This is a genomic window from Roseateles koreensis (assembly GCF_028595305.1).
GTDB lineage: Bacteria > Pseudomonadota > Gammaproteobacteria > Burkholderiales > Burkholderiaceae_C > Paucibacter_A > Paucibacter_A koreensis.
In genome coordinates this window covers 168744-225746 of record NZ_JAQQXS010000005.1, presented here as the reverse complement: position 1 = coordinate 225746, position 57003 = coordinate 168744, and the positions used below count along the sequence as shown (strand labels likewise).

The 57003-nt window shown below is 61.3% G+C and carries 54 protein-coding genes (2 of these 54 running past the window's edge); 19 read left to right on the top strand and 35 right to left on the bottom strand.

Annotated elements, in window-relative coordinates:
• Together PRZ01_RS07345 and PRZ01_RS07340 are read left to right on the top strand one after the other, a co-directional pair.
• On the top strand, window positions 1-813 hold the 3' end of the coding sequence (locus tag PRZ01_RS07345; protein WP_273596119.1) for an efflux RND transporter permease subunit. It extends 2280 nt beyond the left edge of the window; the window shows 813 of its 3093 coding nt (coding positions 2281-3093); its start codon lies off the left edge, out of view; it ends in the stop codon at window positions 811-813.
• Between the two features lie 48 nt (window positions 814-861).
• Complete coding sequence (locus PRZ01_RS07340) at window positions 862-1581, top strand: hypothetical protein (protein WP_273596118.1); 720 nt, start codon at window positions 862-864, stop codon at window positions 1579-1581.
• A 32-nt stretch (window positions 1582-1613) separates the two neighbouring features.
• On the opposite strand, the gene PRZ01_RS07335 is transcribed toward PRZ01_RS07340, so the two are convergent.
• Both PRZ01_RS07335 and PRZ01_RS07330 read right to left on the bottom strand, forming a co-directional pair.
• Window positions 1614-2516: an EamA family transporter gene (locus PRZ01_RS07335; protein WP_273596186.1), complete on the bottom strand. Its 903-nt coding sequence runs from the start codon at window positions 2514-2516 to the stop codon at window positions 1614-1616.
• Between the two features lie 118 nt (window positions 2517-2634).
• Window positions 2635-3192 carry an Lrp/AsnC family transcriptional regulator gene (locus PRZ01_RS07330; protein WP_273596117.1) on the bottom strand — a complete coding sequence of 186 codons (558 nt, stop codon included), beginning with the start codon at window positions 3190-3192 and terminating at the stop codon, window positions 2635-2637.
• Window positions 3193-3396: 204 nt separating this feature from the next.
• Between PRZ01_RS07330 and PRZ01_RS07325 the strand changes: the two genes are divergently transcribed.
• From PRZ01_RS07325 to PRZ01_RS07310, 4 genes are all read left to right on the top strand, one after another.
• Window positions 3397-6951: an indolepyruvate ferredoxin oxidoreductase family protein gene (locus PRZ01_RS07325; protein WP_273596116.1), complete on the top strand. Its 3555-nt coding sequence runs from the start codon at window positions 3397-3399 to the stop codon at window positions 6949-6951.
• A gap of 190 nt (window positions 6952-7141) precedes the next feature.
• Window positions 7142-11056: a response regulator gene (locus PRZ01_RS07320; protein WP_276598083.1), complete on the top strand. Its 3915-nt coding sequence runs from the start codon at window positions 7142-7144 to the stop codon at window positions 11054-11056.
• Window positions 11057-11073: 17 nt separating this feature from the next.
• On the top strand, window positions 11074-12021 hold the full coding sequence (locus tag PRZ01_RS07315) for a GGDEF domain-containing response regulator (protein WP_273596114.1): 948 nt from the start codon (window positions 11074-11076) through the stop codon (window positions 12019-12021).
• A gap of 73 nt (window positions 12022-12094) precedes the next feature.
• The gene (locus PRZ01_RS07310; RefSeq protein ID WP_273596113.1) at window positions 12095-12442 is read left to right on the top strand and encodes a hypothetical protein; all 348 of its coding nucleotides are present in this window, start codon (window positions 12095-12097) and stop codon (window positions 12440-12442) included.
• A gap of 39 nt (window positions 12443-12481) precedes the next feature.
• Here PRZ01_RS07310 and PRZ01_RS07305 read toward each other — a convergent pair whose 3' ends face one another.
• The 7 genes from PRZ01_RS07305 to PRZ01_RS07275 all read right to left on the bottom strand — a co-directional run bounded on the left by PRZ01_RS07305 (window position 12482) and on the right by PRZ01_RS07275 (window position 18459).
• A complete protein-coding gene (locus tag PRZ01_RS07305) occupies window positions 12482-13069 on the bottom strand; it encodes a cytochrome b/b6 domain-containing protein (protein WP_273596112.1) in 588 nt (195 codons plus the stop codon).
• Window positions 13066-13356, bottom strand: a complete 291-nt coding sequence (locus tag PRZ01_RS07300; protein ID WP_273596111.1) for a PepSY domain-containing protein — start codon at window positions 13354-13356, stop codon at window positions 13066-13068. The genes PRZ01_RS07305 and PRZ01_RS07300 overlap by 4 nt, the downstream gene beginning before the upstream one ends.
• A 37-nt stretch (window positions 13357-13393) precedes the next feature.
• The gene (locus tag PRZ01_RS07295) at window positions 13394-14080 is read right to left on the bottom strand and encodes a Fe2+-dependent dioxygenase (RefSeq protein ID WP_273596110.1); all 687 of its coding nucleotides are present in this window, start codon (window positions 14078-14080) and stop codon (window positions 13394-13396) included.
• 51 nt (window positions 14081-14131) lie between these two features.
• A complete protein-coding gene (locus PRZ01_RS07290; RefSeq protein WP_273596109.1) occupies window positions 14132-16432 on the bottom strand; it encodes a TonB-dependent receptor in 2301 nt (766 codons plus the stop codon).
• 116 nt (window positions 16433-16548) lie between these two features.
• Window positions 16549-16968 carry an ExbD/TolR family protein gene (locus PRZ01_RS07285; protein ID WP_273596108.1) on the bottom strand — a complete coding sequence of 140 codons (420 nt, stop codon included), beginning with the start codon at window positions 16966-16968 and terminating at the stop codon, window positions 16549-16551.
• Between the two features lie 10 nt (window positions 16969-16978).
• Window positions 16979-17740, bottom strand: a complete 762-nt coding sequence (locus PRZ01_RS07280; protein WP_273596107.1) for a MotA/TolQ/ExbB proton channel family protein — start codon at window positions 17738-17740, stop codon at window positions 16979-16981.
• Window positions 17737-18459, bottom strand: coding sequence for an energy transducer TonB (locus PRZ01_RS07275; RefSeq protein ID WP_273596106.1), 723 nt, complete (start codon window positions 18457-18459; stop codon window positions 17737-17739). The genes PRZ01_RS07280 and PRZ01_RS07275 overlap by 4 nt, the downstream gene beginning before the upstream one ends.
• A 23-nt stretch (window positions 18460-18482) precedes the next feature.
• Here PRZ01_RS07275 and PRZ01_RS07270 point away from each other — a divergent pair, with 23 nt between their 5' ends.
• Complete coding sequence (locus PRZ01_RS07270; RefSeq protein ID WP_273596105.1) at window positions 18483-18776, top strand: hypothetical protein; 294 nt, start codon at window positions 18483-18485, stop codon at window positions 18774-18776.
• A 25-nt stretch (window positions 18777-18801) separates the two neighbouring features.
• Here the strand turns inward: PRZ01_RS07270 and soxR are convergent, their stop codons facing one another.
• Window positions 18802-19302: a redox-sensitive transcriptional activator SoxR gene (gene soxR, locus PRZ01_RS07265; RefSeq protein ID WP_273596104.1), complete on the bottom strand. Its 501-nt coding sequence runs from the start codon at window positions 19300-19302 to the stop codon at window positions 18802-18804.
• Between the two features lie 75 nt (window positions 19303-19377).
• On the opposite strand from soxR, the gene PRZ01_RS07260 reads away from it, so the two are divergent.
• Window positions 19378-20433, top strand: coding sequence for a questin oxidase family protein (locus PRZ01_RS07260; protein ID WP_273596103.1), 1056 nt, complete (start codon window positions 19378-19380; stop codon window positions 20431-20433).
• A gap of 16 nt (window positions 20434-20449) precedes the next feature.
• Here PRZ01_RS07260 and PRZ01_RS07255 read toward each other — a convergent pair whose 3' ends face one another.
• Together PRZ01_RS07255 and PRZ01_RS07250 are read right to left on the bottom strand one after the other, a co-directional pair.
• Window positions 20450-21322, bottom strand: a complete 873-nt coding sequence (locus tag PRZ01_RS07255) for a DUF535 family protein (RefSeq protein WP_273596102.1) — start codon at window positions 21320-21322, stop codon at window positions 20450-20452.
• Between the two features lie 286 nt (window positions 21323-21608).
• Window positions 21609-22196: an HD domain-containing protein gene (locus PRZ01_RS07250; protein WP_273596101.1), complete on the bottom strand. Its 588-nt coding sequence runs from the start codon at window positions 22194-22196 to the stop codon at window positions 21609-21611.
• Window positions 22197-22402: 206 nt separating this feature from the next.
• Here PRZ01_RS07250 and PRZ01_RS07245 point away from each other — a divergent pair, with 206 nt between their 5' ends.
• The 6 genes from PRZ01_RS07245 (at window position 22403) to PRZ01_RS07220 (ending at window position 27312) form a co-directional block, all read left to right on the top strand.
• Window positions 22403-22972, top strand: coding sequence for a cytochrome b (locus PRZ01_RS07245; RefSeq protein WP_273596100.1), 570 nt, complete (start codon window positions 22403-22405; stop codon window positions 22970-22972).
• Between the two features lie 155 nt (window positions 22973-23127).
• Window positions 23128-23727 carry a YceI family protein gene (locus tag PRZ01_RS07240; RefSeq protein WP_273596185.1) on the top strand — a complete coding sequence of 200 codons (600 nt, stop codon included), beginning with the start codon at window positions 23128-23130 and terminating at the stop codon, window positions 23725-23727.
• A 103-nt stretch (window positions 23728-23830) separates the two neighbouring features.
• Entirely contained in the window at window positions 23831-24400 is a 570-nt protein-coding gene (locus PRZ01_RS07235; protein ID WP_273596099.1) for a YceI family protein, read from the top strand.
• A 185-nt stretch (window positions 24401-24585) separates the two neighbouring features.
• Entirely contained in the window at window positions 24586-26004 is a 1419-nt protein-coding gene (locus PRZ01_RS07230; protein WP_273596098.1) for a histidine kinase, read from the top strand.
• A complete protein-coding gene (locus PRZ01_RS07225; RefSeq protein ID WP_273596097.1) occupies window positions 26001-26432 on the top strand; it encodes a hypothetical protein in 432 nt (143 codons plus the stop codon). The genes PRZ01_RS07230 and PRZ01_RS07225 overlap by 4 nt, the downstream gene beginning before the upstream one ends.
• A 49-nt stretch (window positions 26433-26481) precedes the next feature.
• Window positions 26482-27312 (top strand): LytR/AlgR family response regulator transcription factor, encoded by an 831-nt coding sequence (locus PRZ01_RS07220; RefSeq protein ID WP_273596096.1) that lies wholly within the window; start codon window positions 26482-26484, stop codon window positions 27310-27312.
• A gap of 30 nt (window positions 27313-27342) precedes the next feature.
• Here the strand turns inward: PRZ01_RS07220 and PRZ01_RS07215 are convergent, their stop codons facing one another.
• From PRZ01_RS07215 to PRZ01_RS07195, 5 genes are all read right to left on the bottom strand, one after another.
• Window positions 27343-28023: a lysoplasmalogenase gene (locus PRZ01_RS07215; protein WP_273596095.1), complete on the bottom strand. Its 681-nt coding sequence runs from the start codon at window positions 28021-28023 to the stop codon at window positions 27343-27345.
• Window positions 28024-28025: 2 nt separating this feature from the next.
• Window positions 28026-30086, bottom strand: a complete 2061-nt coding sequence (locus PRZ01_RS07210) for an ATP-dependent helicase (protein ID WP_273596094.1) — start codon at window positions 30084-30086, stop codon at window positions 28026-28028.
• A 73-nt stretch (window positions 30087-30159) separates the two neighbouring features.
• The gene (locus tag PRZ01_RS07205) at window positions 30160-31587 is read right to left on the bottom strand and encodes a right-handed parallel beta-helix repeat-containing protein (RefSeq protein ID WP_273596093.1); all 1428 of its coding nucleotides are present in this window, start codon (window positions 31585-31587) and stop codon (window positions 30160-30162) included.
• Window positions 31584-34061, bottom strand: coding sequence for a hypothetical protein (locus tag PRZ01_RS07200; protein WP_273596092.1), 2478 nt, complete (start codon window positions 34059-34061; stop codon window positions 31584-31586). Before PRZ01_RS07200 ends, PRZ01_RS07205 begins: the two co-directional genes overlap by 4 nt.
• 109 nt (window positions 34062-34170) lie before the next feature.
• The gene (locus PRZ01_RS07195) at window positions 34171-35553 is read right to left on the bottom strand and encodes a serine/threonine-protein kinase (protein WP_273596091.1); all 1383 of its coding nucleotides are present in this window, start codon (window positions 35551-35553) and stop codon (window positions 34171-34173) included.
• Window positions 35554-35929: 376 nt separating this feature from the next.
• Between PRZ01_RS07195 and PRZ01_RS07190 the strand changes: the two genes are divergently transcribed.
• Window positions 35930-36628: a helix-turn-helix domain-containing protein gene (locus PRZ01_RS07190; protein ID WP_273596090.1), complete on the top strand. Its 699-nt coding sequence runs from the start codon at window positions 35930-35932 to the stop codon at window positions 36626-36628.
• A 56-nt stretch (window positions 36629-36684) separates the two neighbouring features.
• On the opposite strand, the gene PRZ01_RS07185 is transcribed toward PRZ01_RS07190, so the two are convergent.
• A complete protein-coding gene (locus PRZ01_RS07185) occupies window positions 36685-38793 on the bottom strand; it encodes a primosomal protein N' (RefSeq protein WP_273596089.1) in 2109 nt (702 codons plus the stop codon).
• A gap of 384 nt (window positions 38794-39177) precedes the next feature.
• On the bottom strand, window positions 39178-40269 hold the full coding sequence (hemE, locus tag PRZ01_RS07180) for a uroporphyrinogen decarboxylase (protein ID WP_273596088.1): 1092 nt from the start codon (window positions 40267-40269) through the stop codon (window positions 39178-39180).
• Window positions 40270-40435: 166 nt separating this feature from the next.
• Between hemE and PRZ01_RS07175 the strand changes: the two genes are divergently transcribed.
• The 3 genes from PRZ01_RS07175 to PRZ01_RS07165 are packed head-to-tail and all read left to right on the top strand — an operon-like array spanning window position 40436 to window position 42543.
• Complete coding sequence (locus PRZ01_RS07175) at window positions 40436-41077, top strand: LemA family protein (RefSeq protein ID WP_273596087.1); 642 nt, start codon at window positions 40436-40438, stop codon at window positions 41075-41077.
• A gap of 15 nt (window positions 41078-41092) precedes the next feature.
• Window positions 41093-42040 carry a TPM domain-containing protein gene (locus tag PRZ01_RS07170; protein ID WP_409993817.1) on the top strand — a complete coding sequence of 316 codons (948 nt, stop codon included), beginning with the start codon at window positions 41093-41095 and terminating at the stop codon, window positions 42038-42040.
• A 2-nt stretch (window positions 42041-42042) separates the two neighbouring features.
• Entirely contained in the window at window positions 42043-42543 is a 501-nt protein-coding gene (locus PRZ01_RS07165) for a TPM domain-containing protein (RefSeq protein ID WP_273596086.1), read from the top strand.
• Between the two features lie 18 nt (window positions 42544-42561).
• Here PRZ01_RS07165 and ppk2 read toward each other — a convergent pair whose 3' ends face one another.
• The 16 genes from ppk2 to PRZ01_RS07085 form a co-directional block, all read right to left on the bottom strand.
• Window positions 42562-43416: a polyphosphate kinase 2 gene (gene ppk2, locus PRZ01_RS07160; RefSeq protein ID WP_273596085.1), complete on the bottom strand. Its 855-nt coding sequence runs from the start codon at window positions 43414-43416 to the stop codon at window positions 42562-42564.
• Window positions 43417-43461: 45 nt separating this feature from the next.
• A complete protein-coding gene (locus tag PRZ01_RS07155) occupies window positions 43462-44319 on the bottom strand; it encodes a D-hexose-6-phosphate mutarotase (protein WP_273596084.1) in 858 nt (285 codons plus the stop codon).
• A gap of 186 nt (window positions 44320-44505) precedes the next feature.
• Window positions 44506-44919 (bottom strand): F0F1 ATP synthase subunit epsilon, encoded by a 414-nt coding sequence (locus tag PRZ01_RS07150; protein WP_273596083.1) that lies wholly within the window; start codon window positions 44917-44919, stop codon window positions 44506-44508.
• A 137-nt stretch (window positions 44920-45056) separates the two neighbouring features.
• Window positions 45057-46475: a F0F1 ATP synthase subunit beta gene (atpD, locus tag PRZ01_RS07145; RefSeq protein ID WP_273596082.1), complete on the bottom strand. Its 1419-nt coding sequence runs from the start codon at window positions 46473-46475 to the stop codon at window positions 45057-45059.
• A gap of 57 nt (window positions 46476-46532) precedes the next feature.
• On the bottom strand, window positions 46533-47405 hold the full coding sequence (atpG, locus tag PRZ01_RS07140) for a F0F1 ATP synthase subunit gamma (RefSeq protein WP_273596081.1): 873 nt from the start codon (window positions 47403-47405) through the stop codon (window positions 46533-46535).
• A 55-nt stretch (window positions 47406-47460) separates the two neighbouring features.
• Window positions 47461-49014 (bottom strand): F0F1 ATP synthase subunit alpha, encoded by a 1554-nt coding sequence (gene atpA / locus PRZ01_RS07135; protein WP_273596080.1) that lies wholly within the window; start codon window positions 49012-49014, stop codon window positions 47461-47463.
• Window positions 49015-49112: 98 nt separating this feature from the next.
• Complete coding sequence (locus PRZ01_RS07130; protein ID WP_273596079.1) at window positions 49113-49646, bottom strand: F0F1 ATP synthase subunit delta; 534 nt, start codon at window positions 49644-49646, stop codon at window positions 49113-49115.
• Window positions 49647-49648: 2 nt separating this feature from the next.
• Window positions 49649-50119: a F0F1 ATP synthase subunit B gene (locus PRZ01_RS07125; protein ID WP_273596078.1), complete on the bottom strand. Its 471-nt coding sequence runs from the start codon at window positions 50117-50119 to the stop codon at window positions 49649-49651.
• 35 nt (window positions 50120-50154) lie between these two features.
• Window positions 50155-50400, bottom strand: coding sequence for a F0F1 ATP synthase subunit C (gene atpE / locus PRZ01_RS07120; protein ID WP_058721792.1), 246 nt, complete (start codon window positions 50398-50400; stop codon window positions 50155-50157).
• An 82-nt stretch (window positions 50401-50482) separates the two neighbouring features.
• Window positions 50483-51382, bottom strand: a complete 900-nt coding sequence (gene atpB, locus PRZ01_RS07115; RefSeq protein ID WP_273596077.1) for a F0F1 ATP synthase subunit A — start codon at window positions 51380-51382, stop codon at window positions 50483-50485.
• Between the two features lie 2 nt (window positions 51383-51384).
• Window positions 51385-51933, bottom strand: a complete 549-nt coding sequence (locus PRZ01_RS07110; RefSeq protein ID WP_273596076.1) for an ATP synthase subunit I — start codon at window positions 51931-51933, stop codon at window positions 51385-51387.
• Window positions 51934-52101: 168 nt separating this feature from the next.
• Window positions 52102-53019 (bottom strand): SMP-30/gluconolactonase/LRE family protein, encoded by a 918-nt coding sequence (locus PRZ01_RS07105; protein WP_273596075.1) that lies wholly within the window; start codon window positions 53017-53019, stop codon window positions 52102-52104.
• Window positions 53020-53193: 174 nt separating this feature from the next.
• Window positions 53194-53820, bottom strand: coding sequence for a glutathione S-transferase family protein (locus PRZ01_RS07100; protein ID WP_273596074.1), 627 nt, complete (start codon window positions 53818-53820; stop codon window positions 53194-53196).
• A 31-nt stretch (window positions 53821-53851) separates the two neighbouring features.
• Window positions 53852-54703 (bottom strand): PhzF family phenazine biosynthesis protein, encoded by an 852-nt coding sequence (locus PRZ01_RS07095; RefSeq protein ID WP_273596183.1) that lies wholly within the window; start codon window positions 54701-54703, stop codon window positions 53852-53854.
• A gap of 2 nt (window positions 54704-54705) precedes the next feature.
• Window positions 54706-55875 (bottom strand): aminotransferase-like domain-containing protein, encoded by a 1170-nt coding sequence (locus tag PRZ01_RS07090; RefSeq protein ID WP_273596073.1) that lies wholly within the window; start codon window positions 55873-55875, stop codon window positions 54706-54708.
• Window positions 55876-56014: 139 nt separating this feature from the next.
• The gene (locus PRZ01_RS07085) at window positions 56015-56656 is read right to left on the bottom strand and encodes a LysE family translocator (protein WP_273596072.1); all 642 of its coding nucleotides are present in this window, start codon (window positions 56654-56656) and stop codon (window positions 56015-56017) included.
• 129 nt (window positions 56657-56785) lie between these two features.
• Between PRZ01_RS07085 and PRZ01_RS07080 the strand changes: the two genes are divergently transcribed.
• Window positions 56786-57003: the start of an aminotransferase-like domain-containing protein gene (locus PRZ01_RS07080; RefSeq protein WP_273596071.1), read on the top strand. The gene runs 1216 nt beyond the window's last position; 218 of the gene's 1434 nt are visible here — the first part of the coding sequence; the start codon lies at window positions 56786-56788; the stop codon falls past the right edge of the window.

The following is a 57003-nucleotide window of genomic DNA, read 5'->3' as shown; positions in this document are numbered from 1 at the left end:
CCGGAGGCGCACCGCGCTTTGTCGGAGCTGGCACGCACACCCATCTCACTGCCCGCCGGCGGCACGGTGCAATTGGGGGCGGTGGCCAGTATTCGCGAGACCAGCGGCGCCATGAACATCGCCCGCGAGGCGGGGCAACGCACCATGGCCATCGGCATTTTCATCAAGGGCCGCGACATGGGCTCGGTGGTGGCTGACATGAAGCAGCGCGTCGACGCGCACGTGCAGCTACCGGACGGTTACCAAATTACCTGGTCAGGTGAATTCGAGAACCAGGAGCGCGCCATGAAGCGCCTGACCGTGGTGGTGCCCATCTCGCTGCTGCTGATCTTCGTGCTGCTCTTCAACGCCTTCAACAGCTTCAAGACGGCCTCGCTGATTCTGCTCAACGTGCCACTGGCGCTGATCGGTGGCTTTGTGGCGCTGTGGGTGCTGGACATTCCGCTGTCGGTTTCCGCCGCCATCGGTTTCATTGCCCTGTCAGGCCAAGCCGTGTTGAATGGCGTGGTGATGCTGACGGTCTACCAACAGCTGCGCAACAACGGCCACACGGTGCTGGAGGCCGTGAAGATGGGCTCCATGCAACGCCTGCGCACGGTACTCATGACCGCCATGCTCGCCGCCCTGGGGCTGCTGCCCATGGCGCTGTCGCACGAGATCGGGGCGGAGACGCAGCGGCCTTTGGCGATTGTGGTGATCGGCGGCCTGCTGACCGCGACCTTGCTGACCCTGGTGGTGCTGCCCGCCCTGTACGTGGCTTGGTTCACACCCAAGGGAGGCGAGATTCCGCCCGAACGAAGTGGCAAACTCTGAACGCCCAGGCGTCCAGGCTTTAACCCGATACATGATCAGAGCCCTTGAATGAAGCAACGTGCCATCGTTTTATTCTGCAGTGTGGCTGCAGCTTGTTTCAGTGCCCCGGCAATGGCTGATGAGGGCGATGCCGCCCCCTTCAAGCTGACTGCCGGGCTGTACGACTACGGCAGCAGCCAGGGCAAAGACCTGAACCTGCGCTGGCGCGGCCACGACAGCGATGCCTGGGTCGGCTATTACCAAGACCCAGACTTCGGCAAACAATGGCGCGCTGGCCTCGACCACAGCTTCACCTTGAACGATTGGGCGCAGCTGCAACCCTCCTTGCAACTGGCCACGCAAGGGTTTATCGGTGGCAGCATCAATCTGCAACTGGGCACCACCTGGTACACGGTGATGGGCTTAGGGCGCACCAATGTGCGGCCCTATTTCAATCTCAATTTCGACCCCAACGACGCGATCACCGCAGGCGTGGGCTGGCAAGGCGCGCAAGGGCAAAACCTGAGCCTCACTCTGATTGCCGATGACCGCCTGGGCACCGGGCAACGCCATGTGCATGCGCTGGCACGCTGGCCGGTGAACGGGGGCGACCGCCTGACGGTCGACCTGCTCTACAAGCAAGGCATGGGCGACGCGGGTTATGTTTACGCCTGGGGGCTGAGCGTGGCCTACGATTTTCCGCACTGGTTCATCCGCCTGACGCGCGACGGACAGCAGAACTTCTCAACCCAGGACGCGGTGCGCCTGGCGGTGGGCACGCGGTTCTAAGACTATCCACACGGTCGCAGAACCGGCTTGCATCAACCCTTCACCACCGGCTGCGCCGCCCCCACGCCACGGCGCCAGGGCCGCAGGGGCCACAACAGATTGAGCGCCAGGCCTGACAGCACCAGCGCGGCTGCCACCATCTTCCAGGCCGGCAGGCTTTCACCCAGCACCCAGGCCGCCGTACTCATGCCAAAGATGGGCACCAGCAGGGCCATGGGCACCACTGTGGCCGCAGCATGGCGTGCCAGCAGCCAGCCCCACACGCCGTAGCCGAACAAGGTATTGCCCACGGCCTGCCACACCACCGCGGCCCAAGTGACCGCGTCGGCCCGGGCCAGGCCTTGCGCCATCACCGCCTGCCCTTCAAAAATGAAGGACAGCAACAACAAGGGCGGCACCGAGAACAGGCTGGTCCAGACCATGTAGGCCAACATATTCACCCGCCCCGCCGCCTTGCCCACCATATTGGCGCACGCCCAGGAGAACGCCGCCGCCAGCACCATCAACAAACCCAGCGGCGTGGCGCTGCCATCGGTATGGCGCGCAATCACGGCAATGCCCGAAGCGGCCAGCAGCAAGGCCAACCATTGGTAGCCCTGCACCCGCTCCCCCGTCACACGCATCGCCAGAAACAGCGTGAAAAACACCTGAGTCTGAATCACCAAGGAGGCCAGCCCCGGCGAAATATGACCCCGCATGGCCAGGAACAGCAGCCCAAACTCCCCCACCCCCAACAACAGGCCGTAGCCCATGAGATTGCGCCAGGGCAGCTGCGGCTTTTTCAGAAAAAAGATGGCCGGCAAAACGGCAAACGTGAAACGCAGCGCGGCGAACAGCAGGGGAGGCAAGGCATTGAGCCCCACGCGAATCACCACGAAATTGCTGCCCCAGACGGCCACCACGGCCAGTGCCAGCAAGAAGTGTCTGAAGGGCAGGCGAGCGTGTTGAGAAGACATGGGATGCACAAGCAAGTTTTGAAAGCAGAGGCTGATTGTGAGGGCGATACGGGCACCGGCTTGCCCCAAAGCTCACGGCCCCCCCCTCTTTGCAGATTCAGCCGCCCCGACCCATCTCTAAATGCCCCAGAGGCGTGAGCGCCCCAGCCTTCACCTCGCCCAGCGAGAAGCTGGTGTGAACGTCCTTGACGTTGGGCAGGTTGAGCAGGGTGTCGATCGAAAAGCGCGAGAACGCGTCCAGGTCGGTTGCCATCACCTGCAGCTCAAAGGTGCCCGCGCCCGAGATGTAGTGGCAGCTGATCACCTCGGGCAGGCCGCGCAGCGCCTCTTCAAGCGCCTTGGTGCTGGCGCCGTTGTTGCGGTCAGCATCCACGCGCACAAAAGCCAGCACACCCAGGCCGACTTTGCGCCGGTCGATCTCGGCCCGGTAGCCGGTGATGTAGCCCTGCTCTTCCAGCCACTTGACGCGCCGCCAGGTGGGCGCGGCAGACAGGCCGATGCGGGTCGCCAACTCGGCATTAGACAGGCGTGCGTCACGCTGCAGCGCCAACAAGATGGCGACGTCATAACGATCCAGCCCAACGGACTGACCGGAAGGCGCAGCCACCTCTTCACGCTCAAGGGTTTTTACTGAAGTTTGATTTTTTGAAGCCATTTCATATCAATCAAAACGATTTGAGCAAGATTGTTGCTCAAGTTGAACTATTGCGGCTACAAATAGCAAGCACCACGCGCAGGCCTTTTCATACACTGCCGGAGCCGGTAAAAAGCCGGTAGCACCGCTCGCACCGCAGCCACAAGCCGCCGTGCGAAATGCCCTGCCACTGCCGCAGCCACAACAGCCCTGGAGCACGCCCACATGAACGCCCCCCTGCCCGAACACCTCTTGCGCGCCCTGGACACCGTCACCCTGGACGACAAATACGCGCTGGACAGCGGCCGGGCTTTCATGAGCGGTGTGCAAGCCCTCGTACGCCTGCCCATGTTGCAACGCACCCGCGACGCGCTGGCGGGCCTGAACACCGCCGGCTTCATCTCCGGCTACCGCGGCTCGCCGCTGGGTACCTACGACCAATCCCTGCAGGCCGCCAAGAAGCATCTGGCCAAGCAACACATCGTCTTTCAACCCGGCGTCAATGAAGAACTGGCCGCCACCGCCGTGTGGGGCAGCCAGCAGCTGGACCTGTTTCCGGAGAAGAACAAGTTCGACGGCGTGTTTGGCCTCTGGTACGGCAAGGGCCCGGGCGTGGACCGTTGCATCGACGTGTTCAAGCACGCCAATATGGCCGGCACCGCCAAGCACGGCGGCGTGATTGCCGTGGCGGGCGACGACCACATCGCCAAGAGCTCCACCGCCGCGCACCAGAGCGACCACGTGTTCAAGGCGGTGGGCTTCCCGGTGTTCTTCCCGACCAGCGTGCAAGATATTCTCGACATGGGCGTACACGCCTTCGCCATGAGCCGTTTCTCAGGCCTGTGGTCGGGGCTCAAGACCATCCAGGAAATCGTGGAGAGTTCCGCCTCGATCGATGTGGCCCCAGACCGCGTGAAGATCATCCTGCCGGAGGATTTCCAGACGCCCGAAGGCGGCCTGCACATCCGCTGGCCCGATGCACCGCTGGAGCAAGAAAAGCGCTTGATGGATTACAAGTGGTACGCCGCGCTGGCCTACATCCGTGCCAATAAGTTGAACTACAACGTTATTTCAACGCCACAAGACCGCTTCGGCCTGATCGCCAGCGGCAAGGCCTACAACGACACCCGCCAGGCCCTGTACGACCTCGGCCTGGACGACGACACCTGCCGCCGGCTGGGCATCCGCCTGCACAAGGTCAATGTGGTGTGGCCGCTAGAAGCCACCATCACCCGCGACTTCGCCCAGGGACTGGAAGAGATTCTGGTGATCGAAGAAAAACGCCAGATGATTGAGTACCAACTCAAGGAAGAGCTGTACAACTGGCGCGGCGACGTGCGCCCCCACGTGCTGGGTAAATTCGACGACGAAAAGGGTGACGGCGGCGAATGGAGCATGCCCAACCCCAGCAGCCATTGGTTGCTGCGCCCGCAGGCCGACCTCACACCCGCCATCATCGCCCGCGCCATTGCCAAGCGCCTGAAAAAGCTGGGCGTGGACGCCGATGTGGAAGCCCGCCTGAACGAGCGGCTCGCCCTGATCGACGGCAAGGAGAACGCGCTCAAGTCCGAAGAAAAAGCCGCCGGCGGCGCCGACCGCACACCCTGGTTCTGCAGCGGCTGCCCGCACAACACCTCCACCCGCGTGCCGGAGGGCTCGCGCGCGGTGGCCGGCATTGGCTGCCACTACATGGTCAGCTGGATGCCCGGGCGCCACACCGCCACCTTCACGCAGATGGGCGGCGAAGGCGTGCCTTGGGTGGGCCAATCGGCCTTCACCCACGAAAAACACATCTTCGCCAACCTGGGCGACGGCACCTACTTCCACAGCGGCCTGCTGGCGATCCGTCAGAGCATCGCCGCCGGGGTGAACATCACCTACAAGATTCTCTACAACGACGCGGTGGCCATGACCGGCGGCCAGCAAGTGGGTGAGCGGGCCGAGGGCCACACCGTGCTGCAGATCATGCAAAGCGTCACCGCCGAGGGCGTGAGCAAGTTGGTGATCGTGACCGACGAGCCGCAGAAGTACGACGGTGTCGCCCTGTTGCCCGGCGTGACGGTGCACCACCGCGACGAGTTGGACGCCCTCCAGCGTCAGTTCCGCGAGATCACGGGCACCAGCGTCATCATTTACGACCAAACCTGCGCCACCGAAAAGCGCCGCCGCCGCAAGCGCGGCAAGCTGGTGGACCCGGCCAAGCGCGTGGTCATCAACGACTTGGTGTGCGAGGGTTGCGGCGACTGCAGCGTGCAGAGCAACTGCCTCTCGGTCGAGCCGCTTGAAACCGACTTTGGCCGCAAACGCCAGATCAACCAAAACAGCTGCAACAAGGACTACTCCTGCGTGAAGGGCTTTTGCCCCAGCTTCGTCACAGTTGAGGGTGGCGCGCTAAGGAAGCCCAGCAAAGAAGGCCGCCGCAGCGCCTTTGACCCGCAACTGCCCGCCGTGCCGCAACCACTGGTGCCCAATGCCGACACCGCCTGGGGCATCGTCGTTGCGGGCGTGGGCGGTACGGGTGTCATCACCATCGGCCAGTTGCTGGGCATGGCCGCCCACCTTGAAGGCAAGGGCGTGATCACGCAAGACGCGGCCGGTTTAGCCCAAAAAGGCGGCTCAACCTGGAGCCACATCCAAATCGCCAACAGCAATGAAGCCATCCATTGCACCAAGGTTGGCACCGCCGAGGCCCGCTTGGTGATCGCCTGCGACGCCATCGTGGCCGCCAACAAGGCCACCCTGGCCGTGATGCGCGAGGGCCATACCTATGTGGCGCTCAACACCCACGGCTCACCCACAGCCAATCTGGTGAACGACGCCAACTGGAGCTTCCCCGGCGCAGCCTGCGAGAGCGCCGTGCGGGCGGCGGTGGGCGCCAGCCAGTTGGGTGTGTTTGATGCTGAAGAAGTGGCCGTCAAGCTGCTCGGCGATTCGCTCTACACCAACCCGCTGATGCTGGGCTACGCCTGGCAGCAAGGCCGCATCCCGCTCAGCTACGCGGCCTTGATGCGCGCCATCGAGTTGAACAATGTGCAGATCGACAACAACAAGCAGGCCTTTGAATGGGGTCGCCGCTGCGCCCACGACCTGGCCGCAGTGCGGGCCTTGTTCGCGGCCAGCCAAGTCATCAACATCGTCAAGCGCCCCGGTGTGGACGAACTGGTTGCCAAGCGCGTCGCCTTTCTCACCGACTACCAGAACGCCGCTTACGCGCAACGTTATCTTGCCCTGGTCGACCAAGTGCGCGCCGCAGAAAAGCCGCTCAACACCACCCGCCTGAGCGAAGCTGTGGCCCGCTACTCCTTCAAGCTGATGGCTTACAAAGACGAGTACGAGGTGGCACGCTTGCACAGCGACAAAAAGTTCACCGATCAGATCGCCGCCCAGTTCGAAGGCGACTACAAAATCGTGCACCATCTGGCGCCGCCCCTGTTCGCCAAGAAGAACGCACAAGGCGAATTGGTCAAGCAACAAATGGGCGCCTGGATCCGCCCCGCCTTCGGCCTGCTGGCCAAGCTCAAAGGCCTGCGCGGCACGGCATTCGACCTGTTCGGCCATACCGAAGAACGCAAGACCGAGCGCGCCCTGATCGACGAATACCGCGCCAGCATCGAAGCCATCCTGAGCAAAGGCCTCACAGCTGAGCGCTTGGGCTTGGCCGTTGACATTGCCCGTATCCCCGAAGAGATTCGGGGTTATGGCCATGTGAAAGCCCGCCACCTCCAGGCCGCGCGTAGCAAGTGGGAGGGCTTGATGGCGCAGTGGAAGCAGGCCCGTTGAGCGAGTGCGGGGCCACAACAGCAGGCCACTTGCCGAATTTCATTAAAGATCCGATTTGACGTTCGTCATCAACTTTGTCTGCTTGCGTGTTGGCGAAGAAAAGGGCCTGTATGTAGGCTCATATGCGATGTCATTGAGGCTTTCGAGGCATGAATAATGTGGGGGCCTTAGAAACGAACATGGGACCGCTATGGTTGCTGCTCCGTTGGGAAAGGATGAGCCCGGGCGCCTGAAGGCGCTGCTCGACCTCAACGTCCTAGACACCGGGCCTGAGCCGGAGTTCGAGGCGCTTGTGCAGGCGGCGGCGGCCGTGTGCGATGTGCCGATTTCCCTGGTCAGCTTGGTTGACTTTGATCGCCAGTGGTTCAAAGCCAAAGTTGGATTGCCAGAGGCCGAACAAACGCCGCGAGACGTTGCGTTTTGTGCGCACGCCATCCTAGAGGACGGTCTGTTTGAGATCGACAACGCGTTGGACGACCCGAGGTTCGCCAGCAACCCATTGGTCGCCAGTGATCCCTACATTCGCTTTTACTGTGGCGCCAACCTGACTTTGAGCAGTGGTGAGAAAGTTGGAACGCTGTGCGTCATCGACCGCAAGCCAAGACACCTCAATGACCATCAGCGCACCGTATTGAGACTGCTCGCCCAGGCCGCAACGGCCGCCTTGGAGCGACGGCGTGACGCCCTGGAGTTCTTCAAAACTGAGGCCAAGTTTCGCGCCTTGAGCGACGCTTCTCCGCTGGGCATCTTCGCTGCCAATGTCGAGGGTGAATGCACCTACACCAATGTGCGGTGGCAGGAGATCCATGGCCTGACGCTATCGCAGAGTCTTGGGCGCGGCTACAGCCAAACACTGCACCCCGAGGATCGCGACCGCGTCCTGGAGGAGATGCGCACAACCCTCAGAGCGAACCAGGATTTTCGCCGCACGTACCGTTTACAACCAGCATATGGCGTAGTGCGTACCGTGCGCGCTTGGGTTAAGCCTGTTGTCGGCAACGACAAAGAATTGATTGGCTTTGTAGGTTCGGTCGAAGACATTACCGAAACCATGGCTATCGAGAAGGCCCTGGAGGCCGAGCGCCAGTTCCTGGCCTCAGTCATCGAAGGCACCGGTGCAGGCATCTGGGAATGGAACGTCGGCACCGGGGCCGTGAGGTTGAACGAGCGGTGGGCGAGCATGCTCGGTTACACGCTGAGCGAGTTGAGCCCGGTCGACATTTCAACATGGCAGCGTCTTTGTCACGAAGAAGACTTGGCCGCGGCATTGACGGCCCTGACCGAGCATTTCGACGGCAAGATTGCGTATTACGACTGCGAGTTGCGAATGCGGCATCGCCAAGGCCACTGGGTCTGGGTTCAGGCGCGCGGCAGCCTGAAGTCAAGGCTTGAAAACGGCGATCCGGAGTGGATGGCAGGCACTCACCTTGATATCTCTGAACGTAAGCAAGCGCAAGCCGCATTGTTGGAGCGTAACCGCTTCATGCATACCCTCGTCGAAGTACTGCCAGGCTTGGTGGCGTACTGGGATACAAGTCTGCATTGCAAGTTCTCAAATAGCGCCTATCAAGCGTGGTTTGGCAAATCAGCTCAGCAGATGAACAACATCTCGTTGGCCGAATTGCTGGGCCCGGAATTGTTCGCGGCGAACGAACCCTACATCAACGCTGCTCTGCGTGGCGAAACACAGCATTTCGAGCGCTCCTTGACGAAATCAGATGGTTCGCTCAGCCATACTTGGGGGCACTACGTGCCCGACAAAGACGTCAATGAGGTGCGGGGATTCTTTGTGCTGGTGGCTGACATCACCGAGATCAAGCAGGCCCATCTCGCGTTGCAATCCTTGAACGATGAGCTTGGGCTTAGAACCCGTCAAGCCGAGTCTGCAAGCGCGGCCAAAGCCCAATTTTTGGCCAATATGAGCCACGAACTGCGCACGCCGATGAACGCTGTGCTGGGCATGCTGCAGTTGATGAAGCGCACTGATCTGACGCCGCGCCAAGCCGACTATGTCGACAAGTCACAACTGGCGGCGAAGACGCTGCTGTCCATCCTGAACGACATTCTCGACTTCTCCAAGATCGACGCTGGCAAGATGACGCTGGATCCTCAGCCCTTCCAATTGAGTCAATTGCTAGACGATCTTGCGGTGATCGTTTCGACCAATGTGGGCGACAAGAACATCGAAGTCTTGTTCCAGATTTCCGATCAAATTCCCAACAACCTTATCGGCGACGCATTGCGCCTTAAGCAAATTTTGATCAATCTGGCGAGCAATGCGATCAAGTTCACGGACAGCGGTGAGGTTGTGATTTCCATCGATTCGATCGCCAACGATGAGCAGCGTGTGGTGGCCAAATTTTCGATTCAAGACTCAGGCATTGGCATCCCGCCGGACAAGCTCGAAACGATCTTTGAAGGGTTTTCGCAAGCCGAAGCCTCAACCACCCGCAGATTCGGTGGAACGGGGCTGGGCCTGGCCATCAGCCAGCGCTTCGTGGCTTTGATGGGCGGTCGCCTGACCGTGCACAGTGAGCTTGGCAAGGGCAGTTTGTTCAGTTTTGAAGTCACTTTCGAAAAAGTAAGCACTCTCGCTGAACCTCAACGCATTTCACCGTTACTCAAGGCATTGCGGGTACTGGCAATCGACGACAACGCGGCGTCGCTCGACTTGCTTTGCGCCTACGGGCATGAGTTTGGCTGGCATGTGCAGGTGGCATCCAGCGGTGCGCAAGGTTTGGCCAAGCTGGCGGACGCGACCGCAAACAAGCAACCCTTTGACGTCGTTCTGGTGGATTGGAACATGCCAGCAATGGATGGATGGGTGGTGTGCGAACGCATTCGAGGCCTCACCAACGACAGCCAGCCTGTGCTCATCATGGTCACCGCGCACGGCCGTGAAGTCCTGTCAAAGAAGGCTGAGCATTCAAATAGTTCCTTGGACGGATTCCTCGTCAAGCCAATAACACCTTCGATGCTTCTGGAGACAGTCACCGAAGCAAGCGTGAAAATGAAAACGAATGGCGAAGTTGCCCCCCGGACCGGCCACGTCAGTGCCATGTTGCTCAAAGGCCTGAGAATTCTGTTGGTGGAGGACAGTCCATTCAATCAGCAGGTTGCCACCGAACTGTTGAGCGACGAAGGCGCCGCCGTTTCATTGGCCGAAGACGGCTTGGCCGCTGTCGATGCGGTGCGGTGTGCACAGCCTCCATTTGACCTCGTGTTGATGGATGTACAAATGCCCAGGATGGATGGATACGAGGCCACACGCAAGATTCGACGTGAGCTCGGGCAGGTGAAGATTCCCATCATTGCCATGACCGCCAACGCGATGCCGACCGACCGTCAGGCATGTCTTGATGCAGGCATGAATGACCACATCGGCAAGCCCATCGATTTTGCTGAGTTGGTTGAAATCGTCCAACGTCACACCCATCGCTTGAGTCCAGCGCCGCTCGAACACTCGCCACCAAGATCAGATGAAAATTCTCACGGTGGTCAGTCCGTGCTGGACATGCCTCTGGCGTTGGTCCGTTTCGGAGGCCGTGAAGCGCTGTTGCAGCGCAGTATCCGAACCTTGATCGCGGCGATTGAATCATTGCCGAAGCAAATGCATGAAGAGGGCATTCGGGACAGCTCAGCGGCCATTCGACTGCTGCACACCATCAAAGGCAATGCTGGCATGACAGGCGCTGTGTTGTTGGCGGACGTTGCGGGCAAAGCAGAGGACCGTGCTGAACAGCAGGCAAAGTCAGGTGATCTCTCGCCGCGCTTTATTGAAGAGCTTCTTCGCAGCATGGATGCCGTGGCGCAACAGTCCGTAGAGGCGCTCAAGGCCTACCTGGCACAGCACGCGCCATTGATGGATCAAACTGCAGTTATCGACCGGCCGGTCGCGCGCCGCGACATGCAACGCCGACTCGAAAATTTGAGCACACTTCTGCATGATGGAAATATGCGCGCAATCGATGAGTTTGATTCATTGCGTTTCGATTTAGGCAGGGTCCACGGCGGTGAAATAGCTGAGTTGGATGCAGCGATCGGCAGCTTAGACTTTCAACTGGCCTTCAAGCTACTCCAAAAATTCCGGAAGACAGCACCGTGAAATCAGGGTTCATAGACTTGCCCGACGACATCGAAGAGGATGCATTGGCCCCAGTGCGCCGCTCGTCGGTCTTGATCGTGGACGATCAGGCGGCGGTGCTACAAACGCTCTATCAACTCTTCAAGGACACCTATGAGGTGTTCGTCGCGACCAGCGGAGCCCAGGCACTGAGCAGGGCCAAGGTGAATCCGCCCGACCTCGTCCTTCTCGACATGGTAATGCCTGGGATGACGGGAATGGAGGTATGCCGGCAATTGAAAGAAGACCCGGAGACCCAGAACATTCCGGTCATATTTCTTACAGGAAATTGCAGCGTCGACGACGAAGCGCGCGCCCTCGATGCAGGGGCGGCTGACTTCATTTCTAAGCCTTTCAATCCAAGAATCGTCTCAGTCCGTGTCAATACGCAGTTACGACTCAAGGCCAAGTCGGATCTCCTCAGACGCATTGCACGGACTGATGCCTTGACGGGCCTGGGCAATCGAAGGCACTTCAACAGCACGTTGTTCAAGGAATGGCGACGCTGCGCACGCAACTCGCTGCCTATCTCACTGGTATTCATCGACGTCGACTTCTTCAAGCGATTCAACGACATCTACGGGCATCCGATGGGCGACTATTGCCTGTCTTCGGTTGCCTCGGCCATGAAGTCGCGCATGTGGAGGCCCGCCGACTTGCTGGCCCGATTTGGGGGCGAGGAGTTTGTTTGCCTGCTGCCCGAAACTCCGCTCAAAGGTGCGATTCACAAGGCACAGGAACTTGAAGCTGCGGTGCGCGACTTGGCAATTTCACATGAGGGCTCAAGCGTTGCTCCGGTCGTCACCATCAGTCTTGGCGTTGCAGCGGCTCTGCCCGCCCAAGGAGATGATCCCGAGACGCTGATTGATGCAGCCGACCGAATGCTCTATGAATCGAAGGCGGGGGGGAGAGGGCAAGTCAGATCTGTTGAAATCACAAGCGCCTGAAGGGGAACCAAGTATTGGGGGTTACCGTATGAGGCAGCATGGTAAATACATCATCCGAGTAGACGGCCGTGTCATGTCAGTTAGCTATATCGGCGCATGGAATGTGGAAGCCGTGCTGGCTTTGCACGCGGACGCCAAAAAGCTTTGGGGCGTATTTAACGACGAGCCGTGGGCCATGTTGACCGACGCGACGCTTTGGGACGGTGGCACGCCGGATGTATTTCAGCGATGGTGGGAGTTTTTTACCGACGCTGCAAGCCATGGCATGACGACAGTCACTGACGTATTACCCTCGTCTTTTCATGCGGTGATGGTCAAAGACCTCGCCCAAAAAGCGTCCCAGATATCCAACTATCGACATAGCGCCAATATTGAAGAAGCCGTTAGATGGTTGGGCAGCCAAGGGTTTCGCAAAGGCTGAAGGCCTAACAAGTTCTAGCAAGAGTCCGCAAAACCACCGTCAATGACTGAAGGTTTGCTTGCCCCTCGCCGGAACTTTCTTTCGCCCACTCACCATCGCCACGACCAGGTTCTCGCGGCTGAGCCAGCTCATCATGGCCACGCCGCACAGGTGCAAGCAGAGCAGTAACGCCAGCAGCCAAGCCAAGCCGCGGTGCAGCGCATCAAGCCAAGCATAACCCCAGAGCCAATCGGTGGTGTAGAGAAAGCCCGTGAGGCTGCACAGGCCTACACAGGCAAGCAGGGCGATCACCATCCATCCACCCAGGGGGTTATGCCCCAGGTAGTGCGGCGCCCGATTAGCCGCCAGCTTGCGTGCGTAGGCCAGCGTGGCCGCCGGATCGCGCACGAAGTTGGCGAACCTGGCGTAGCTGCTGCCCACAAAGCCCCAGGCCAGGCGCAGCGCCACCACCGTGGCTGCCGCGTAGCCCAGCGCATGGTGATTGGGATGAAAGCGGAACCCGGTGGCCCAGGCTGCGATGACGCTCACGGCCAACAAGACGTGCAAACCGCGCACTGCGCGATCCCAGACGCGGACCTCGGCGCTGGCCTCAGCGTTGGTCTGAGTCCCGGTTCGGACAGAGGTCACTTTTTCTCCGGCGCCGAGTTGGGTTCGATGCGTTCAAAGGTCTTGGGGTTGAAGAAAGCCTCGACGCGCTCGCCCTTGGCGTCAAAGCCGTACACCTCATAGCAGGTGCTGAAGGTCTTAACTTGGCGGATGCGCCAACCCTCGGCGCTTAGTTTGTGCTGCAACTCCATTTGGGGGCGCCACTCTTCTTTGGGAATTTTGGGGCAGCTCACATCGCCGTGGGCATGGGCGCCAAAGGCGACGGTGGCCAGCAACAGCGCGGCAAGGGAATGGTTGGTTTTGGTCATTTCACAAGGTCCTCTTGTATCTTGTCGATTGCGGAGCTCAAAATTCGAGCCACATACGCAGCAGGTTGTGATAGCTGGCGGTCAGGCCGATCACCGCCGGATCGCTCTCGCCCATGCGGCTGCGCAGGCTCATCAAATGAGTGTCCATGTCGAAGAGCAGGCGGCGTTGCTCGTCGCTGCGCACCATGCTGTGGATCCAGAAGTAGCTGGCCAGGCGGTACCCCCGTGTCACCGGCTCGACCCGGTGCACCGAGTGGCCGGGGTAGAGCACCATATCGCCCGCCGGCAGCTTGACGCGGTGCTGGCCGAAGGTGTCTTCCACCATCAGCTCGCCGCCGTCATACTCGTCCGGGTCGGCGAAAAACACGGTGCAGGAGACATCGGTGCGCACCCGGCCAGTGCCGTCGCGCAGGTAACGCACGGCGCTGTCCACATGGTTGCCAAAGCTGTTGGCCTCGCCGCCATAGCGGTTGAACAAGGGCGGCGAAATCTGCTTGGGCAAGGCCGCTGAAAAGAACAACTGATGGCGCTGCAAGCCCTGCAGCACCATTTTCTGCAAAAGCTGGGTGGCCTCGCAGCCCTCCGGCAATTGCTGGTTGTTCTTGGCCTGGGCAGATTGCTCGCCCGCCGTAATGCGCCCGTCGCCCCAAGGGGCTTGAGCCAGGATCTCACGCGCCTGACGCAACTCGTCGGGGGTGAGTACATTTTTGACGTGCAACAGCATGGTGATGGTGCCTTGTCCGCTCAGGGTTCGTGAAGCCGATGAAACGTTGGGTTAGAAGCGCACGCCCAGCGTCATCCGCAAGGTGCGTGCCTCTCCCGGCGTGTAAAAACCGGGATAGAGCTGGTCGCCGTAGACTTTGTCGGTCAGGTTGTTGACGTTGAGCTGCGCGAAGAAGTCTTCGGTCGGCTTGAACTCGACCATCGCGTCGTACGCCACATAACCCGGTGCCCGTGCGGTGACCGACGCTGCCGCCGTGCCGCCTTGCAGCGGCCGGTTCTCGGAAGCGCCGCGTGCGCCACCCGCAATGCGCAGTTTGGGCGCCAGCTGATAGCTGAGCCAGGCCGCACCGCTGTGCTTGGGCGTCAGGCCAACGTCGTGGGTCAGCAGAGTGACGGCCGATCCCGCCTTGTCGATCTTGGCTTCTTGGATGAAGGAATAAGACACATAGACCTCCAAGGCCGGCGTGATGCGCCCGGTGATGTCGAACTCCAGCCCTTGCGAATGCCGCTTGCCGCTCAACACCGGGTAGGTGCCGGCAAAGTCGGAGTCGGTCGTGCGCTCGTTGTACTTCTCGGTGCGGAAAAGCGCCGCGCGGGTGGACAACTGGCCATTCAGCCAGTCCAGCTTCGCACCCAACTCGACATTGCGGCTTTGCTCAGCCGGCACGTTGGCGATTTGCTGCGTGGTGTACTGGTAGGTATCGGCCGAGGTGTTGAACGAGGTGCCGTAAGAGAAATGGTAAGACTGGCTCAGGCTGGGTTGGTACAGCACGCCGCCGCGATAACTCCATAGCTCAGGGTAAGACAAATTGGATGGCGTCACCGACGTAGGGGTGGTGGCCGTCGTGTTGTTGGCGTAAACATTGCTGTGCATATCGGCCTTGAAGCGGTCGTAGCGCAGGCCGCCCAGCAGCTTCCAATGCTCGGTCAGCGAGACCAGGTCTTGCATATAGGCGCCAACTGAGGTGCCGGTGAAATCGCTGGTTTGGCGGTAGGTGGGCAAGGCCGCTGTCACACGGCCGTTATTGGGGTCGCCCACGCTGACGCTGCCCTTGTTGTAATTGGTCAGCACCGAGCCGTAAGCGCCGAAGCGGGTGGCTTTTTCATAGGCGGCGTCCACGCCGGTGATCACCTCGTTGCGCAGGCCGAACCACTCAAACCGATTGCTGTAGTCGCTTTGCAAATAGGTGCCGTCGATATCGTCTTTGCGCGGGGCCAGGCCCACGGTGCTCAGCAGCGTTGAGTCGGTCACGGAGGCTGCCGTAGAACCTGTCGGGTAGCTGGCGGTGGTGCTCCACGAGTTGCGCTTGTAGTCGCCCTTGCGGAACTGGGTGCGCAGGGTACCGCCATCAGCAAAGCGGTGCGTCCATGACGCGCTGCCGTACAGCGCCTCCCCCTTCAGAAAGTCGCTCGCGGTGCCGTAGAAGTTTTGCGCCGGTATCTGAGCCGCCACGCTGCCGCTGAGGTAGCGCAGGTTGGACATGGGCACGTTGTCGACCTTCAGATAAAACAAGCCCACATTGAATTCATCCGCGCTGTCGATGCCCCAGCTGAAGCTGGGCGCCACGCCGTGCTTGTTGACCTTGGCGCCGTTGTTGTCGGCGGTGGTGTTCATCGCGTTGACACGCAGCGCCGCTGATTCGCCCAGGCGCACATTGAAGTCGCCGGTGGCGCGCACATAACCCCCTGTACCGACGGTTGTGACCACATCGCTTTGATCCAGCAACTCGGGCTTCTTGGTGACCTGGTTGATCACGCCGCCCGTCGAGCCGCGGCCGAACAGCATGGAGGCGGAACCACGCATCACCTCGATGCGGTCGTAATTGAAGCTGTCGCGGTCGTATTGCGAGGGATCTTTCATGCCGTCGATCAGCAGGTCGCCCGTGGTGGCCACGGGGAAGCCGCGCATGCGGATGTCCTGGTCGGTGCCGTTCTCGGTGGCGGCAAAAGTGATGCCGGCGGTGTAGTGCAAGGCCTGCTTGAGGGTGTCGAGCTTGGCGTCGTCGAGCAGCTTTTCCGTCATCACCGTGATGGACTGCGGAATGTCCCGGATGTCTTGCTGGCCCTTGCCGATGGTGGTGGTGGTGGTTTGCAGGTTCTGCTTGGTGTCGTCGGCCGCAGCGGCCTTGACGCGCACCGCGGGCAGCACCACTTCGCCGGGGGCGGTTGAAGCGGCCAAGGCGGGCGGCACGGGCACCGTGCTTTGCGCGAAGGCCGAACCCACCATCAGGCCGAAGCCGGCGGCAAACGCACCCAGCGGCAGCAGCGCCGGTGCGCAAGTGAGGCCGGGCTTGGCCAAGGTGGAGGAAGCCGGCAGGGCGCAGGCCGCCGTTTCAGGGAATCGCGAGGACATGAGAGGCTCCAAATACTTGGGGGTTCTTGATGATTTGGCTTGCTCTTCGGGTGCGCCCGGTTGGCTGGCTGGAAAGGGGGTGGGAAGGGGGAATTTCAAAGACTCAGTTCAAGGCATCAAGGCTGATCGGCCTGGCTCACGAAGCCGACTTTGGTCAAGCCGGCCTTGGCGGCATCACCCAGGGTTTGAGCCACAAATTTGTAGGGCACGTCCTGGTCGGCGCGCAAATGCACTTCGGGCTGAACGGGCTTGCCGCCCTCGGACGCGAAGCGGCGCGCGGCTTCGGCGCGGTCCACGGCTTGGCCGTTCCAGAACAACCGGCCGGCGGCATCGATGGAGAAGTCAATCTTCTCCGTGGGGGCGCTGAGCACCTGGGCGCTCACCCGCGGCAGTTCCAACTTGACTTGATGGGCCAGCAAGGGTGCGGTGACGATGAAGATCACCAGCAACACCAGCAGCACATCGATCAGCGGCACCATATTGATCTCGGCCATGGGCGCGCGGGCGTTGCGCGCGTCAAAACTCGCAAAAGCCATCATGCGCTCCTCAGGCCGCCAAGGGACGGATGCTTGCGGCCGGCTTGGCGGAGGCCGCGCCCGCTGCGCTCATCGGCGAGCCCATGGCCACAAAGGTGTGCACCTCGTAGGCAAAGGCATCCAACTTGGAGAGGATCACGCGGTTGGCCCGTGTCAACCCGTTGTAGCCCATCACCGCCGGGATGGCCACGGCCAGGCCGACGCCAGTCATGATCAAGGCCTCGCCCACGGGCCCGGCCACCTTGTCCAATGTGCCGGCGCCGCTCAGGCCGATGGCCACCAGCGCGTGATAGACGCCCCACACCGTGCCGAACAGACCCACAAACGGCGCGGTGGAACCCACTGTGGCAAGCACCGTCAGGCCGTTTTCCATCTGCGTCATTTCTTCATCCAGCACCTTCTTGATGGTGCGGGTGACAAAGTCGCCGGCGGTGCCCGCTTCTTCGAGCTTGGCGGCGCCATAACGCGCATGATGAGCCTGGGCGTGCATGGCATGGCTGATGAGATGCGAGAAGGGGTCGCGCGCGCCGTGGGTGGCAATTTCACCGGCCACGGCGTCCAGGGATGAGGCATTCCAGAACAGGCTCAAGAACCGCTCGCTGCGGCGATTGCGCAGCACCAGGGCCAGCCCTTTGATCACGATGATGGTCCAGGAGACGATGGACATCCCCAGCAAGATCAGCAACAGCGTCTTGCCAACCGCGTCGCTTTGCCCGATGAAATGGGCGAAGCCCTGCGCAGACTCTTGGTTCAAAATTTTTCTCCAATTCAAAGTACGAAGTCAACGGTGATCAAGGCCCAGCCTGCGGTTGGCTGCCCGTTCTCCGAATAGGGCTTGAAGCGCGCCCGGCTGGCCGCCGCAGTCGCCGCCTCATCCAGCAGCGGGAAGCCCGTGCTGCGGTGAATCTGCAAGGTTTGAGGAAGCCCGGCGGTGTCGATGTACACCCGCACGATGGCCGTGCCCGCCTCACGCCGGCGCTGCGCGGCACGGGGGTACTCAACCCGCAAGGGCACGAGGTATTGCACGGCAGAGGCCGGAATCAGCTTGGGCGGCGATACAGCCACGTGCGACTGGACGGGGGCCGCTGTCGAACTGGGCAAGGATGCAGCTGAGGCTTGCCCCTCCAGCGATCCCACCGGTGCCGTGGATTTAGCCTCCACTGGCGCCGGCACCGCGAATTCGGGCGTTAGCGCGGCCTGCGCTGGCGCAGCCGCCACCGGCAGCCGCCGGGGCTCGGCGCGCGCGGGCGAAACCCGGCTCGGCGCGGGCGGCTGCGCCAAGCGGGTAGGCACAACCGCCGTTGGCGCCAGCATCTCGACAAAGATGGGGGCCATCTCCAGGGATTTTTGAGGGGCCGCCACCGCGTGGCAAAGCACCCACGCTGCCCACAAATGCACGCCGGCAATACCCGCGAGCACGACACGCATCTGCCCACGGCTCAACAAGCCACTGCCCAACAAGGTGGAGCGCAGCGGCGAAAACGCAGGCATTGAATGAGTCACGGACATGCTGAATGAAAGTCTTGCAAACAAGAGGAGCGCGGGATGTGAACACCTGCGGCGGGCGCATCGCTTGGGGCGCCACCTCAAAAGCATCCCGAAATGCACCCAAAAGCGCACCCGAAAGTGCACCCACCCGTTGTGACACGCAGTTCGTCACACCGAATGTCATCTTAATTGAGAATCACTCTCATTTGCAATACAAATTCAAACCTTGGGCGCTCTGCGGCTTTTCCAAGCGCGGAGCTTCATGCGGTGAGGCGCACAAGAATCCCAAGGGATTCAGCCCTGTGGGGCACCGCAAATAACCTGAAACGCCCCACCCGATGAGCCCTATTTCGACCGACTGGGCGCGGCGGACGCATCCCCCAAGAGATAGCGGGCGCCCGCACCGTTGCACGAAGCTTGGTCAGCCGGGTTGTAGAGCGCGCATTTCTTCAAAGAAAGGCAACCACAGCCGATGCAGCCGGTGAGCTTGTCCCGCAGCAGCGTCAGCGCGGCGATGCGTGCATCCAGCATGGGCTGCCAACCCCTGGACAAGCGTTGCCAATCGGCCAGGTTCGGCGTGCGTGCATCCGGCAGAGAAGCCAGTGCCTGCCGAATCTCGTCCAGGCTCAATCCCAGCGCCTGCGCTGCGCGGATGAAGCCGACCCGTCGCAAAGTGCTGCGCGCATAACGCCGTCGCCCCGCGTCACTGCGGCCGCTGACCAACAGGCCGGCCGTTTCATAAAAGCGCAGCGCGCTGGCGGCCACGCCGCTGCGCCGAGCCAACTCGCCAATCGCAATCCAATCACCGTCCGCGGCATCGCCCGCCTTTGTTCGATTCTTTGCCATGTCACTCTCCTTTGCGCTTGACATCAAGTTAACTTTAACTTTGAAAATGAAGGCAAATCAATCACGGAGCGCGTTATGCCGACAAGCACCCCCTCGACCGCCGACATACTGCGGCGCCTGCTGGACGCCGACCAGGATCTCCCGCCGGAGTACAACAACGGGTTCGGCAATCACTTGCCCATGGCGTTGCAGGCACTGCAGGCGATGGGCGCCGACACGCTGCGCTTGCAACAGTTCCGCACGGCGTACGGGCAACACTTCAAGGGTCAACCCCGGCTCCTCGCCGAGGCACCGACGACTGATTGGCAATCACTGCGCGGCCATGGCGATGCGGCCTATGGCCCGCTGCGGAGCCACTTTGCGCAGGCGCTGGCTGACGTTGGCATGGCGGCCACGTTGCGACAGGCGCTGCCCGATCTGCTGCCGGGCATCACTGCCGCAGCCTTCCACGGTCTGATCCGAACTGCCCATGCAGTGGAGGCCGAGCACCACGGCGAGCTTGCGTCCGGCCTGGCTTACTGGGCGGCCCGCTGGCAGGGCCTGACGCCCGCAAGGGTGGCCGGGCCGCTGCTGGATTTCGAGAATTGGGCGGCGCAATTGGTGGCCGATGCGCCCACGACTTCAGTGAACGGCCCGTTGATCTCGGTGCGCATTGAGGCGGCCCTGCAAACGCCGGCCTATCAGCGCCTGGGAGCCGCGTTGTCACCGCAAAACGAGCTGCCGCAATTACTGCGGCGTCTGGCAGGCTTGGCGCTTGAGCGCTATCTGGTCAGCCGCAATTTCACCGTGCTGCACATGATCACGGGCCTGCGGGCACTGCGCGTGTTGCTGCCATGGGTTGAAGTCGAGATGCCCCTTGCGCAAGCGATCTTGGTGCAGGCTTTCACCGCAGCGTATCTGGCAGCCCGTGTGCTTCCTCTTGCGACCCCTCTGACCGAGCCCTCCGAGCAGGTCAGTCTGAGCTGGCCGTTACTGTGCAGGGCGGCCACCGAGTCGGACGACGAACATGTGGTCAAACTGGTGCACGCCTGCCGCGAGGAAGCGGCGTTCTACGGCGACCCTCGTTACCTGAGCGCCGCCACCTTGGTGCTGGGGGCCGCAGCCCGCACCAAGCATCTCTTGCCGCGTTGAAATTGCGGCGGGCGGGTCAACTTCGCCGTGCCGCCTTTACGCTGTCGGCCATGCCGCTGAACATCGCTTCCAGCAGCGCCAGCTTTTTGCGTGCCTCAGAGCGCTTTTTGGAGGGCAGGGCCTCGATGTCGATGAAAGGTGCGGCCAAGTTGGGCAGCTCGAAGTTGCCATCGGGACGGGGCGTGGCCTCCATCTCTGTCCAGGTTTGATCGTAGTTGGAGGTGATATGCCAACGCCGCCACAGATTGATGCTGATGCGGTTACGGTTGCTCACCAGCAGCACCGGTTGGCAGCCGAGCAGGTAGGCGAAATGCCGGGCCGCCAAGATCAGCAGGCCCGCCGGACGGGTGCTGTAGAGGTCTCGTGTGGCCTCACGCACCAACTCGCGCGCCTGCTCGGTGGCCTTGCCTTGCAGCCGCCCCACCATCAAGCAGGGCTTGCCGTCTTGCTCAAAAATCACCAGCGACGCGGCAAAGATGTACTCACCCTTGTAGATCAGGCGCAGGCACAACTCGCCCTCACGGTGCCCTTCGTGCAGGGCGCTCAGCTCAAGCGCTGCGACGGCGCCGGATTTACACGACAACTCGCACAGTTGAACCGGCTGCTGCGAAGCCTGCCGCACCCAATCGCTCAGCCCGAAAGCGCTCAAAAAACGGTAATGTGTGATGAGAATGTCGACCCGCTGCGCGCAATCAAGGCGCGTGGACAGATAGGGCCTATAAATCTTGCTGTGCGCAAAAGGAAATTGCACCAGCTTGTCGTGCAGGATGTCGCTTTGCTCGACGAACTCCAGCCAACGGCGGCTCTGCTTGGGGTGCAAAAGGCTGCCAAAGAAGATCTTGGCACGATCCTTGGGCTTGAGGGCTACCCGGGGGGGCTTGGAATTCATGGCGGGGCAGCAAGGGCCTGACAGTGGTCAAGCTTGAGATTGTCCCCGAGTTTGAACATCGCACAACGAAACAATGCGCAAACCCCAGCGCCCAAAAAACTAGGCCGACAACCTTCACCCTTGCGGGTGTTGATTGTCGGCATAGCGGTCCTCCCCTCGACCAATGCGCCGAGGTCCAGGCGGCGCATCAATCAGGGCTCAAGTATTCACCTGCAGGGTGCATTGCGCCATCCTTCGCAATAGGGATGCCGAAAGACATACCCCCTAAGTTGAGCCGAAGCCTCTCTTAAGCCACGGCCACACGGGCGGGCTGCTTGCTGTCGCGCAGTACATCGTCTAGCACGTCCAGGTAGTAGGCCAGCGGCGGCGTGCGTTTGCCCGGGTGTTTGGCCAGATCGTCCCAGCGGCGCAATTGCAGCGCGCGGCTGGCAAAGGGTTGCGAAAGAAAAGCAAAGCGCTCCTCGATGCTCATTGGCCCGCCTTGAAGCGCCAGAGAATGGCGCGACGCCAAGGTCAGGTTGTCACCATAGCCTTCATCGGTTGCGACCAGATAACGCTTGGCCTCGACGTGCAGGCGTATGGGCTCCAACACACTGGGGCCAAACCCACCTCCGGCCAAAAAAGTCAGCGCACTGCGCTCATGCTGGTCGTTACACAAGCCTTCGTCCGGCGCACCGCCCATCAACTGGCCCAGGTCGTGCAGCAAGGCCGCCGCAACCAAGGTGGTGTCGGCATGCGCCCATTCGGCCAGCTGCGCACATTGCAGCGCATGCGCGACGGCAGTCACAGGCTCCCGGCGGGCCAGCTGGTTGCCGTTGTAGAGCGTCGCCCCACGGCGCTTGAACAGCGCTTCAATCTTGCAAACAATATCCATGCGAGCCCACCCCAAGACGATGTACCCCCCTATCTTGTACCCAAGCTCATGACCCCGCCATGACATCCGTCTGCAGTAGGCTTGCAAGCGCTGGGGATTCAAATTCACTGAACCTTGGCGTCAAGCCACGTGAATCTGCTGGCCCGCTTCCCGGCAGACACTTGCGTTCAGTTCTGTTCAAGTCCGTCTCACCCACAAGGTCAGCCATGTCCTCATACCGCACGCCGTCGGCCCAGCCTGTCTCCATCGCCCGCTACAGCATGGTCGCCATCCTGCTGCACTGGATTTTGGCGCTCGCCATCGTGGCGGCGTTTGGCGTTGGCCTGTACATGGCGGATCTGCCCCTGTCGCCCACGCGGCTGAAGCTCTTCAACTGGCATAAATGGGCGGGCATCACCATCCTCGCCCTGTCGGCCCTGCGCCTGCTGTGGCGCTTGACGCACCGCCCGCCGGCCGACCTGCCCATGCCCGCCTGGCAGGCCACGGCAGCGCACCTGACCCATGGCCTGTTGTACGCCATGTTCTTCGCGGTACCGCTGGCCGGCTGGGCCTACAGCTCGGCAGCGGGCTTCCCGGTTGTGTGGTTCGGGCTGGTGCCCTTGCCGGATTTCGTCCCCAAAGACAAGGCCCTGGCCGACATCCTGAAAGACGCCCACGAATTGCTGGCCTGGACGCTGGCCCTGCTCGTGCTGATGCACCTGGGTGCAGCCCTGAAACACCAGTTGCTGGACCGCGACGGCTTGCTATTGCGCATGCTGCCCAGCCGCCAGCACTGATTGAAACTGCCCCGCCCCTAACCCTGGGAGTCCACACCATGACCCGCATTAACTCGGCCAAAGCTACGGCCCCATCCGCCGCCCCACACACAGCCCGTCACCGGGTGTGGGCTACCGCCCTGCCCCCCTTGCTGGCCCTTGGGGCCACAGCGCTCATGCTCTTTTCTGCGGCGCCGGCCCAAGCCAAGAGCAAGCCCGTGCTCACCACGCAAGACACCACAGCAGTTGCGGCAGCGCCGACCACAACAACGTCCGCGGCCAAATTGCTGGCCGCACAAAGTGAACTGAGCTTCACCAGCAAACAGATGGGCGTGCCAGTGAACGGCAGTTTCAAGCGCTTTGACGCGCAACTGACCTTCGACCCCAAAAAGCCCGAAGCTGGCCGCATTGCCTTCACCATCGACCTGGGCAGCGTCACGCTCGGCGCGCCGGAGTTTGACGCCGAGCTGGCCAAGCCGGCCTGGTTCGATGTCAAAAAATCGCCGCAAGCCAGCTTTCAAAGCGCGGCCATCAAAGCCTTGGGCGGTGGCAAGTATGAAATCACCGGCAAGCTGACCCTCAAAGGCCAGACCCGTGACCTGACCTTGCCCATTGCCTTGACGCAGTCAGGCAACACCACCACGGCCACGGGCGGCTTTGTGCTCAAGCGGCTGGAGTTCAAGGTCGGTGACGGCGATTGGGCCGACACCTCCATGGTCGCCAATGAAGTGCAAGTGAAATTCAAACTGGCACTCAGCGGCATCGCGCCGCTGTAACGCTTTAACGCTGTAACGCGGTATTACCGCAAGGCCGCCATTTTTCTTCCCTGACTCACCCCGCTCCATTTTTTTCACCGTTCCACCCAAGAAAGACTTGTTCATGAAAAAAGCTCTCCTTGTCGCCGCATTGGCTGCTGCAGCCGGCCTGGCCCACGCGGAAACCGCGACCTACGCGATGGACCCGACCCACACCTTCGTGACCTACGAGATCACACACTTCGGCACCTCCACCAACCGGGGTCGCTTCGACAAGAAAGAAGGCACCGTCCAGCTTGACCGTGCCGCCAAGACCGGCCGCGTGGAAGTCAGCTTCGAGCTGGCCTCGGTCAACACCGGCGTGGGCCCCATGAACAAGCACCTGTTGAGCGACGACTTCTTCTCTGCAGAGAAGTTTCCAACCGCCAAGTTTGTTGGCGACAAGTTCAGCTTCGACGGCGACAAGGTGAGCGAAGTCCAAGGCGAGCTGACCCTCAAGGGCAAGACCGCGCCGGTGACGCTCAAGGCCACCCACTTCAACTGCTATCAAAACCCGATGCTCAAGCGTGAAGTCTGCGGCGGCGACTTCGAAGCCGTCATCGACCGCACCCAGTGGGGTGTTGATTACGGCCTGGCCTATGGCTTCCCCAAGAACGTCAAGCTGATCATCCAAGTCGAAGCCGTCAAGCAATAAACCGGCCGTCTCCTGCAAAGCCCGCTGACTGTCAAGTTCAGCGGGCTTTTTCACGTCCAACAACAAACAGACTGTCGGTCGAACCTGCAGTTCACCCCCGCAGCTTCACCACGCATCGCCTGAACCGGGCGGGGGGCAACCGACTTGCGTACAGTGCAAAGCCAAGGCATCAGCAGGTCCATTCCATGAACGCAGGCAAGACATTGACGAACTACGAGCGCTGGCAGCGCTTTTCGCAAACCGTGGTGCAGGGATTTCATGTCTATGCCAACTGGCTGGTCGGCATCAGCTGGCGCCGTTTCGTGGTGCTGGCCATCGCCCTGATCATTGCCGCCAATATTCTGCAAGAGCTGCCGCCCTTCACCTGGCGCATCAATCACCAGGTGGTTGAGGACCCCATCGACGCGGAAGAACCGCCCGCCCCGCCAACGCCAACCCCAGCACCCGCCCCCGCCAAGACCGCCAAGCCGCAGATCAAGCTGGACAAGCCCCTGCACTACGAAATCAATATCGACGAAAAAGGCGTGCGCATCGCCCCCTCGGATGCTGCTAACAGCAAACCCGCTGCCTCAGCGGCGTCGGATGCAGCAGCCAGCGCGCCCGCTAAGGAAGACAACCCACCCGCCGTTCACGTCGATTTACCCCCCGGCGCCAACGCCGCACAGGTGAAGCAAGCCATCGAAGAAGCCAAGCAGGCGATTGAAGAAGCCATCCGTGACGCCCGGGATGCCGCTCAAGAAAGTGCCCGCGAAGCGCAACAGGCCGAGCGCGACGCGGCGATGGAGGCACAACGCGCCTCACACAAGCTACGCAACACCACCACCGTGGTGCGCCTGGGCGACTATTTGGTCAATCTCGCGGTGCTGTTTGTGCTGGCCTCGGCGGTCATCAAGATCACCTACAAAGGCCGCATCCAGGCCGAGGTGAAGGCCGCGCAAGCCACCGAGACGGCGGAGGCCGAATCCCTCAAGCGCCAGGTGGTGGAGGCTCGCATGGCGGCCATGCAGGCGCAGGTGGAGCCGCATTTCTTGTTCAACACGCTGGCCTCGATTGACCATTTGATTGAAACCGACCCACCGCGCGCCTCGATCATGCAGAAGAATCTGATCGCCTTGCTGCGCGCCTCGATGCCCACCATGCGCGAGGCCAACGCCAGTGGGGTGCGCGATCTGGGGCGCGAGTTGGCTGTCATCCGGCCCTATCTCGAAATCCTCAAGGTGCGGATGGAGGAGCGCTTGCAAACGGTGATCGATGTGCCGGACGGCTTGCTGTCTGCCGAGTTTCCACCCATGATGATTCAGAGCTTGGTCGAGAACGCGATCAAGCACGGCCTCGAACCCAAGGCCGAGGGCGGCAGCCTGAAGGTCAAGGCCGAAATCGTTCACGGCAAACTCGCCGTTAGCGTGGCAGACACCGGTTTGGGCTTTGGCCGGGCGGCAACCGCCGGCACAGGCGTGGGCCTGGCCAATATCCGTGAACGCCTGAGCCTGCTGCACGGTGCCAAGGCCAGCGTGTCGATCACCGAAAACAAACCCTCCGGCTGCATCGTGACCCTTAGCGTGCCCTACCGCAGCTGCGCACAAGATGAAGGAAGCCAAGCATGAAAACGACCCTCAAACTGATCTTGCTGATTGGCCTGTGCGTGGCCTTGACGAGCGCACTTACCGGCGGCTTGCTATGGCATTTCGCCTCAAGCTCGCCGGACTTTCACCTCACCATCAACGGGCAGGAATTCACTCAGCTGAGTGAATTCAAAGGCATGGCGGGCGGGTTGTTGGGCTGCGTGATTGCCGGCCTGGTGCTGTGCATCGTGCTGCCTTTGGCACTGCTATTCAGCGTGGCCTTGCCGGTGTTGATTCTCGGCCTGGTTTTCGGTGCCCTGCTGCTGGCATTTTTGGGTGTCGGCGGGCTGCTGTTCTCGCCGCTGATCCTGCTTGCTCTGCCGCTATTTCTGCTGGCGCGGCTGCTGCGATCCCCCAAGAAGCGGACGCGGCCCGCCTCATCCCAAGCCGGCCCGGCCTCGCGGGGCTGAAGGCCGCAATTGGCCGCCCACCCATCGACTCACCCCCATCCCTAACGCCATGACCACCCACACCCCGCCCACGCCCGTACGCGCCATCATTGCCGACGACGAACGCCTGATGCGCGAGCAGTTGCGCAGCCGCCTGGCCGATGTATGGCCTGAACTGGACATCGTGGCCGAGGCCAAAAATGGCCTCGAAGCCGTGGCCCTCGTGCGCGAGCACCGGCCCGATCTGGTCTTTCTGGACATACGCATGCCGGGGCTTACCGGCGTCGACGCAGCGCGCCAGATCGCCCAGTTGCCCGAGGACGAAGACTGGTTGGTGCCCGAGATCGTGTTCATCACTGCCTACGACCAGTACGCCGTCGAAGCATTCGAGCAAGGTGTGGCCGACTATGTGCTCAAGCCCGCCGAGCGGGAGCGCCTGACCTTGACGGTGGACCGCATCAAAAAGCGCCTGGCCGCCAAGCAAGGCAACGACGCCGACAACCTGAGCGCCAGCCCCCCACTGCAACAACTGCTGCACAAATTGTCAGCCCAGCTGAATCCGGGTGGCAAACCCAGCTACCTGCAATGGATTCAAGCCACCGTAGGCCAGGCGATTCAGATGATCCCGGTGGAAGAGGTGCTGTTCTTCATCAGCGATGAAAAATACACCCGCGTGCAAACGGCGCGCGTGGAAGCACTGATCCGCAAGCCGATCAAAGAGCTGGTGGATGAGCTCGACCCGGCCCTGTTCTGGCAAATCCACCGCTCCACGCTGGTCAACGCGCACGCCATCGACGGCATCACCCGCGACTTCCGGGGCCGGCAATTGGTGGGCGTGAAAGGTCACGCCGAAAAGCTAGAGGTCAGTCGCAGTTACACGCACCTGTTCAAGGGCATGTAACTCGAGCGTTAGGACGTTGCCGGGGCGTTGTTAGGACGTTTTGACACCCTTGGGCGACAACCAAGCCACGATGCAGGTCTGCCCCGCCCAATATAAACTCAGCACGTACAGCGTGGCTTGCGGCACGGGGCCGGCAAATTTGTTGGTGGCCAGCACCGCGTCAGACAGCACGAACAACAAGCCGCCCAGCGCCAGCCAGCGCCCACGCACCGCCTCAGGCTCAGCCTGCGCACGCCACCCAACCACGGCCGCCTGCGCGCCCATGGCGGTCAGGCACAGCACATAGACGATCACCGGCCCCTGCAAAGGCGTGGGCACGCCGGGCCACAAATGGCTCAGCACACCGCCGGCCAGCAAACCGTAGCCCAAGAACGGCCAAGGCCAGGCGGCAAACCGCTGCACCCGCGTGAAAGCCCACAAATAGCAAAGATGGGCGCATAAAAAGGACAGCAGGCCGAAGATGAAGCCCTGCTCGGGCCACAACAAGGCCACATCACCCCCCAGAGAAAACCACAGGCCACGCAAGACCCAGGGACGCGTACGCGACTCCTGCGGCAAAGCCTGCCCTCGCGGCCACGCATAAGCAATGATGAAAAACGTGGTCAGCGGCTTCAGTACAAAGAAGTAACTCGTCAGACGGGCGCCATCGGCCGCAATGGCGGCGATGGCCGCAAGCAGTATCAACAGGGGCAAAAACCTACTCAATCTCATCGTCAATCTTTCGCTTGTTGTGCCGCAGTTGAGGCCGCGCCCTTGGCGGCAAACGCTTCCCGCAGGCGCTTGAGTTTCTCGCGCGGGTCTTCTTTGGCTTCGCCTTCGTTCAGGCGCATCTCGGTGATGAAGCGGCTGGGGATGCCCATCACCAGTTCGCGGCTCTTTTTGCGCCGCCGCAGGGTGCTCACGGCTAACGTCGTGCGGGCACGGGTGATGCCCACATACATCAAGCGGCGTTCTTCTTCCAGACGCTGAGCGGTCATCTCTTCGTCGTCGGCCTTAAAGGGCAGTAGGCCTTCATTGACACTGGCGAGAAATACATGCGGCCACTCCAGGCCCTTGGAGGCGTGCAAGGTAGTGAGCGTGACTTGGTCCTGCTCCTCGCCGCGCTCGGCCATGGAGAGGATCACGCTGATGGTTTGCGCCACCTGCAGCACGGTTTGTTTTTCGCTCTCGAAGGTGGCGCCGCCGTCTTGCGTAATTTCACCACCGCAGCGCTTGGCCACCCAGTCGACAAAATCGAGCACATTGTTCCAGCGCGCTGCGGCGACTTTTTCGTTCTCTTCGTTGTCGTAGAGATGCTGTTCGTAGGCAATCTCCTTGAGCCACTCCAACATCAGCGCCTTGGCCTCCTTGGCGCCGCTGGTGTGCTTGGCCTTGAACTCCAGGTCGGTGATGAAGCGGCCGAACTCGTGCAGCGAACCCAGCGCGCGCGTGGTCAGCGCCGCACCCAAGGACTCGGCAAACAGCGACTCGAACATGCTGCACTTCCAGCGCCCCGCGAACTGGCTGAGCGAGCCCAGCGTCTGGTGACCAATGCCGCGCTTGGGCGTGGTGATGGCACGCAAAAATGCCGGATCATCGTCCTGGTTGACCAGCAGGCGCAGCCAGGCGCACAGGTCCTTGATTTCGCTCTTGTCAAAAAAGCTCTGGCCACCCGACACCTTGTAGGGAATCTCAGCCCGGCGCAGCGCTTGCTCAAAAATGCGCGCCTGGTGGTTGGCGCGATAGAGGATGGCGAAATCAGCAAAGGCCTGACACTTGCCCTCGGCGCGCAGGGCCTGAATGCGGGCCACTGCACGCTCGGCCTCGTGCTCTTCCCCGTCGGATTCAAGCAACTGCACCGGCTCGCCATCGCCAAACTCACTCCAGAGCTTTTTCTGGAACAGCTTGGGATTGATGGCAATGACGTTGTTGGCGGCGCGCAAGATGGCGCCGGTGGAGCGGTAGTTCTGCTCCAGCGGGATCACCTTGAGATTGGGAAAATCCAGCGGCAGGCGCTTCAGGTTTTCGATGGTGGCGCCGCGCCAGCCGTAGATGCTTTGGTCGTCATCGCCCACGGCGGTGAACATGCCTCGGCTGCCCACCAGTTGTTTGAGCAGATCGTACTGAATGGCATTGGTGTCCTGGTATTCGTCCACCAACACATAACGCAATTGCTCCTGCCACCGACCACGCGCCTCAGGATGGGCTTCCAGCAAACGCAACGGCAGGCTGATCAGGTCGTCAAAGTCCACCGCCTGGTAGGCGGCCAGGCGCTCTTGATAACGCTCCATCACCACGGCAGCAGCACGCTCGTTATCGTCTTTGGCGACCAACAAGGCCTGCTTGGGCGACAGGCCCTGGTTCTTCCACAGCGAGATGATCCATTGCCAGGACTTGGCCTGGTTGGCGTCCACCGTGCCCCCGGCGTCCCGCAACAGGCCGAGCACATCGTCGCTGTCGAGAATGGAGAACTGCTCTTTCAACCCGACCAGCGTCCCCTCCTGGCGCAGGATGCGCACGCCCAGGCTGTGGAACGTGGAAATCACCAGGTCCTTGGCCGCACGCGCGCCAATCAGGTGCTTGGCGCGCTCGCGCATTTCTTGCGAGGCTTTGTTGGTGAAGGTGATGGCGGCGATGTTTTTCGACGCATAGCCGGCCTGCAAAAGACGGGCAATTTTCTGGGTGATCACCCGCGTTTTGCCCGATCCTGCGCCAGCAATGACCAAACAGGGCCCGTCCAAGTGATGGACAGCCTCAAGTTGTGCGGGATTCAGGGTAGAAGGTGCTTCGGCCACGGGACTTCTTCAAAAGGGCTGAGCATGATAGCGAGTGGTGCGCGTCTTGGTACACCGTCTTGGCATAACGCGGTCATTCGACTGAACAGGCCGCATCGCCCTCCAAGGCACCAGGAAAGGTGCCGGCAGGACGCTTTTTCCCGCAGAAATCATCCGCCACGGCCGGCACGGAGGGCACCCGCTCGGGCGCTTTTCGCCAAGCCAGATTGAGCTGATCGGGTGCAGCAAAGGTGGCCTCGGCCTGCATGGCCTGGTTCATTTCACGCTTGAGGCTGCTGCCATTCTTGAGCATCACCTTGCCTTCAAACAAATTGCCGTACAGCTGGGCCTGCGCGCCCTCCCCACGCAAGCTGATGCCGGAGGTGTTGATGAGGGTGTTATGGGCTAGCAAGATGTGCGTGCTGTGGTTGACGTCCAGCCCGACATCGTTGCAATGCGCCACGATGTTGTTGGCGGCCAGGCCGTTGCTGTGCTCAAAGTGCTCGCAGCCGTCTGCTCGGCAAAAGGCGGGGCCGGTGCCACCGCCGCCGAATGAAATCCCCACACGCACACCCGTGCGCGAGATTTCGGACGCAGAGCAAATCACCAGATTGCGCTCGATGCGGGCCCCTTCGCCCCCGCCTTTGACGAACAGGCCATAAGACACTTGATCGCCCTGCTCTTTGACAAAGTTGCGCACCAGGTTGTCGTCGATGTGCCAAAAATTTCCACCCACCAGATCGACACCCACCACCGGCAGCGAAGTCTTGCGGGGCCGCGCGTTGCTCAACGTGTTGTGACTCAGAAGCCCATGGTCGGGCCACCGCCCGTCAACCCCGTTGATCTTGACGGGCGCGTTGAAATTTTCAAGCACGCTGTTGCGCAGCACGAAAAAATCAGCCGGCCCGACAACATGAAATGCGTGCTCGCAATCACTGTCGCGCAAGCAGACGCCGGTGATCGTCAGATCTTCAAATACCCAATACGGCTGGTCAACCAGAAAGCCTTCAACCGTGTTCATTTCGATCCGTGTTGTGTCGGGCACGGCCGCACGCACCACGATGGGCGCCAAGCCAGAGCCTGGTCCGCCGAGCTTCAAGGACTTTTGAAATCGATAGGTGCCCGGCGCCAATTCGATCACCATGCCGGCGTGGGCCTGCTGCAAGGCCTGACGCAATTCATCCGCCGTGTTGACCCCCACGCTCGCTGCCACACGCCCCTCCCCCACACGCGCCGGCTGACGCCCCTTACCCAGTTGGGGCAGTTGCACCGACACGACCGGCCGCTCGACACGTTGCTGCAGCTGCAACAACACGGGGCGAAAGATGGCGTGCAACTCTTCATACGGCGCCAACGCGGCGTCGGCATAACGAATCAGTTCATTGGGGCTGCGGCGGCCCATTTCGTCCCAAACCTGCTTGGGAGAAACGTCCAGCACAGCAATACAAGCCCACGCCAGCGCGACTCCCAGCAAGGCCACGCCGCTCAAGAGTACGAGAAGGAATTTCGTCGCAAATTTCATAGGCGGGTCAATGTCCTGGCGGCATGCGGGCTCGCGCCTTGCAAGGTCAGGGCGTGAAGCAATAGGGTGTAAAACATGAAGGAGATGCGAGGTGTGTCCAGCAGACTGTCTACCGCGCCCACGATCAAAAAGCCGAGCAAAGCGGCGGCCAGGGCTGGCGCCACTTCGTGCTGACGTCCACGGCCGACGCATACATTCCAGAACGCCAGCCCCACGGCAGCAAGCAACAGCAACAGGCCCACAATGCCCTGTTCATACAGCACATGCACGATCAGGTTCTTGGCGTGCCAGGGCATGTGGTGACGATCGCTGGAGAAGAACCAGCGGGCCATTTCTTGGTCAAAATTGCCGTTGGCCAGCAAATCGCGGCCCGAGCTGTCGTGCAGGGCCATCTGGGTCAAGTCAACCTGACCGCGCATATTGCCCACCGCCAGGGCGAAGGACACCAGGCGGGGTGCATACCAGGCTCCGCCCATTTCAGCCGCCGTACCCAAAGGAATTTGCAGCGTTTGCCAATCAGGGCTGGCCGCCAATTCTTGCGTGTGAGACAGGCAACTGTCCGGGTAGAGCAAGTGCCGCGCACAAACCTCCACATGCAGACTGACCGGCTTGACAGCGCGGGCTCGCAGCATCAACTGAACGTTGCCCTGAGGCGGCGCAATCCGCTGCCACACCCGAAACATTTCGCCATGCCCGAGCATGTGCTGACCCGCACTGAGGGCCAAATAACTTTGAGCCTCCTCGTGCTTGACGCGGTAGTCCCCCACATGCGAGTCGGGCAGGCCGCTGAAATATTGGCCCGCCAGAAAACGGCCCGCCCCTTTGCCCAGCCACCGCTCATCCGCGCCGGAGAGCAACCCCAGGCTCTGACGCCAATGCCGCTCGCGGCCCTGCCAATCATCCTGGCTGTTGGCGGCTCGGTTCAACAAGTAGGTGCCGCCGCTCAACGCTGCCACCGCCGCCGAGGCAATCAGCAGGCCCACAAACATCAAGGCTTTGTGGCGCCACTGCTGCTGCGAATTGCGCCGCCCCCAAGGCCACAGGCCGGGCCGCAGCAGGGTCAACAACATCAAGCCCGCCAACATCAGCACCGCCAACAAGGTCAGCACGCCGGCTTGCATGCCGCCCCAATTGCCCGCCACCAGCACCGTGCCGCCCAACAGCCACAACCAAGCACCCACCAGCAAGACCGCGTGCGACTCATGCCAAGGCCGCGCCCGCAAGCGCCAGCACAAGCCCAAATTCAAGGCCAGTACCAGGGCGTACAAAACGTAGGCCAATTTAGTGAACCACAAGACCAGCAGCCCGCACAGGCTGCTCAACACGCAAGCCCCCACCAGCCCGATGAACCAGGCGCTGCGCCGTTGGCGCAAGGGCTGCTGCCACAAAAGTTGCGGCAGCGCCAACAAGGACAAGGCCGCGCCCACCAGCGCCAGCAAGGCGCGATAGCCCCCTCCGCCCGCAAACACCAGACCCGCCGACACCAGCAAAGCCAGCGCCCATAGCGCCATACCCACACGCACTTCGCCGGCCGGTGGCCTGCCAGTGGCCGCAGTTGCTGGCCTGTCAGCAACTGCAACGGCATCAATTGCGGGCACCCCTGTTTGACGCGCGCGCAAGACCCCCATCAACACCACGCCCAAAGGCACCGACACATAGACGATGCGAGAAAAGGTGGTCAATGCCACGTACGCAGCCAGCAAGCTCAGGCCGGTAAGCGCAGCAAAGGTGGAGCGCGTTTGCGCACGCAGCAAGGCGAGCACCGCGAAGGGAATGCTCATGGACAAACAGGCATCCAGGGCGGCACCGCCGACGTGCATTTCCCAGAACAAGGCGGTGGTGCGGTAGTCGCTTGAAAAATTGAGCAGCCCCGGAAACGCCACGCGCTCCCACAAGGCCGCCAGGCTCACGCACAAGACCGCCAGGCTCAGGCCCCAGAGCAGGGTGCGCCCCACTTGCTTCGGCTGGCGGGCGCCAACCTCCATCCACAAAGGCAGCATCAGCAGCGCCTGAAAGAAACTCTTGCCCACTCGCACACTGTTCAAGGGCTCGTGGTAGCCCTGAAACCAGCCCCATGTCAAGCCGCCGGCATCCGCCACGCCGCGCACCGTGGCAGTCAACAATGCGACGGCCATGGCCAGCAACAGCAAGCTCACGGCCGGGGTCAGCACCAGGGCCTGGCGCGCTTTTGTCGAGGATTGCCGATGCCGTTCACGCGGGCGCGGCGCCAAGCCCCAAGCCAGATAAGCACCGGCGGCTGCGGCCAGCACCAGCAGGTCCAGTTCTTCAACCGTGAGCCAACCGGACCAAGAAGCCAAGCCCAGGATTGGCAAAACGCCCAGAATAAGCGGTGTCCACGTCCAGGCACGGAAGGCCAATGCCAACACCAGCGCAAAGAGCGCCGCAGCCCCGATGCCAGACAAGGGATGGTGACTCGCCAACCAAGCACCGGCCAGCGCGCAAGGCAGCCCCATCAACAAAGGCAAAAAGGCCAGACGCCTCGAATGAGGTGATGCTGGTGGCGTGGCTGGGGACGGGGTAGATCGACTCATAGACAGACCGCCCACACCACGGTCGCCATGCTCAAGGCCGCAACGCGCCAGATGCGACGGGCGGTGCCTCCTGAGCGGCGGCGCTCAGCGGGGACTCGGCGTTAGGGTCAAACGTGCCGCCCTCACCTGGCACCACGCCCGACGCCGCCGACAGGTCCGGCTTGATCCCATAACCCTGAGTTTTCACGGCCGCCTTGCCCATTGATTTGAGTGCGGGACGGGTGTCGCCATGGCCGGTTGGCACAAGCGTCGCGGTATCGCGTGCGGGTTCAGGCGGAGCATCGGTCAGATCGACAGGCTTGCCCGGTTGCTGTTGCTGTTGCAGTGACACGGGCTGCGGATCGGAGGGCAGTGCCGCCGCGACCGATGGGCGCAAGGCCGCCAGTTCGCTGTCCGGGCCCTTGGCCGCGAAATGCTGCCATTGAACCCTCAGCACATCACGCGCCACCCAGGCCCCGGCCATCAGCACACCCAGCAAGACCAAGGCCGCCAGCCATCGCCCCCCGCTGCGCGCGGGCGACCACGGCGAAACCGTTGATTCAATGGCCACGGCCAGGGGCTCCCGCAGTTCAGGCATCGGCTTGAAGCTCAGCGCCGAATGATCCTGCCCAGCCAGCCAAGCCTTCAAATCATTGGAAAAATCATCCACGCTGGCATAGCGAAATTCAGGCTGCGGCGCCAGCGCCTTGTGGATCAAGGCATCCAGACTGAACTGCGCCTTGGGGCTCAAGGCGGGCTCCACGTCGCCAGAGCCCGCCACACCGGCCATTGCCTCGCCCATCACCAGCGCGCGCAGCAGCGCACCCACGCCAAAAACTTCGCTGCCCAAGTTGGGCACTTCACCCGCCAAGATTTCGGGGCTGGCATAGCCCGCTGCAGAACTCAACGCCATCACATGTTCAAAAGGGCTGCTGGGTTCAGCCATGCGCATCAGGCCCAAGGCCATCAGTCGAACCTGATGGTCATGGCCCAGCCACACCATGGAGGGATCGATTTCAGCCCACAGCCAGCCTTGCTGATGCGCGGCGCGCAAGGCCTCGCAAAACTGCAGCAACAAGGCCAGGCGCTCCCTCAAGGGCAGAGCGGCGGCCGCCTGCAACAGAGGCCGACCCTGGCCTCGCTCGAAAATCAGATACGGCTGCCCCGTAGGCGTGACGCCGCTGTCCGTGGGGGGGGCGAGCGCGGGATGGCTCAGTTGTTCAAACTCTGCAGCCAGATCCCCAAACCGCAACATGACGGCTATAGAACGCTCGTCCCGGGGCAAAATCGAGGCGACCGCCGTTTGGTCCTTAGCCAAAGCGTGGCTCACACCGTACCACTGGGCAGGTTGGCCGGACGACCCCCAGGGCGCCACGCCACCACTCTCCAACGCAGAGCGCACCCGCCATACGCCCAGGGCCAAGCCCTCGCTCATGGACACAGGAGCGGCAGGCGGGGGAAGGTTTAGTTCTGGCATGCGCATAGGAAAGTTACCGTGATGTTAGTGTGCTCATCGCCAGTTTTTGCCCCTCTAACTACAAAGCCCCACAGATAGGGGGAGTGCGGCGACAGTCACGCCACAAGGGCACACGAACAGTCGGGCAGGCATCATCCCAGTTTTCAGGTGACAAATCGACAGACCCTACGCGCAGGCGCATATCCCCAAACTGTATGAAAAGCACGCCCCCCGACGATCAGATTGACACTACGATCGAAATTCAGCGAAAAACAGATACCCATATCTATCAATAGCGCCGTTTTAATCCGTAATTTTTGCGGCACAAGTGAGAAATTTTCGGCAAAATTGACGAATGCCAAACAAACAAATTCAAACCGCCGACGAAAGTCACGACTGCAGCACGATGGAGGTCGCCCGCATGCTGGGCTTGGCCGTTCGATCGGTTCAGTTGATGGTTGATCGTGGCGAGTTGGTGGCCTGGAAGACGCCCGGCGGCCACCGGCGCATTTCCCGCAGCTCGGTCGAGGCCTGGACTGCACAGCGCATGAATGGCGCAAGCGCATCACGCACCGAGCGGAGCGCACGCGCTGAATGGGCCGCCCCGGCGCTGCCTCCGCGCACCAAAGCATCCCGCAACGCGCCCCCCTCAGGTGCGCCCCGGATGCTGCTGATTGAAGATTCCGTTCACTTCCAAAATTTAGTGTCGCTCCTCGTCGGTCAGCAATTTCCAAGTTTGGAGTTGCACGTGGCCCATGACGGCATTGTCGGATTAGCAATGTGCGGTAATTTGCTGCCCGATGTCTTGATCGTCGATATCTTGCTGCCGGGCATTGACGGTGCCACGCTGATCACCAGCCTGCGCTCGCAGCCTCAATTTGCGCAAAGCAAACTGATTGTGGTGACGTCACTGAGCGAGGCTGAACGCGCGCCATACGCCTTCGCCCTGGAGGGTGTGCCTGTCATCCACAAGCCCAATCTGGTTCGTGACTTGCCAGGTTTGCTGCGCGAAGCCTTGGCGGAAGCCGGCTATCCGGCGGAGCCTCTGGCCTGAATTTGAGCGCGGCCCGCGTCGCCCATTGAGATCAGCCGCGCAACAACGTAACGACCTCAAATCGCCAAGGGGTCCACGTCCACCGCCCAGCGTAGCAGTCCCTTGTGCGTCCGCTTGAGGGCGTGAAGTTCAGGCATCCACATCGACAACAGGTGCTGCAAAGCCCCACGGCTGGCGGCTTCCACCAGCATCTGCATGCGCTCGACGTTAGCAACCCGGGCCACGCTCATGGGGATGCAGGGATAGATCAGCACCTGTGAGGCCGGCGGCAATTGCTGGGCAAAAGCTGCGGCTGCGTCGAGAAAGCCCTTGGCGACCTCCACCGTCCGCCCTTCGGCACGCAGCAGCGCCAAATGGGCGAAGGGCGGTAGCCCGGCGGAGGCGCGCTCAGCGAGTTGGCTCTTCGCGAATGATTCGAAATCATGCTGGACCAGCGCCTTGTACAGGGCGTGCTCAGGGTGCCAGGTTTGCACCCACATCTCACTGCGGGCGGCCTGCTCGGCATCGCGCCCTGCCCGCCCACCTGCTTGCATGAGCAGGGCGAACAGCCGCTCCGGCGCCCGAAAATCACTGCTGAACAAGGCACCATCTGGGTTGACCGCCGCCACCAAGGTGATGCGGCGAAAGTCGTGCCCTTTGGTGATCATCTGGGTGCCCACCAGGATATCCACCTCGCCATCGTGCACTGCTTGCAAGGCCGCTTCCAGCTGACCCTTGTGCTTGGTCGAATCGGCATCGATGCGAGCTACGCGCGCGCCGGGAAAAGTCTCGGCGAGTTGCTCTTCCAGCCGCTCGGTACCTCGCCCGAGCGGCGCGATGTCCTGATTGCCGCAGGTGGGGCAGGCAAACGGCACTCGCTCGGTGAACCCGCAGTGGTGACAGCGCAAGGTTCGGTCACCTTTGTGAAAGACCCGCCAGGCGCTGCAATGCGGGCAGTCGCTTTTCCAGTTGCATTCACCGCAATGCAGCACCGGCGCGTAGCCGCGCCGATTCAAGAAGATCAGGCTTTGCTCGCCGCGCTCCAGCCGCGCTCTCAGCGCCTGAATGAGCGGTGCAGTGAGCGCCGTCGTCACACCCTTGGTCAAGGGCAACATCTTCATGTCGAACAGGCGCACTCTCGGCAGGGCGCCGCCGCCAATGCGCCCGGGCAACACCAGGCGCTTGTAGCGCCCTTCATTGGCACGCTGCCAGCTTTCGAGCGAAGGGGTTGCCGAGCCCAAGATGACAGGTATTTTTTCCTGATGGGCGCGGTAGACGGCCAAGTCGCGTGCTGAATAGCGGGCCCCGTCTTGCTGCTTGTAAGAGGGGTCGTGCTCTTCATCGACCACGATCAGTCCCAAACGGGGCAACGAGGCGAACACCGCCAGACGCGTGCCCAGCACCAGCTCTGCCTCGCCCAGATGGGCCGATAACCAATGGCGCAGGCGCTGCGCGGGCGTCAGTCCGCTGTGCAAAGAAACCATGCGCCGGCCGGCAAAGCGCTCGGCAAAACGCGCCTCCAATTGCGGCGTCAAATTGATCTCAGGCACCAGCACCAGCACTTGGCGGCCTTGGCTAAGGGCATGCGCCGCCGCCCTCAGATAAACCTCAGTCTTGCCACTGCCTGTTACACCATAAAGCAGCACGGGTGCGGGTGCCGTTTGCGGCACATCGGCCTGGAGCAAGGCATCCAACTCGGCCAGAACCTGGGCTTGCGCGGGATTGAGCGTAGGGCCGGCTGCATCCGTGACTGAAACTTCCTCCCCCGGGCTGCCAATCGACGCGCCAACGGGCAACTTCGCTGCACGTTTCAGGCGCAACTTGAGCTGCTGGCTGTCCAGATCGCGCAACTGCGGCGGCAGCACCGACAAGGCCACCTCGCCAATGCTGCGTTGGTAATAACTGGCGGCGAACTCGATCAAGCGGCACCAGGTGCGGCTGAGCGGCGGCAAGGCGTCCAAAGTGGATTGAATGGGGCGCAAGGAAGCAGGGTCGATCTCCGACGCGGAATTCCCCGGCCAGACGATGCCCAAGGTTTCTCGCCGCCCAAAAGGCACCCGCACCAAACTGCCGGGCGGCAAGGGGCCAGGGCTCAGATAGTCCAGGGGATCGATCAGTCCGCTGTGCTGAGGCGCATCCACCGCCACTCGCAAGACGGTGTCATGCGCTTGCAGCGTTTCACTCATGGGGCCCCAGGCACAAATCGGCCAAGGCGCGCATGTTCGCGAAAGTTCGCCTTAAATTTGCGCGCTAAGTACATGATTTGAATGGGCAAAAATATCGGTAAGAAATCTGTGGATAACTTTGTGGGAAAAGTGCGAGAGACACAAGGACGACAGCCTTGTCATCGCCACTCGGCCGGATGAGCCGTTTGGCGCAGTGAATCCACAAACCATTGAAATTCAATCACTTAGCATTCAACCGGGAAAACCATGATGGGATTCATCCCATGAAATATTCCGCTCAGCACACTGCCCCGTTTTGGGGATAAGTTGAAACCTGAGTGCTTACTTCACGAATGGCCGCACCAAGAAAAGGCGCGGGGCCCCGCACAGCCCCAGCGCTAAGCGTCAAACCGGCTGGCGCAAATGACGTGAATAGCGGTGCACCTCATCCACCAAAGCCGTCACATGCTCAGGCGGCGTGAATTGGCTGATGCCGTGCCCCAAATTGAACACATGCCCGTCCCAACCGCCATCGGCGCGGTGCGGATTGCCAAAGCTGTCCAGCACGGCCCGCACCTGCTGGCGCACCGCATCGGGCGGCGCAAACAGCACGTTCGGGTCCAGGTTGCCTTGCAGCGCAACCCGGTCACCCACCCGCGCACGTGCACGCCCGAGGTTGGCCGTCCAGTCCAGGCCAACCACATCGGCGCCGGCATCGGCAATCTCGTCCAGCCACAACGCACCGCCCCTGGTGAACAGCAGACGCGGGATGCGTTGCCCTTCGTGCTCCGTCTTCACTCGCGCCAGCACCTGGCGTGAGTACGCGAGGCTGAATTGCTGGAACATGCCATCGGCCAACACGCCGCCCCAGGAGTCGAACAGCATCACCGCTTGGGCGCCGGCTTCGATCTGTGCGTTCAAGTACTGGGCCACGGCCTCGGCGTTGATGGCCAGGATGCGATGCATCAAATCGGGGCGGGCGTACATCAAGCTCTTGACCTGACGATAATCGTCTGAGCCACCACCTTCAACCATATAGCAGGCCAGGGTCCAGGGGCTGCCCGAAAAACCGATCAGCGGCACCCGACCATTCAAGGCCTTGCGGATCGAGGACACGGCGTCGAACACGTAGCGCAGCTTGTCCATGTCCGGCACCGCCAGGGCGGCTACGGCCGCTTCATCGCGCACTTGCTTGGCGAACTTGGGGCCTTCACCCTGCGCAAAACTTAAGCCCAGGCCCATGGCATCGGGGACGGTGAGGATGTCGCTGAACAAAATCGCAGCGTCCAGGTCATAACGTTCCAGCGGCTGGAGCGTGACCTCGGTGGCATAGTCGCGGTTCGTCGCCAATCCCATGAAACTACCCGCCTTGGCCCGCGTCTCGCGGTATTCTGGCAAATAGCGCCCCGCCTGGCGCATCAGCCAGACAGGGGTGTACTCGGTGGGCTGGCGCAGGCAGGCCCGCAAGAAGGTGTCGTTTTGCAAAGGAGCATTCATGGCCGGGCATTATCCTTTGCTGTGAACCTTGCCATTCGATTTAACGCAAATGGGCAGCGATACTGAGCGCAGCTTGTGCCGCTGTTGCAAAGCGCAACAGCGGCTTCATCTGCAGTTTTGCTTCTATCGCAAAGACCTTCCCCGGTCACTTTTTGGAGGACTTCACATGACCCAACTGATCCGACGCGGCGCCCTGTCCGCAGTTGCCGTGGCCGCCACGCTCAGCCTGTCGGGCTGCGGCTACAACCAGTTTCAACAACTGGACGAACAAGTCAACGCCAGTTGGTCCGAAGTGCTGAGCCAGTACCAGCGCCGCGCCGACCTGATTCCGAACATCGTCAACACCGTCAAGGGCGAAGCTAACTTCGAGCAAGAAACGCTCACCAAGGTGATTGAAGCCCGAGCCAAGGCCACCAGCATCCAGGTCACGCCCGAATTGGCCAAAGACCCCGAGGCCCTGAAGAAATTCCAGGCCGCGCAAGGCGAGGTCAGCAGCGCCCTCTCCCGCCTACTGGTTGTGAGTGAAAACTACCCTAACTTGAAGGCCAACCAGGGTTTTCAGGATCTGCGCGTGCAGCTGGAAGGCACGGAAAACCGCATCACCGTGGCGCGCAATCGCTACATCAAGACCGTGGCCGACTACAACGTGCTAACCCGCAGCTTCCCCAGCAACCTTACCGCCAAGGTGATGGGTTATACCGTCAAGCCGAATTTCACGGTAGAAAACGTGGCGGCCATCAGCACGGCGCCCGCGGTGAGCTTTGACGCCAAGCCCGCCGTGCCGGCTGTGCCTGCAGCGTCCAAGTAAACCCGTCGGCCGGCCATGATGATCCGCTGTCGCCGAGCCCGCCAGTTGCTGCTGCCTGGGCTTTCGCTGCCCCACCTCTCGCAGCTTTTCTCGCTGCTATGCCTGATGCTCTGGGCGGTGGCGGTGCACGCGCAAGACTTGGTGGCAATTCCGCCGCTGAGCGGCCGGGTGATCGACCAAACCGCTACCTTGCAAGCTCCGCAACAAGCCGCGCTGGAAGCCAAGCTGGCGGCGTTTGAGCAAAGTGCAGGCTCGCAGTTGGTCATCTTGCTCGTGCCCACCAGCCAGCCCGAAGACATCGCCGCCTTTGCTCAACGGGTGGGAGACAGTTGGAAGATCGGAAGGCGCGGCGTGGGCGACGGCATGCTGATTGTCGTGGCCAAAAACGACCGCAAGGTGCGCATCGAAGTGGCGAAAGCCCTGGAAGGCGCCGTGCCCGACCTGGCCGCTAGCCAGATCATCCAACGTGTCATCACGCCCGCCTTTCGGCAAGGCGACTACGCCGGCGGGCTGGATCAGGCAGTGGATCAACTCAGCGCCCGCATCCGCGGTGAAAACCTGCCCTTGCCCGCCGCCGACGCTCCGGGCAAACATCAAAACCAGGGCTTCGATTTTGAGCAGTTGGGGGTTTTATTCCTGATAGGTGTGCCGGTCTTGGGCGGCGTGCTGACCGGTGTCTTCGGGCGCAAGCTCGGCAGCTTGCTGACGGGCGGTGCTGCGGGTGCCATCGGCTGGTTTGTCGCCGGCAGCCTGATCGTGGCTGGCTTGGCCGGGTTGGTGGCCCTGGTACTGGTTGGCGTGATCGGGGTGGGATCAGGCACGGGTCGGCGCGGCGGCCCGCCCATTTTCCCGGGTGGTGGGTTTGGGGGCGGCGGAGGCGGCGGCTTCGGAGGTGGCGGAGGTGGCTTTTCCTCCGGTGGCGGTGGTGATTTTGGAGGCGGTGGCGCTTCAGGGGGCTGGTAAGAATGCTGAAACGACTGCTCAAACACCGCTGGACAGATCACGGCGATGTCAAAAAATGCCTGCCAGATAAGGCCCTCCGCACGCTCGAGGGCCTGGTTCGGCAGAGCGAAGCACGCCACGCAGGCCAAATCTGCGTTTGCGTGGAGGCTGGCCTGCCGCTGTCTTACCTCTGGAAGAAGCTAACGCCGCGCCAACGCGCTGTGACCCTGTTCGGCAAATTGCGCGTCTGGGACACCGAGGCCAACAATGGCGTGCTGATCTATCTGCTGCTTGCCGACCAAGCGATTGAAATCGTGGCAGACCGTGGGCTCAATGCCAAAGTCAGCGCGGCGGAGTGGCAGGCCCTGATTCAGCAACTGCGCCAGCATCTGGCGGGTCGCAACTTCGAGCCTGGGCTCATCGAAGCGATCGCCGGCGTCGACCGCCTGCTCACCCTGCATTTCCCCCTGTCGCCGGGTGTCAGTAAACCCAACGAGTTATCGGATCGGGTTGTTCTCCTCTGAGCGTCAGAAGCCGAGCCCTCACACCACGTTTCGCAAAGGCTTGAGCTTGCCGGTGAACACCTCGGTCAGCGGCGCTTGGCCCAGTGCCGGGAACCGGATCCGGTCGGGCGGCAGCGCCACATCGGGCAGATGGTCCAGAAGATGGCGGATCAAGGTCAGGCGGCCGCGCCGCTGATCATTGAAATCTACCAACGTCCACGGGGCATGGCGGGTATGCGTGGCCTGCAGCATTACCTCGCGCGCATCGCCGTACGCCTTGTAGCGCGAGCGAGCCTCCATGTCGACGGGAGACAGCTTCCAGCGTTTAAGCGGATCGGCCAAGCGCTCGGCAAATCGCTCCTCCTGCTGGGCCTGGTCCACGGTCAGCCAGTACTTGAACAACAAGACACCGTCATCCACCAGCAGCTTTTCAAACACCGGCGTCTGGTGCAGAAAAGCCTGCGTCTGCTCGGGCGTACAAAAACCCATCACCGTCTCAACGCCCGCCCGGTTGTACCAGCTGCGGTCAAACAAGGCGATTTCACCCGCCGACGGCAAGTGCTCCACATAGCGCTGAAAGTACCACTCGCCCTGCTCTCGCTCACTGGGCTTGCCCAAGGCAACCGTGTGGCATTGGCGTGGATTCAAAGTCTCGGCAATGGCCGAAATCATCCCGCCCTTACCCGCGGTGTCCCGCCCCTCCATCAACACCACCAAGCGCTTGCCGGTCTTTTGCAACCAGCGGGCCATAATGTTGAGTTCCAGGTGCAAGGGAGCAAGGTGCTCCAGATATTCGCTTTTGCTGAGCTTCTTCGACGGCGCGGGTCCAGACAGTGGCACTGTCTTCTTTTTAGTGCGGTCAGACTTTGCCGTGATTTTCGTTTGGCTCTTCATGAACGCTCCTGATGCGGCGGGACAACTAAAACCGCGTTGACAATATCAGAGAAGAGTCAGGTCTTGACGGCCCACCCAAACATCGCCAGCTTCGAGTCGAATGGGGTGCGCCACCGTTGCGGCTTCGATGCAAAGCATCTGTTTATAGCCGTCCGCCGGCATGTCCGCCAACTGCACACATTTGGTGGCACCCGGGTTCCACACCACCGCATCGTCAAAGCCCTGCTGGCGGATCTGCAGACGGCGCTCGGTGCTGATGCCTTGCTCGCGCAGCAGCAGCGGCTCTTTGACTTGGGTGTAGATGCGATCGAGATCCCCCCCCGGCAGCAGCAAATCTACCCGCTGCATTTTCTCGACGTTCTCGACTGAGTCCCAGTAGTGAAGCCCAGACAATCCTTGAACACTGGCTTCGTCCAGATCATTGACGCGGAAGTAACTGTGCAGAGCAGCGGTAAAGTCAAACGCCTGTTCGCTTTTGTTTTCACAAGCCAGTTCAATCTGCAGATCGCGCCCACTCAAGCGCACGCTCAATTCGAGCTCAAAGGCATGGGGCCAGAACATGCGCGTCGCGGCATCGTCCGTCAGCCGCAAGACTGCCAGTGCATCCTCGCTCGTTTGTTCAGCCAGCACCAACTGCCACGGCTTGCTGCGCGCAAAACCATGCTTCTGCAATGGCCCCCTCCCCGCAAACTGAGGAAAGATCACCGGCACGCCGCCCCGCACCGCCTGCCCGGACGCAAAGGCCGACTGCGGGGACAGATAAAACTGCTCCGCACCCCCTGCAGGCACCCAGGAAACAATGTGGCCGCCATGCAGCAGGATGGTGGCGCGGGCACCGTCGGGGGATTCGAGAACGATGGCGTCCATGCCGTGTTGGCGAGAGATAGCGATGGGAGTAGACATTGGGGAAGGCCTCGGCGCGCGTTCATGGCCTGATCAGGCGTGCATGGAACGGTACGGTTAGGTTTAAATCAGATGCAGGGAAGTTAGCAGATGAGCAAAGAAAACGCCCGCGCAACTTTCGTTGGCGGGCGTCGATGTTCTGCTGACGGCCTGTCAAAGCAGGCCTCCTGGCAAAACTTCAGCCAATCACTTCTTGCGGAACTTCTGCAAAGCCGCAATCTGCGCAGCCATGACAACGAATTCGCTTTGAGCGACGGCGAAGTCGATGTCGGACTTGGCGTTCTTCATCGCTTCTTCCGCCAGTTTCTTGGCTTCAGTTGCCTTGGCTTCGTCCAAGTCTTTGCCGCGGATAGCGGTGTCGGCGAGTACGGTCACGGTGCCAGGTTGCACTTCCAGAATACCGCCGGCCACGAAGACGAATTCTTCGCCGCCGTCAGCCTTCTCGATGCGTACAGCGCCCGGTTTGATGCGGGTGATGAAGGGCGTGTGCTGGGGCAAGATGCCCAGCTCGCCGCTTTCGCCCGGCAGTGCAACAAACTTGGCTTCGCCGGAGAAGATTTGCTCTTCGGCGGAAACCACATCCACATGGATAGTTGCCATATCAATCTTCCTTTAGCGTAAAAGTCCAAAAGAAGCTTCAGTAAGCAAGTAGTCGGGTCTGAGGCAAGGCGCCGCGTGCAAAGCGGGCGGGTGTCCGCTTTGCACGGCAACGCCGCATCAGGCCCAAGTACGCCGTCTTACTGGAGCTTCTTGGCCTTCTCGAAGGCCTCGTCGATGGTGCCAACCATGTAGAAAGCCTGCTCAGGCAGGTGGTCGCATTCGCCAGCCACAATCATCTTGAAGCCGCGGATGGTTTCCTTCAGGGGCACGTACTTACCGGGCGAGCCGGTGAACACCTCGGCCACGTGGAAAGGCTGCGACAGGAAACGCTGGATCTTGCGAGCACGGGACACGGCCAGCTTGTCTTCAGGCGACAGCTCGTCCATACCCAAAATCGCGATGATGTCGCGCAGTTCCTTGTAACGCTGCAGCACTTGCTGAACGCCACGGGCAGTCAGGTAGTGCTCTTCGCCAACCACGTTCGGGTCCAGCTGACGCGAAGTCGAGTCCAGCGGGTCCACGGCGGGGTAGATACCCAGCGAAGCGATGTCACGGGACAACACGACGGTGGAGTCCAAGTGAGCGAAGGTCGTGGCAGGCGAGGGGTCGGTCAAGTCATCGGCAGGGACGTAAACGGCCTGGATGGAGGTGATCGAACCGACCTTGGTCGAGGTAATGCGCTCTTGCAGACGGCCCATTTCTTCGGCCAGCGTCGGCTGGTAGCCCACGGCGGAAGGCATACGGCCCAGCAGAGCGGACACTTCGGTACCGGCCAGGGTGTAGCGGTAGATGTTGTCCACGAAGAACAGCACGTCCTTGCCTTCGTCACGGAAGGATTCAGCGATGGTCAGGCCGGTCAGGGCCACGCGCAGACGGTTGCCTGGAGGCTCGTTCATCTGGCCGTAAACCATGGCGACCTTGGACTCTTCGAGTTGCTCGAGGTTCACAACGCCCGAATCGGCCATCTCGTGATAGAAGTCGTTGCCCTCACGGGTACGCTCGCCCACACCCGCAAACACCGACAGACCGCTGTGGGCCTTGGCGATGTTGTTGATGAGTTCCATCATGTTCACGGTCTTGCCCACGCCGGCGCCACCGAACAGACCCACCTTGCCGCCCTTGGCAAACGGGCAGATCAGGTCGATCACCTTGATGCCGGTTTCCAGCAGCTCTTGCGAGGGGCTCAGTTCGTCGTAAGCGGGTGCTTGACGGTGGATGGACGCGACTTGCGTCTGCGCCACAGGACCGCGCTCGTCGATGGGCGCGCCCAGCACGTCCATGATGCGACCCAGGGTGGCCTTGCCGACCGGGACCTGGATGTTTTCGCCAGTGTTGAAGACTTCGGTGCCGCGGCGCAGGCCGTCGGACGAGCCCAGGGCGATGGTACGCACCACGCCGTCGCCCAGCTGTTGCTGGACTTCCAGCGTCAGCGTGGAGCCTTGCATCTTCAGCGCGTCATAGATCTTCGGCATCTGGTTGCGGGGGAACTCCACGTCCACCACCGCGCCAATGCACTGAACGATCTTGCCAACGGCGTTGGTTTGAGTGTTCGACATATCGTTTCCTTCAATCAGTATTCGTTGCGTCTGGTTCAGCGTGCTGTGGGGCTGGGATCAGCCCACAGCGGCCGCGCCGCTGACAATCTCGGACAACTCTTTGGTGATGGCCGCCTGGCGGGTCTTGTTGTAGACCAGCTTGAGCTCACCGATCAAGGTGCCGGCGTTGTCGGTTGCAGCCTTCATCGCCACCATGCGTGCCGATTGCTCGGACGCCATGTTTTCTGCCACGGCCTGGTAGACCTGCGCCTCCGTGTAACGCAGCAGCAGATCGTCGATCACTGTTTGCGCGTCCGGCTCGTAGATGTAGTCCCACGAGTGCGTGCCGCCTGCCGTCTTCATGCCTTCGGTGTTCAACGGCAAGAGCTGCTGAACCACCGGTTCTTGCTTCATCGTGTTGATGAACTTGGTGTAGCACAGATAGACAGCGCTCAGTTGGCCGGCCGCGTAAGCGTCCAGCAGCACCTTGACCGGGCCAATGATCTTTTCGATATGCGGCTGATCACCCATCTGGGTGACGTGAGCCACCACCTTGGCGCCGATGCGGTTCATGAAGCCCAGGCCCTTGTTGCCGATGGCAACGACCTCAGCCTTCTGGCCGGCAGCTTCCAGGTCTTTCAACTTGGTGGTCGCTGCGCGCAACAGATTGGTGTTCAAGCCGCCGCACAAGCCTTTGTCGGTCGTCACAACCACGAAACCAACCGCTTTGGCTCCCTCGTTCTGAACGAGGAAGGCGTGTTGATATTCGGGGTTCGCCTGGGCGAGATTGGCGGCAATGTTGCCAATTTTCTCGCTGTAGGGACGGGCGGAACGCATGCGTTCCTGGGCCTTGCGCATCTTCGAAGCCGCAACCATTTCCATGGCCTTGGTGATCTTCTTGGTGTTCTCGACCGACTTGATCTTGCCGCGAATTTCCTTGCTTGATGCCATGATTTCTCCTGTTCAGATGGGGTGACTCAGTACTTGATCCACCCCGTCATGGGCATTAAGCGAAGGACTTCTTGAAAGAAGTGATGGCGGCGTTCAACTCGGCTTCGGCATCCTTGTCCATGGCCTTGGCGGCTTCCAGCTTGGCCAGCAAAGCGGCGTGGCTGGTTTTCAGGAATTGATGCAGGCCGTGCTCGAATGCCAGAACCTTCTTCACGTCCAGGCTGTCCATGAAGCCCTTGTTCACCGCGTACAGCGTGGCAGCCATCAGGCTGATCGGCTGAGGCGAGTACTGAGCTTGCTTGAGCAACTCGGTCACGCGGGCACCGCGGTCCAGCTGCTTGCGGGTGGACTCATCCAGGTCGCTGGCGAACTGCGCGAAGGCAGCCAATTCACGGTACTGCGCCAAGTCGGTACGGATACCGCCGGACAGGCCCTTGATCAGCTTGGTCTGCGCTGCACCACCGACGCGCGACACCGAAATACCGGCGTTGATGGCGGGGCGGATACCGGCGTTGAACAGGTTGGTTTCCAGGAAGATCTGGCCGTCGGTGATCGAGATCACGTTGGTCGGAACGAAGGCAGAAACGTCACCGGCTTGGGTTTCGATGATAGGCAGTGCGGTCAAAGAACCGGTCTTGCCCTTCACTTCACCCTTGGTGAATGCTTCGACATAGTCGGCGTTCACACGAGCGGCACGCTCCAGCAGACGGCTGTGGAGATAGAACACGTCGCCAGGGTAGGCTTCGCGGCCTGGAGGACGGCGCAGCAGCAGCGAGACTTGACGATAGGCGACGGCTTGCTTGGACAGGTCGTCATACACGATCAATGCGTCTTGGCCGCGGTCGCGGAAGTACTCACCCATCGTGCAGCCCGAGTAGGCCGAAACGTACTGCATGGCGGCGGATTCAGAGGCCGAAGCCGCCACGACGATGGTGTACTCCATCGCGCCATTGGCTTCCAGAGCGCGCACCACGTTCTTGATCGACGAAGCCTTCTGGCCGATCGCAACGTAGATGCAGGTCATGTTCTGACCCTTCTGGCTGATGATGGCGTCGATGGCGACAGCCGTCTTGCCAGTCTGGCGGTCGCCAATGATCAGCTCGCGCTGGCCACGGCCGACGGGCACCATGGAGTCGATGGACTTCAGGCCGGTTTGCACGGGCTCATCCACAGACTTACGGGCGATCACGCCGGGAGCAACCTTTTCGATCACGTCCGTCATCTTGGCGTTGATCGGGCCTTTGCCGTCGATGGGGTGACCCAGGGCGTTGACCACGCGGCCGATCAGCTCGGGGCCAACCGGCACTTCCAAAATGCGGCCCGTGCACTTGACGGTATCGCCTTCGGAGATGTGCTCGTAGGCACCCAGAATCACGGAGCCGACCGAGTCGCGCTCCAGATTCAAGGCCAGGCCGAAGGTCGGTTGACCATCAGCACCAGCGGGGAATTCCAGCATTTCGCCTTGCATCACATCGGACAGGCCGTGGATGCGGCAGATGCCGTCGGACACAGACACAACCGTACCTTGGTTGCGCACGTCGGTCGAAGCGCCAAGACCCTCAATACGGCTCTTGATCAGTTCGGAAATTTCTGCAGGATTCAAATTCATTGCGAGGCTCCCACCTGGCCGGGCTGCTGCGAGCATTTTTGCCACAGCACCCGACGCAGGGATGAACGGTTAGGTGTCGTCGTCGCGTTACGCCGCAATCAAGCGGTGAGCGCCACTTTCATGCGTTCCAGGCGGTGTTTGACCGAGGTGTCCAGCACCTCGTCGCCAACCACCACGCGGATACCGCCAATCAGCGTGGGCTCCAGCGTGACTTGAGGCAAGAGCTTGCGACCGAAACGCTTCTCCAGCGTCGCCACCACGTCGGCCAGCTGTGCCGGCTCGATGGGGTAAGCGCTGAAGATTTGGGCGTCAGCCACGCCCGCTGCCGCATTGGCCAGCGCATGAAACTGCGCCACCACCTCAGGCAGCGCGCCAAGGCGGCCATTGGCGATCACCGTCTGCAGAAAGTTCAGCAGCTCGGGGGTCAGCTCTTGCTTGGCAGCGGCCGTCAAAACGGCCAGCACCTGCTCAGGCGTGGACTTGGGCGAGTCGGCGAATTGGCTCAAGTCAGCGTCTTGCGACACCACCGCCAACACGTCGAGCTTTTGAGCCCAAGCTTGCAGGTCATGCTTTTGGGCGACCTGGTACAGCGCTTCGGCGTACGGACGGGCAATGGTTGCGAGCTCGGCCATGATTACAGTTCCGTCTTCAGACGACCCAGCAACTCGGCGTGCACGCTGGCATTGACCTCACGCTGCAAAATCTGCTCAGCGCCTTTGACGGCCAGTGCAGCCACTTGCTCGCGCAGGACTTCACGGGCACGCACGGACGACGCGTCGGCTTCAGCTTGCGCATCAGCCACGATCTTGGCAGCCTTCTCTTGCGCTTGACCGGCAGCCGCCGCCACGATGGCAGCCGCGCGCTTTTCAGCGTCGGCCAACAGCTTGGTGGTTTCGTTGCGAGTCAGAGCCAATTGCTCGTCGACCTTCTTGTTCGCGTTGGCCAACTCGGACTTTGCCTTGTCAGCTGCGGCCAAACCGTCAGCGATCTTCTGCGCACGCTCATCCAAGGCCTTCATCACTGGAGGCCAGATGTAGCGCATGGTGAACCACACAAGGATCGCAAAAACGATCGCTTGCAGGAACAGGGTTGCGTTGATATTCACAGAGCTATCCTTTCAACTGTGAAAGGGCCCATCAATCAGATGGCGAAAGGCTTGGCGAATGCGAACAGCAGAGCGATAGCCACGCCGATCAGGAAAGCGGCGTCGATCAGACCAGCCAAGATGAACATCTTGGTTTGCAGTTCGTTCATCAGCTCAGGTTGGCGAGCCGAAGATTCCAGGAACTTGCCACCCATCAGCGCGATGCCGATAGAAGCGCCCAGAGCGCCCAGACCAACGATGAGACCGCAAGCCAGCGCGACGAGACCGAGGATGTTTTCCATGATTTGCTCCTGAATGGAATTGAAAGAAAAGAAAAAAAGAAACGAAGGGTAAAACTAGAACCGAATGACAGACAAGTACAGATCAGTGATGATCGTGCGCTTGGCCGGTGTAGATCAGGGTCAACATCATGAAGATGAAGGCCTGAAGCGTGATGATCAGGATGTGGAACAGCGTCCACACCGTGCCCGCCACGAGGTGGCCGAAGCCGAGCCAGAAACCACCTGTCAAGGGGTTCAAGTCCCAGGCCCAGACGCCGCCCATCAGCGCGATCAGCATGAACACCAGTTCACCGGCGAACATATTGCCGAACAGTCGCATGCCGTGAGACACGGTCTTGGCAGCGAATTCAATCAGTTGCATCAAGAAGTTGATCGGGTACAGGAACCACTTGTCACCAAAAGGTGCTGCCAGCAACTCATGCGTCCAACCGCCGATGCCCTTGATCTTGACGCTGTAAAAGAAACACATCAACAAGACGCTGGTCGACAAGCCGAGGGTGGTCGACAAGTCAGCAGTGGGCACCACACGCATGAAGGCATGGTGCGGATCGTGACCGATGGAAGCGTTGTAGTCGCCCCAGAGCTTGGGCAGCAGGTCGACAGGCAGCATGTCCATGAAGTTCATCAGGAAGATCCAGACAAACACGGTCAACGCCAGAGGCGAGATCACCTTGCGGCTGGTGGCGTTGTGAATCACGCCCTTGGCCTGGGTCTCGACCATTTCAACCAGAATTTCAACCGCCGCCTGGAAGCGCCCCGGCACGCCGGACGTGACCGCGCGAGCCGCACGCCACAGCAGGAAACACCCGATCAAGCCAAGAATGGACGAATAGATCAACGAATCCAGATTGAACAGACTGAAGTCGACAATCTTGGCCTGTTTGACCATTTCACCCGAGAAATTCATTTGCATATGCTGCAAATGGTGCTGGATGTACTCACCCGCATTCGGTGCGTGTTGTGCGTGCTCTTCGGCTGCCATCGTCAGATTCCGTCTCGCTTAACTTTGTTCAAGCGACCCTGCCAAAACAGGGTCAACCAATTAACTTTCAAACACCCGACCAAAGCCACCAGCAAGGCTGGCCAACTCAGATCCGGCATCCATACCGCAGTCGCTGCAAGCATTGCAACGGCCGTCATTATCTTGATCAACTCCCAGAACATGAACCCCAGCACCTCAGCGCCAGGGATCCCTCTGGAGAGCCCGGTCATGCCCCAGGCCATCAAGGCATTGGGCAAAACCACGGCAGCCGCACCACTCAGTGCCGACCACCCTTTGCTGCCCTGCCCGGTGAAAACCCACCAGAGCAAAGCCACCGCCACGCCAGTCACAGCCTGAACTGCAACCACCCGCCAAGGCGATATGGACGGGTACTTGATCGCCAAGGTCTGAGCCTCTTGACGCGTCAGGGCCTTGAAATCCGGGTCTTCAACCTCATCACCCCAATCAGACGTTGACCGGTAGGTCTTCTCCTGTTGTTGTGACTGTTGCTGCTGCGTTGATTCCGCAGCCAGCCCAGAAGTCTGGGGCATTTGGCTTACAGCCAAGTTACCCCTGTCGCCCTTGATCTCAGCCATGACTTTTGGAACGCCTGTCGGCAAAACCCATAGATTATATGGGCAAACCCGTGTCTTTTTAGAGCCACATGCCCAAGCCTGGTGCTAAGAGGCCCCGTTACAGGAGGCACCAACCGCTCAGTTTCAGGCGGAGAGCCGGACCTTGCAGGGCGCCAGCCCCGGGATTTCGACCCTGATTTTAAGGACACAACCGGCCCAAGGCTGGGCTGCCAGCTCCTCCGCGGGGCGTTTTTCACGAGCCGTGGTGACATAGAGCGTGCGCAGATCAGGGCCGCCAAAGGTGGGCATGGTCGGGCAGCGCACCGGCAACGCAAGATCTTGCAACACCTGCCCCTCTGGCGAGAGGCGCAGCAGACGCTGCCCCTCGAACATGGCCACCCAATAGCACCCGTCGACATCAACAGCCGCGCCATCGGGACGCCCCCCGTAGTTTGCCAAGGGCTGGCCGGCGGCCCGCGGAGGGAAGCGCGCAAACACCCGGCGCTCGCCCACCGCGCCGGTGGTGACGTCGAAATCCAGCGCATAGATTTCATGCGCTTTGGTGTCTGACCAGTAAAGTTGCTTTTGATCCGGACTCCAGGCCAGGCCGTTGGAGGTCACGATGCCGTCAGCCATGCAAGTCATGGCGCCGTCGGCATAACGGTACAGCCCGGCGTTTGGCAGACGGGCATCATCGATGGTACCGACCCAGAAGCGCCCCTGCGCGTCTGGCTTGCCATCATTGAATCGTTGTTTGGTGCCATCGAAGGGCGCAGCCGCCAATCGCACATGCGCGCCCGTATCTGGATCAAGCCGCCACAGGCCGTTGCGCTGCGCCACCAGCAAGCCGCCGCCTTCGACCCAGGCGATGCAACCCGGTTCACTATCGAGTTGCCAACGCCGCAGGCCACCGCTAGCGGGGTCGAGGCACAAGACCTGTCGCTCAGCGATGTCGACATAAAACAAGCTTTGCGTTGCTACATCCCACAGCGGCGACTCACCCAAGGTGGCGGGAATGACTCCTGCCAATTCGACTTGGAACAATTTCTCATTGGCAGGCATGGCGGGAACTCAAGAGCAAGGCAAACAGAAGATGGCGCAACTCGCCATCCTAAGCTCGTAACCCGTCGTAACCGCAGCAACGCTGTTCGACTTTCAAAGGAAGCTTGCCTGCAGCAGCGTTGCAGCGTTAGCAGCCGATCGTTTCAACGCGCTGGCTTGGCGGCAGCCGGGCCTTCAGGGCGGGCCATTTCGGCCGTGCACCATAAAACCGGCACGCTCACTCAAGCGCGCGTAATAGGCATTCAAAGCCGGCAGCGCGGGGCGCTCCGGCAAAGGCGCCTGCACCCACCGATGGACCGACAATCCCAGCACGACATCCGCCAAGGTGAATTGCGGGCCTGTCACGTAGTCGCCCGTGGTTTCGAGTTGCCGGGCCAAGATGGCCGCATGCCGATGCCAAGCGGCCACACTCGCGGCAAGTTGCACGGGGTCTTGATGCGCCACGCTCTGGCGCACCAGACCCATGAAGGCATAGCGCCAAGCGTTGTTGAATTCACCCGCTTGCCAGTCCATCCACTGCTCCACAAGCGCTCGCGGGCGCGGCTCAACGGGCAGCAAGGGCGTACTACCCTCTCGTGTCGCCAGATAGCGGCAGATGGCGTTGGACTCCCACAGCACGAAATCGCCATCGATCAACACGGGCACCATGGCATTGGGGTTCAGGGCCAGAAACTGCGGCTGTGCCGTGTCAGCAAAGCCCGCCCCCCAGTCTTCGCGCTCAAAGTCCAGCCCCAACTCGGCGCAGGTCCACAACACCTTGCGCACATTGATAGAGGCGGCCTTGCCCAGGATTTTCAACATCACAGCACTCCGAACGACACCTAACGCCGGATCACAACCGCACTTGCCCTTCGATCAGCGGCGTCACGTCGCCACCGATCCAGACTTCACCCGCGTCGTCGCGCTGCACATAGATGCGCCCGGCCCGGCCCAAAGCGGCGCCCTGCGCGGCCACATAACGTGCCGGTGCCAGACCAGCACCCTGCAACCACAAGGCCAAACCCGCATTCAGGCTACCGGTGACGGCGTCTTCCGGCACGCCCAGCCCGGGCACGAAGGCTCGCACCTCGAACTGCTGCGGCGAGCCGGCGGGATACGCTCCCACCACACCCAGCTTGAGCCCCGCCATGGCGATGAAATCCGGGCGAAGGGCCAACACCGCCTCCGCGTTTTTCAGTCTGGCGGCGAGCCATTGCGGACCGTTGTCCACCCACTGCACGTCCAGCACATCGTCAGCGCCGACTTGCAGGGCGCGCAGGACCTGGGCATGCACCTCCGGCTCGACAGGGCCGGAGCGGCGCAGCGGCGGCGCAGCAAACGACAGCCGCTCCTTGTTGCGATCGGCCACGCGGCGCACACGCACCAAGCCGATGCCACACTCCTGCACAACCATGCCCTTGGCCTTGGGAATGCCCCCGTGCATCAACCAGCAATGGGCCGTACCCAGTGTCGGGTGGCCCGCAAAAGGCAGTTCACCGCCGGGGGTGAAGATGCGCACCCGGTAGTCCGCCGCCGGATCGCTGGGCGGAAGGATGAAGGTGGTTTCGCTGAGGTTGGTCCAGCGGGCGAAAGCCGCCATCGCCGCTTCACTCAAGCCTTCACCATCGATCACCACCGCCAGCGGGTTGCCTCGCAATGGCATGGCGGTGAACACGTCCACCTGCGCAAAGCGTCGGGCTTGCAAACTCATGGTGCGTGCTCGGCTGAGAGTTGCAGCGCTTCACGCAACACCCGCCCGAGAATGGCCACGCCCTCACCGATTCGAGTCGGCGTGAGCGTCACGAACGACAGACGTAGCGTGCGTGGGTCCGGCGCATGGGCATAAAAGGCCGCCCCGGGCACGAAGGCGATGCCCGCGTCCACCGCCTTGGGCAGCAGGGCCATTGCGTCCAGACCTTCCGGCAAACGGACCCAGAAGAACATGCCGCCCTTGGGCGTTTGCCATTCACAGCCCGGCGGCAAATGCTGTTGGAGCGCCTGGGCCATGGCATCGCGATTGGCTTTGTAGAGCGCGCGGATTTTCGGCACGTGCTGATCCAGAAAGCCGTTGCGGATTACCTCATACACCACCCGCTGATTGAAGCCCGGCGTGTGCAGGTCGGCGGCCTGCTTAGCCTGCAGGAGTTTGGGATACAAGGCCGGCGGCGCAATCATGTAGCCCAAGCGGAATCCCGGCGTCAGCACCTTGGAGAAACTGCCCAGGTAGATCGACCCTTCGGGCCATAGCGAACTCAACGACGGCAAGGGCGCCTCGTCAAACCACAAATCGCCGTAGGGGTTATCTTCCACCACCGGTACACCGGCGGAGCGTGCGGCCGCCATGGCCTCCTCACGCCGCGCCGCACTCATGACACGGCCGGTGGGGTTTTGATAATTGGGCAACAAATAGGCAAAGCGCGTGCCGGGCGCGTCATGCGGCAGACGGGCCAAAGCCGCTGGCGACACGCCCTGCTCATCGCTGTCCAGGCTGGCAAAAATCGGCTCGTAGGGGGTGAAGGCCTGCAGCGCGCCCAGATAGGTCGGGGTTTCAACCGCCACCGGGGCGCCGGCATCACACAGGATTTTGCCGACCAAGTCCAAGCCCTGCTGAGAGCCGCTGGTGATCAGCACCTGATCGGGCGAAACCTTCATCCCGAGCGTCTTGGCGCGCTCTGCCACCCATTCACGCAATGGCCCGAATCCTTCGCTGGCGGCGTACTGCAAAGCCTCGCTCGGGGTGTGGGTCAGCACATGCTCACAGGCCGCCTTCAATTCGCTGACAGGAAACGTGTCGCTCGAAGGCAAACCACCGGCCATGGACAAAATGCCGGGTTGCTCGGTGACCTTGAGAATCTCGCGGATGATGGACGGATTCATGCGCGCAGCACGGCGCGCCAAATGGAAAGCTGAAGGTGGCGTGGACAACATCTGATTCGTCTCCGATTCTCTGCAACAAGGCATATTCAAGAACTTGATTGTGAGGTGATTTTGCAATCACGCTCACCAAACCGTGGGGTCAAGCGTTCAACATCGGCCAGATGCTGGCCAACAACAACAGCGCCATTACTGCATTGAAGCGGCGCCGGCGTGAGTCCTGCGCCAGCCAGCCACTTAACTTGGCGCCGCCAAAGGCCCACAGGCTGACGCAAGGCAAATTCACCGCCGCACACAAAGCCCCCAGCACGAGCACCGCCCACACGCCGCCGTGCGGGCCGATGAAACCCGCCACCGCGCCCAGCGCCATCATCCAGGCCTTGGGATTGACCCACTGAAATGCTGCCGCACCCCAAAAACTCATGGGACGCGACGCCACCTGCGGGAGTGTCCCAGTGACCGGCACCGTGGCTGAAACAGGAATAGCAGGGACGGCCGACGACTCAGCATGCCAAAGTTTCCAGGCCAACCACACCATATAGCCCACACCGAGCGCCTTGAGCCCCTGATGCAGCTGCGGCCATTGCGCCAGCAAAGCCCCGGCCCCCAGGCCTGCCGCTACCAGAAGCACAAAAAAACCCACGCTGATGCCCAAAATATGCGGCACCGTGGCGCGAAGCCCGTGATTCACCCCAGAGGCCAGCAGCATCATATTGTTGGGCCCGGGTGTGATCGAGGTGACTGTGGCGAAGCTGGAAACCGCCAAAACCGTTTGCACATCCATGTCCGAATCCTTGCGTGAATCGCTGCCGCCGCCGAACCGGCAAATTGGGCAGATTGCCGGCCCAGTCTATCGACATCACTGATACAGAACCAATACACTCAACAACACAAACTCAACGTCTGTATTGGTATGCCCACCAACACAAGCACCCCCGCGCTCTCCCGTGAAGCGAGCACCCCACTGGCGAAACAGCTGGCGGCCCGTTATGCAGAACGCATTCAGCAAAGACTGCTTCTGCCCGGCCAACGCCTACCCTCAGTACGCGAGTGCGCGCGCCATCACAACGTCAGCCCCTACACGGTGGTGGCCGCCTACGACCAGTTGCTGGCCCAGGGCTTGCTGGAGGC

Excerpts from the sequence above, each read along its gene's own strand:
- PRZ01_RS07320 (WP_276598083.1), top strand. The coding sequence starts at position 7,142 with ATGGTTGCTGCTCCGTTGGGAAAGGATGAGCCCGGGCGCCTGAAGGCG.
- PRZ01_RS07240 (WP_273596185.1), top strand. The coding sequence starts at position 23,128 with ATGCTCTTTTCTGCGGCGCCGGCCCAAGCCAAGAGCAAGCCCGTGCTC.
- atpB (WP_273596077.1), bottom strand. The coding sequence starts at position 51,382 with ATGGCAGCCGAAGAGCACGCACAACACGCACCGAATGCGGGTGAGTAC.
- atpD (WP_273596082.1), bottom strand. The coding sequence starts at position 46,475 with ATGTCGAACACTCAAACCAACGCCGTTGGCAAGATCGTTCAGTGCATT.
- atpG (WP_273596081.1), bottom strand. The coding sequence starts at position 47,405 with ATGGCATCAAGCAAGGAAATTCGCGGCAAGATCAAGTCGGTCGAGAAC.
- PRZ01_RS07190 (WP_273596090.1), top strand. The coding sequence starts at position 35,930 with ATGCCAAACAAACAAATTCAAACCGCCGACGAAAGTCACGACTGCAGC.
- PRZ01_RS07195 (WP_273596091.1), bottom strand. The coding sequence starts at position 35,553 with ATGAGCGAGGGCTTGGCCCTGGGCGTATGGCGGGTGCGCTCTGCGTTG.
- PRZ01_RS07235 (WP_273596099.1), top strand. The coding sequence starts at position 23,831 with ATGAAAAAAGCTCTCCTTGTCGCCGCATTGGCTGCTGCAGCCGGCCTG.
- soxR (WP_273596104.1), bottom strand. The coding sequence starts at position 19,302 with ATGGCAAAGAATCGAACAAAGGCGGGCGATGCCGCGGACGGTGATTGG.
- PRZ01_RS07110 (WP_273596076.1), bottom strand. The coding sequence starts at position 51,933 with ATGCCCCAGACTTCTGGGCTGGCTGCGGAATCAACGCAGCAGCAACAG.
- PRZ01_RS07100 (WP_273596074.1), bottom strand. The coding sequence starts at position 53,820 with ATGTTGAAAATCCTGGGCAAGGCCGCCTCTATCAATGTGCGCAAGGTG.
- PRZ01_RS07285 (WP_273596108.1), bottom strand. The coding sequence starts at position 16,968 with ATGGCTTTTGCGAGTTTTGACGCGCGCAACGCCCGCGCGCCCATGGCC.
- PRZ01_RS07310 (WP_273596113.1), top strand. The coding sequence starts at position 12,095 with ATGTCAGTTAGCTATATCGGCGCATGGAATGTGGAAGCCGTGCTGGCT.
- PRZ01_RS07150 (WP_273596083.1), bottom strand. The coding sequence starts at position 44,919 with ATGGCAACTATCCATGTGGATGTGGTTTCCGCCGAAGAGCAAATCTTC.
- PRZ01_RS07200 (WP_273596092.1), bottom strand. The coding sequence starts at position 34,061 with ATGGGGCTGCCTTGCGCGCTGGCCGGTGCTTGGTTGGCGAGTCACCAT.
- PRZ01_RS07215 (WP_273596095.1), bottom strand. The coding sequence starts at position 28,023 with ATGAGATTGAGTAGGTTTTTGCCCCTGTTGATACTGCTTGCGGCCATC.
- PRZ01_RS07270 (WP_273596105.1), top strand. The coding sequence starts at position 18,483 with ATGAAAGTCTTGCAAACAAGAGGAGCGCGGGATGTGAACACCTGCGGC.
- hemE (WP_273596088.1), bottom strand. The coding sequence starts at position 40,269 with ATGAATGCTCCTTTGCAAAACGACACCTTCTTGCGGGCCTGCCTGCGC.
- PRZ01_RS07165 (WP_273596086.1), top strand. The coding sequence starts at position 42,043 with ATGCTGAAACGACTGCTCAAACACCGCTGGACAGATCACGGCGATGTC.
- PRZ01_RS07250 (WP_273596101.1), bottom strand. The coding sequence starts at position 22,196 with ATGGATATTGTTTGCAAGATTGAAGCGCTGTTCAAGCGCCGTGGGGCG.
- PRZ01_RS07245 (WP_273596100.1), top strand. The coding sequence starts at position 22,403 with ATGTCCTCATACCGCACGCCGTCGGCCCAGCCTGTCTCCATCGCCCGC.
- PRZ01_RS07230 (WP_273596098.1), top strand. The coding sequence starts at position 24,586 with ATGAACGCAGGCAAGACATTGACGAACTACGAGCGCTGGCAGCGCTTT.
- PRZ01_RS07275 (WP_273596106.1), bottom strand. The coding sequence starts at position 18,459 with ATGCCTGCGTTTTCGCCGCTGCGCTCCACCTTGTTGGGCAGTGGCTTG.
- PRZ01_RS07090 (WP_273596073.1), bottom strand. The coding sequence starts at position 55,875 with ATGAATCCGTCCATCATCCGCGAGATTCTCAAGGTCACCGAGCAACCC.
- PRZ01_RS07220 (WP_273596096.1), top strand. The coding sequence starts at position 26,482 with ATGACCACCCACACCCCGCCCACGCCCGTACGCGCCATCATTGCCGAC.
- PRZ01_RS07300 (WP_273596111.1), bottom strand. The coding sequence starts at position 13,356 with ATGACCAAAACCAACCATTCCCTTGCCGCGCTGTTGCTGGCCACCGTC.
- PRZ01_RS07130 (WP_273596079.1), bottom strand. The coding sequence starts at position 49,646 with ATGGCCGAGCTCGCAACCATTGCCCGTCCGTACGCCGAAGCGCTGTAC.
- PRZ01_RS07085 (WP_273596072.1), bottom strand. The coding sequence starts at position 56,656 with ATGGATGTGCAAACGGTTTTGGCGGTTTCCAGCTTCGCCACAGTCACC.
- PRZ01_RS07205 (WP_273596093.1), bottom strand. The coding sequence starts at position 31,587 with ATGAAATTTGCGACGAAATTCCTTCTCGTACTCTTGAGCGGCGTGGCC.
- PRZ01_RS07295 (WP_273596110.1), bottom strand. The coding sequence starts at position 14,080 with ATGCTGTTGCACGTCAAAAATGTACTCACCCCCGACGAGTTGCGTCAG.
- atpE (WP_058721792.1), bottom strand. The coding sequence starts at position 50,400 with ATGGAAAACATCCTCGGTCTCGTCGCGCTGGCTTGCGGTCTCATCGTT.
- PRZ01_RS07175 (WP_273596087.1), top strand. The coding sequence starts at position 40,436 with ATGACCCAACTGATCCGACGCGGCGCCCTGTCCGCAGTTGCCGTGGCC.
- PRZ01_RS07290 (WP_273596109.1), bottom strand. The coding sequence starts at position 16,432 with ATGTCCTCGCGATTCCCTGAAACGGCGGCCTGCGCCCTGCCGGCTTCC.
- PRZ01_RS07325 (WP_273596116.1), top strand. The coding sequence starts at position 3,397 with ATGAACGCCCCCCTGCCCGAACACCTCTTGCGCGCCCTGGACACCGTC.
- PRZ01_RS07170 (WP_409993817.1), top strand. The coding sequence starts at position 41,093 with ATGATGATCCGCTGTCGCCGAGCCCGCCAGTTGCTGCTGCCTGGGCTT.
- PRZ01_RS07340 (WP_273596118.1), top strand. The coding sequence starts at position 862 with ATGAAGCAACGTGCCATCGTTTTATTCTGCAGTGTGGCTGCAGCTTGT.
- PRZ01_RS07330 (WP_273596117.1), bottom strand. The coding sequence starts at position 3,192 with ATGGCTTCAAAAAATCAAACTTCAGTAAAAACCCTTGAGCGTGAAGAG.
- PRZ01_RS07225 (WP_273596097.1), top strand. The coding sequence starts at position 26,001 with ATGAAAACGACCCTCAAACTGATCTTGCTGATTGGCCTGTGCGTGGCC.
- PRZ01_RS07155 (WP_273596084.1), bottom strand. The coding sequence starts at position 44,319 with ATGTCTACTCCCATCGCTATCTCTCGCCAACACGGCATGGACGCCATC.
- atpA (WP_273596080.1), bottom strand. The coding sequence starts at position 49,014 with ATGAATTTGAATCCTGCAGAAATTTCCGAACTGATCAAGAGCCGTATT.
- PRZ01_RS07185 (WP_273596089.1), bottom strand. The coding sequence starts at position 38,793 with ATGAGTGAAACGCTGCAAGCGCATGACACCGTCTTGCGAGTGGCGGTG.
- PRZ01_RS07105 (WP_273596075.1), bottom strand. The coding sequence starts at position 53,019 with ATGCCTGCCAATGAGAAATTGTTCCAAGTCGAATTGGCAGGAGTCATT.
- ppk2 (WP_273596085.1), bottom strand. The coding sequence starts at position 43,416 with ATGAAGAGCCAAACGAAAATCACGGCAAAGTCTGACCGCACTAAAAAG.
- PRZ01_RS07260 (WP_273596103.1), top strand. The coding sequence starts at position 19,378 with ATGCCGACAAGCACCCCCTCGACCGCCGACATACTGCGGCGCCTGCTG.
- PRZ01_RS07255 (WP_273596102.1), bottom strand. The coding sequence starts at position 21,322 with ATGAATTCCAAGCCCCCCCGGGTAGCCCTCAAGCCCAAGGATCGTGCC.